Annotated in this window: 55 protein-coding genes and 2 pseudogenes (1 of these 57 running past the window's edge); 33 read left to right on the top strand and 24 right to left on the bottom strand. The window is 74.2% G+C overall.

Annotation, left to right across the window (positions count from 1 at the left end; translation table 11 throughout):
• Positions 1–49 precede the first annotated feature (49 nt).
• The 5 genes from ACFVGO_RS27850 to ACFVGO_RS27870 all read left to right on the top strand — a co-directional run bounded on the left by ACFVGO_RS27850 (position 50) and on the right by ACFVGO_RS27870 (position 4,038).
• Positions 50–514: a type VII secretion protein EccB gene (locus tag ACFVGO_RS27850; RefSeq protein WP_380634716.1), complete on the top strand. Its 465-nt coding sequence runs from the start codon at positions 50–52 to the stop codon at positions 512–514.
• A 75-nt stretch (positions 515–589) separates the two neighbouring features.
• Positions 590–916, top strand: a complete 327-nt coding sequence (locus ACFVGO_RS27855; RefSeq protein WP_359899443.1) for a hypothetical protein — start codon at positions 590–592, stop codon at positions 914–916.
• A 32-nt stretch (positions 917–948) separates the two neighbouring features.
• On the top strand, positions 949–1,257 hold the full coding sequence (locus ACFVGO_RS27860) for a WXG100 family type VII secretion target (RefSeq protein ID WP_359899441.1): 309 nt from the start codon (positions 949–951) through the stop codon (positions 1,255–1,257).
• 23 nt (positions 1,258–1,280) lie between these two features.
• A complete protein-coding gene (locus ACFVGO_RS27865) occupies positions 1,281–1,649 on the top strand; it encodes a hypothetical protein (protein WP_359899439.1) in 369 nt (122 codons plus the stop codon).
• Between the two features lie 94 nt (positions 1,650–1,743).
• Complete coding sequence (locus ACFVGO_RS27870; protein WP_380634719.1) at positions 1,744–4,038, top strand: hypothetical protein; 2,295 nt, start codon at positions 1,744–1,746, stop codon at positions 4,036–4,038.
• Positions 4,039–4,452: 414 nt separating this feature from the next.
• Here the strand turns inward: ACFVGO_RS27870 and ACFVGO_RS27875 are convergent, their stop codons facing one another.
• Entirely contained in the window at positions 4,453–5,049 is a 597-nt protein-coding gene (locus ACFVGO_RS27875; RefSeq protein ID WP_380353098.1) for a Dps family protein, read from the bottom strand.
• A gap of 255 nt (positions 5,050–5,304) precedes the next feature.
• Here ACFVGO_RS27875 and ACFVGO_RS27880 point away from each other — a divergent pair, with 255 nt between their 5' ends.
• From ACFVGO_RS27880 to ACFVGO_RS27890, 3 genes are all read left to right on the top strand, one after another.
• Positions 5,305–6,141 (top strand): alpha/beta fold hydrolase, encoded by an 837-nt coding sequence (locus tag ACFVGO_RS27880; protein WP_380353096.1) that lies wholly within the window; start codon positions 5,305–5,307, stop codon positions 6,139–6,141.
• 178 nt (positions 6,142–6,319) lie between these two features.
• On the top strand, positions 6,320–6,847 hold the full coding sequence (locus ACFVGO_RS27885; protein ID WP_380353094.1) for a hypothetical protein: 528 nt from the start codon (positions 6,320–6,322) through the stop codon (positions 6,845–6,847).
• Positions 6,848–6,892: 45 nt separating this feature from the next.
• A complete protein-coding gene (locus ACFVGO_RS27890) occupies positions 6,893–7,276 on the top strand; it encodes a hypothetical protein (protein WP_380353092.1) in 384 nt (127 codons plus the stop codon).
• A gap of 73 nt (positions 7,277–7,349) precedes the next feature.
• On the opposite strand, the gene ACFVGO_RS27895 is transcribed toward ACFVGO_RS27890, so the two are convergent.
• The 3 genes from ACFVGO_RS27895 to ACFVGO_RS27905 all read right to left on the bottom strand — a co-directional run bounded on the left by ACFVGO_RS27895 (position 7,350) and on the right by ACFVGO_RS27905 (position 10,648).
• Positions 7,350–8,210, bottom strand: coding sequence for a helix-turn-helix domain-containing protein (locus ACFVGO_RS27895; RefSeq protein ID WP_380353091.1), 861 nt, complete (start codon positions 8,208–8,210; stop codon positions 7,350–7,352).
• A gap of 98 nt (positions 8,211–8,308) precedes the next feature.
• Complete coding sequence (locus ACFVGO_RS27900) at positions 8,309–9,139, bottom strand: alpha/beta fold hydrolase (RefSeq protein ID WP_380353089.1); 831 nt, start codon at positions 9,137–9,139, stop codon at positions 8,309–8,311.
• 240 nt (positions 9,140–9,379) lie between these two features.
• Positions 9,380–10,648 (bottom strand): PucR family transcriptional regulator, encoded by a 1,269-nt coding sequence (locus tag ACFVGO_RS27905; RefSeq protein ID WP_380634723.1) that lies wholly within the window; start codon positions 10,646–10,648, stop codon positions 9,380–9,382.
• 565 nt (positions 10,649–11,213) lie between these two features.
• Between ACFVGO_RS27905 and ACFVGO_RS27910 the strand changes: the two genes are divergently transcribed.
• The 4 genes from ACFVGO_RS27910 (at position 11,214) to ACFVGO_RS27925 (ending at position 13,878) form a co-directional block, all read left to right on the top strand.
• Positions 11,214–11,669, top strand: coding sequence for an SsgA family sporulation/cell division regulator (locus ACFVGO_RS27910; RefSeq protein WP_380353085.1), 456 nt, complete (start codon positions 11,214–11,216; stop codon positions 11,667–11,669).
• A 162-nt stretch (positions 11,670–11,831) separates the two neighbouring features.
• Entirely contained in the window at positions 11,832–12,251 is a 420-nt protein-coding gene (locus tag ACFVGO_RS27915) for a BlaI/MecI/CopY family transcriptional regulator (protein ID WP_359897345.1), read from the top strand.
• On the top strand, positions 12,248–13,198 hold the full coding sequence (locus ACFVGO_RS27920) for a M56 family metallopeptidase (RefSeq protein ID WP_359897347.1): 951 nt from the start codon (positions 12,248–12,250) through the stop codon (positions 13,196–13,198). Before ACFVGO_RS27915 ends, ACFVGO_RS27920 begins: the two co-directional genes overlap by 4 nt.
• 104 nt (positions 13,199–13,302) lie before the next feature.
• Complete coding sequence (locus tag ACFVGO_RS27925; protein WP_380353082.1) at positions 13,303–13,878, top strand: MarR family winged helix-turn-helix transcriptional regulator; 576 nt, start codon at positions 13,303–13,305, stop codon at positions 13,876–13,878.
• A gap of 18 nt (positions 13,879–13,896) precedes the next feature.
• Here the strand turns inward: ACFVGO_RS27925 and ACFVGO_RS27930 are convergent, their stop codons facing one another.
• Genes ACFVGO_RS27930 through ACFVGO_RS27945 form a run of 4 tightly spaced genes read right to left on the bottom strand, consistent with a single transcriptional unit; the run spans position 13,897 to position 18,756 of the window.
• Entirely contained in the window at positions 13,897–15,360 is a 1,464-nt protein-coding gene (locus ACFVGO_RS27930; protein ID WP_380634727.1) for an ABC transporter ATP-binding protein, read from the bottom strand.
• Complete coding sequence (locus tag ACFVGO_RS27935; protein WP_359897353.1) at positions 15,357–16,205, bottom strand: ABC transporter permease subunit; 849 nt, start codon at positions 16,203–16,205, stop codon at positions 15,357–15,359. The genes ACFVGO_RS27930 and ACFVGO_RS27935 overlap by 4 nt, the downstream gene beginning before the upstream one ends.
• Positions 16,202–17,200 carry an ABC transporter permease gene (locus ACFVGO_RS27940; RefSeq protein ID WP_380634730.1) on the bottom strand — a complete coding sequence of 333 codons (999 nt, stop codon included), beginning with the start codon at positions 17,198–17,200 and terminating at the stop codon, positions 16,202–16,204. Before ACFVGO_RS27940 ends, ACFVGO_RS27935 begins: the two co-directional genes overlap by 4 nt.
• On the bottom strand, positions 17,197–18,756 hold the full coding sequence (locus ACFVGO_RS27945; RefSeq protein ID WP_359897355.1) for an ABC transporter substrate-binding protein: 1,560 nt from the start codon (positions 18,754–18,756) through the stop codon (positions 17,197–17,199). The genes ACFVGO_RS27940 and ACFVGO_RS27945 overlap by 4 nt, the downstream gene beginning before the upstream one ends.
• Positions 18,757–19,139: 383 nt before the next feature.
• On the opposite strand from ACFVGO_RS27945, the gene ACFVGO_RS27950 reads away from it, so the two are divergent.
• The 5 genes from ACFVGO_RS27950 to ACFVGO_RS27970 are packed head-to-tail and all read left to right on the top strand — an operon-like array spanning position 19,140 to position 24,989.
• Positions 19,140–20,129: a TauD/TfdA family dioxygenase gene (locus tag ACFVGO_RS27950; protein ID WP_359897357.1), complete on the top strand. Its 990-nt coding sequence runs from the start codon at positions 19,140–19,142 to the stop codon at positions 20,127–20,129.
• A gap of 42 nt (positions 20,130–20,171) precedes the next feature.
• The gene (locus ACFVGO_RS27955) at positions 20,172–21,158 is read left to right on the top strand and encodes an ornithine cyclodeaminase family protein (RefSeq protein ID WP_380634733.1); all 987 of its coding nucleotides are present in this window, start codon (positions 20,172–20,174) and stop codon (positions 21,156–21,158) included.
• Entirely contained in the window at positions 21,149–22,480 is a 1,332-nt protein-coding gene (locus ACFVGO_RS27960; protein WP_359897360.1) for a Y4yA family PLP-dependent enzyme, read from the top strand. The genes ACFVGO_RS27955 and ACFVGO_RS27960 overlap by 10 nt, the downstream gene beginning before the upstream one ends.
• Before the next feature lie 46 nt (positions 22,481–22,526).
• On the top strand, positions 22,527–23,558 hold the full coding sequence (locus ACFVGO_RS27965) for a cysteine synthase family protein (RefSeq protein WP_380353075.1): 1,032 nt from the start codon (positions 22,527–22,529) through the stop codon (positions 23,556–23,558).
• Between the two features lie 24 nt (positions 23,559–23,582).
• Entirely contained in the window at positions 23,583–24,989 is a 1,407-nt protein-coding gene (locus tag ACFVGO_RS27970) for an MATE family efflux transporter (protein ID WP_359897363.1), read from the top strand.
• Between the two features lie 68 nt (positions 24,990–25,057).
• Here ACFVGO_RS27970 and ACFVGO_RS27975 read toward each other — a convergent pair whose 3' ends face one another.
• Positions 25,058–26,017, bottom strand: a complete 960-nt coding sequence (locus tag ACFVGO_RS27975; protein WP_380353074.1) for a pirin family protein — start codon at positions 26,015–26,017, stop codon at positions 25,058–25,060.
• Positions 26,018–26,159: 142 nt separating this feature from the next.
• Positions 26,160–26,843, bottom strand: coding sequence for a ribulose-phosphate 3-epimerase (gene rpe, locus ACFVGO_RS27980; RefSeq protein ID WP_359897365.1), 684 nt, complete (start codon positions 26,841–26,843; stop codon positions 26,160–26,162).
• Between the two features lie 265 nt (positions 26,844–27,108).
• Between rpe and ACFVGO_RS27985 the strand changes: the two genes are divergently transcribed.
• Positions 27,109–27,960 carry a hypothetical protein gene (locus tag ACFVGO_RS27985; RefSeq protein ID WP_359897366.1) on the top strand — a complete coding sequence of 284 codons (852 nt, stop codon included), beginning with the start codon at positions 27,109–27,111 and terminating at the stop codon, positions 27,958–27,960.
• Between the two features lie 13 nt (positions 27,961–27,973).
• Here the strand turns inward: ACFVGO_RS27985 and ACFVGO_RS27990 are convergent, their stop codons facing one another.
• From ACFVGO_RS27990 to ACFVGO_RS28010, 5 genes and pseudogenes are all read right to left on the bottom strand, one after another.
• Positions 27,974–28,648: a C39 family peptidase gene (locus ACFVGO_RS27990; protein WP_380634737.1), complete on the bottom strand. Its 675-nt coding sequence runs from the start codon at positions 28,646–28,648 to the stop codon at positions 27,974–27,976.
• Positions 28,649–28,865: 217 nt separating this feature from the next.
• Positions 28,866–29,354 (bottom strand): annotated as a pseudogene (locus tag ACFVGO_RS27995) (DUF4188 domain-containing protein); the annotation flags it as partial.
• A gap of 213 nt (positions 29,355–29,567) precedes the next feature.
• The gene (locus ACFVGO_RS28000; protein ID WP_380634739.1) at positions 29,568–30,554 is read right to left on the bottom strand and encodes an aldo/keto reductase; all 987 of its coding nucleotides are present in this window, start codon (positions 30,552–30,554) and stop codon (positions 29,568–29,570) included.
• Between the two features lie 70 nt (positions 30,555–30,624).
• Positions 30,625–31,446, bottom strand: a complete 822-nt coding sequence (locus tag ACFVGO_RS28005) for an ABC transporter permease (RefSeq protein WP_359897370.1) — start codon at positions 31,444–31,446, stop codon at positions 30,625–30,627.
• Entirely contained in the window at positions 31,443–32,414 is a 972-nt protein-coding gene (locus tag ACFVGO_RS28010; protein WP_359897372.1) for an ATP-binding cassette domain-containing protein, read from the bottom strand. The genes ACFVGO_RS28005 and ACFVGO_RS28010 overlap by 4 nt, the downstream gene beginning before the upstream one ends.
• Before the next feature lie 104 nt (positions 32,415–32,518).
• On the opposite strand from ACFVGO_RS28010, the gene ACFVGO_RS28015 reads away from it, so the two are divergent.
• On the top strand, positions 32,519–33,286 hold the full coding sequence (locus ACFVGO_RS28015) for a TetR/AcrR family transcriptional regulator (RefSeq protein WP_380353066.1): 768 nt from the start codon (positions 32,519–32,521) through the stop codon (positions 33,284–33,286).
• Positions 33,287–33,293: 7 nt separating this feature from the next.
• Here the strand turns inward: ACFVGO_RS28015 and ACFVGO_RS28020 are convergent, their stop codons facing one another.
• From ACFVGO_RS28020 to ACFVGO_RS28030, 3 genes and pseudogenes are all read right to left on the bottom strand, one after another.
• The gene (locus tag ACFVGO_RS28020) at positions 33,294–34,673 is read right to left on the bottom strand and encodes a pyridoxal-phosphate dependent enzyme (protein ID WP_380634742.1); all 1,380 of its coding nucleotides are present in this window, start codon (positions 34,671–34,673) and stop codon (positions 33,294–33,296) included.
• Between the two features lie 282 nt (positions 34,674–34,955).
• Positions 34,956–35,666: pseudogene (locus ACFVGO_RS28025) on the bottom strand (vWA domain-containing protein); the annotation flags it as partial.
• A gap of 118 nt (positions 35,667–35,784) precedes the next feature.
• Positions 35,785–36,345 carry a hypothetical protein gene (locus ACFVGO_RS28030; protein ID WP_380634744.1) on the bottom strand — a complete coding sequence of 187 codons (561 nt, stop codon included), beginning with the start codon at positions 36,343–36,345 and terminating at the stop codon, positions 35,785–35,787.
• Between the two features lie 141 nt (positions 36,346–36,486).
• Here ACFVGO_RS28030 and ACFVGO_RS28035 point away from each other — a divergent pair, with 141 nt between their 5' ends.
• Entirely contained in the window at positions 36,487–37,629 is a 1,143-nt protein-coding gene (locus ACFVGO_RS28035) for a serine hydrolase domain-containing protein (RefSeq protein WP_359897379.1), read from the top strand.
• Positions 37,617–38,183 (top strand): hypothetical protein, encoded by a 567-nt coding sequence (locus ACFVGO_RS28040; protein WP_380353063.1) that lies wholly within the window; start codon positions 37,617–37,619, stop codon positions 38,181–38,183. Before ACFVGO_RS28035 ends, ACFVGO_RS28040 begins: the two co-directional genes overlap by 13 nt.
• Positions 38,184–38,290: 107 nt before the next feature.
• Here ACFVGO_RS28040 and ACFVGO_RS28045 read toward each other — a convergent pair whose 3' ends face one another.
• Together ACFVGO_RS28045 and ACFVGO_RS28050 are read right to left on the bottom strand one after the other, a co-directional pair.
• On the bottom strand, positions 38,291–39,100 hold the full coding sequence (locus tag ACFVGO_RS28045) for an alpha/beta fold hydrolase (RefSeq protein WP_380634747.1): 810 nt from the start codon (positions 39,098–39,100) through the stop codon (positions 38,291–38,293).
• Positions 39,101–39,425: 325 nt separating this feature from the next.
• A complete protein-coding gene (locus ACFVGO_RS28050; RefSeq protein ID WP_380634749.1) occupies positions 39,426–40,937 on the bottom strand; it encodes a PQQ-binding-like beta-propeller repeat protein in 1,512 nt (503 codons plus the stop codon).
• Between the two features lie 339 nt (positions 40,938–41,276).
• On the opposite strand from ACFVGO_RS28050, the gene ACFVGO_RS28055 reads away from it, so the two are divergent.
• Positions 41,277–42,053, top strand: coding sequence for a class I SAM-dependent methyltransferase (locus tag ACFVGO_RS28055; RefSeq protein ID WP_380353061.1), 777 nt, complete (start codon positions 41,277–41,279; stop codon positions 42,051–42,053).
• Between the two features lie 153 nt (positions 42,054–42,206).
• Here the strand turns inward: ACFVGO_RS28055 and ACFVGO_RS28060 are convergent, their stop codons facing one another.
• A complete protein-coding gene (locus tag ACFVGO_RS28060) occupies positions 42,207–43,610 on the bottom strand; it encodes a carotenoid oxygenase family protein (protein ID WP_380634752.1) in 1,404 nt (467 codons plus the stop codon).
• A complete protein-coding gene (locus ACFVGO_RS28065) occupies positions 43,607–44,242 on the bottom strand; it encodes a TetR/AcrR family transcriptional regulator (RefSeq protein WP_380634754.1) in 636 nt (211 codons plus the stop codon). The genes ACFVGO_RS28060 and ACFVGO_RS28065 overlap by 4 nt, the downstream gene beginning before the upstream one ends.
• A gap of 130 nt (positions 44,243–44,372) precedes the next feature.
• Between ACFVGO_RS28065 and ACFVGO_RS28070 the strand changes: the two genes are divergently transcribed.
• The 11 genes from ACFVGO_RS28070 to ACFVGO_RS28120 all read left to right on the top strand — a co-directional run bounded on the left by ACFVGO_RS28070 (position 44,373) and on the right by ACFVGO_RS28120 (position 53,097).
• Positions 44,373–45,170: a hypothetical protein gene (locus tag ACFVGO_RS28070; protein ID WP_380634756.1), complete on the top strand. Its 798-nt coding sequence runs from the start codon at positions 44,373–44,375 to the stop codon at positions 45,168–45,170.
• 325 nt (positions 45,171–45,495) lie between these two features.
• Entirely contained in the window at positions 45,496–45,825 is a 330-nt protein-coding gene (locus tag ACFVGO_RS28075) for a hypothetical protein (RefSeq protein WP_380634758.1), read from the top strand.
• A 32-nt stretch (positions 45,826–45,857) separates the two neighbouring features.
• Positions 45,858–46,547, top strand: coding sequence for an alpha/beta hydrolase (locus ACFVGO_RS28080; protein ID WP_380634760.1), 690 nt, complete (start codon positions 45,858–45,860; stop codon positions 46,545–46,547).
• Positions 46,548–46,885: 338 nt separating this feature from the next.
• Positions 46,886–48,073 carry a serine hydrolase domain-containing protein gene (locus ACFVGO_RS28085; protein ID WP_380634762.1) on the top strand — a complete coding sequence of 396 codons (1,188 nt, stop codon included), beginning with the start codon at positions 46,886–46,888 and terminating at the stop codon, positions 48,071–48,073.
• A gap of 83 nt (positions 48,074–48,156) precedes the next feature.
• Entirely contained in the window at positions 48,157–49,080 is a 924-nt protein-coding gene (locus ACFVGO_RS28090) for an aminoglycoside phosphotransferase family protein (RefSeq protein ID WP_380634764.1), read from the top strand.
• Between the two features lie 164 nt (positions 49,081–49,244).
• Positions 49,245–49,601 carry a DUF6204 family protein gene (locus ACFVGO_RS28095; RefSeq protein ID WP_359897398.1) on the top strand — a complete coding sequence of 119 codons (357 nt, stop codon included), beginning with the start codon at positions 49,245–49,247 and terminating at the stop codon, positions 49,599–49,601.
• Positions 49,602–49,675: 74 nt separating this feature from the next.
• On the top strand, positions 49,676–50,221 hold the full coding sequence (locus ACFVGO_RS28100) for a MarR family winged helix-turn-helix transcriptional regulator (protein ID WP_380634766.1): 546 nt from the start codon (positions 49,676–49,678) through the stop codon (positions 50,219–50,221).
• A gap of 194 nt (positions 50,222–50,415) precedes the next feature.
• Positions 50,416–51,102: a class I SAM-dependent methyltransferase gene (locus tag ACFVGO_RS28105; protein ID WP_380634768.1), complete on the top strand. Its 687-nt coding sequence runs from the start codon at positions 50,416–50,418 to the stop codon at positions 51,100–51,102.
• Positions 51,099–51,461, top strand: coding sequence for a sulfurtransferase TusA family protein (locus tag ACFVGO_RS28110; protein WP_380634770.1), 363 nt, complete (start codon positions 51,099–51,101; stop codon positions 51,459–51,461). Before ACFVGO_RS28105 ends, ACFVGO_RS28110 begins: the two co-directional genes overlap by 4 nt.
• A 137-nt stretch (positions 51,462–51,598) precedes the next feature.
• Positions 51,599–52,606, top strand: a complete 1,008-nt coding sequence (locus tag ACFVGO_RS28115) for a polysaccharide deacetylase family protein (RefSeq protein ID WP_380634772.1) — start codon at positions 51,599–51,601, stop codon at positions 52,604–52,606.
• Positions 52,607–52,647: 41 nt separating this feature from the next.
• Complete coding sequence (locus ACFVGO_RS28120) at positions 52,648–53,097, top strand: hypothetical protein (RefSeq protein WP_359897480.1); 450 nt, start codon at positions 52,648–52,650, stop codon at positions 53,095–53,097.
• 71 nt (positions 53,098–53,168) lie between these two features.
• On the opposite strand, the gene ACFVGO_RS28125 is transcribed toward ACFVGO_RS28120, so the two are convergent.
• Positions 53,169–54,203 (bottom strand): MerR family transcriptional regulator, encoded by a 1,035-nt coding sequence (locus ACFVGO_RS28125; RefSeq protein ID WP_380634774.1) that lies wholly within the window; start codon positions 54,201–54,203, stop codon positions 53,169–53,171.
• 678 nt (positions 54,204–54,881) lie between these two features.
• A protein-coding gene (locus ACFVGO_RS28130; protein ID WP_359897409.1) for a transcription antitermination factor NusB crosses the window boundary here: on the bottom strand, positions 54,882–55,622 show its 3' portion. It continues 693 nt past the right edge of the window; the window shows 741 of its 1,434 coding nt (coding positions 694–1,434); its start codon lies off the right edge, out of view; it ends in the stop codon at positions 54,882–54,884.

Genomic DNA, 55,622 nt, shown 5'->3' on the forward strand with positions numbered 1-55,622 from the left:
CTTCAAAACGAACGGCAGCGCCCCGCCTGCCCCCCCAACGCCCGCCTCCATGCTTTTCCCCCCGGGCAGACCTAAGGAGGCCCCCCTCCGCCCGCCCCCGGCCGGTCCGGCGGGCGGCACGGCGGGTGCGGCGGGCACGGCCTGCACCGTCGCCGACCGGATCGCCGTCCGGCCGGGGCGCGGCGCCCTGGTGCGCGCCCTGTCGGGCGCCGGCGCCGGTGGCACCGAGTACCTGGTCACCGAGGCCGGGGTGCGCTACCCGCTGCCCTCGGCGGCGGTCGTCAAGCAGCTCGGCTACGGCGGCGCGACGCCGGTCGCCGTCCCGGCCGCGGTGGTGGCCCTGCTGCCGGCCGGCCCGAGCCTCGACCCGGCGGCCCTGGCGGACGCCGCGGCCTCGGGCGCGCCCACCGTCGCTGCGGTCACCCCAGGGGTTCCCGGAACCGCCGGCGTGCCCGTCGCGGGCGTTGCGCTCGACGCCGCCGTGTCCGCCGCCACGACGGCGACCTGCGGCTGAACCGCCGGTCGTGGCGGTCCCGTTGAGTCGATCAGAGCCGCGCGCGACCGGCGCGCGGAGAGAAAGGAGCACCTGGTGAGCACGCCGGCGAACTTGAACAAACAGGACGAGGCGATCCGCAAGGCGCTGTCCGACATCGAGCAGCAGATCGAGGGCATGATCACCGCCGGCCGCACGGTCGAGCGGATCAAGCAGGAACTGGCCAGCGGATACATCTCCGGGGCCAGCTCGACCTTCCAGCAGAAGGTCGAGGACTGGATGACGCGCTACCACACGGTCATCGGCGCGTTCGAGCGCTTCGCGGAGTCCACCAAGGTCGCCGACCAGGTCCTCAGCCACGCCGAGGAAGAGGCCCGGCTGCACGCGGCCGACGGCATCGTCGACGCGCTGAACGGCGCCTGACGGCGCGCCACGGAGAGGAAGGGAACGAGCACATGTCGATGGACAACTTCGGGAGCATCCAGCTCCACCACGAGACCGTCGCCCAGGCGGCGAGCGAGCTGGGCCAGGCGGGCCAGCTGATGGACGACGCCCTGTGGGAGGTGGAGCGGAAGCTCAACTCCCTGACCGAGAGCGGAAACTTCCAGGGTGCCGCGGCCGACGCCTTCACGGAGTTCAAGCAGGCCGTGACGGCCAACGCCGGACAGATGAACCAGGACATCATCGCCGCCGGCGGGAAGCTCACCAACATGCACCACATCATGAACGAGGCCGACCAGAGCGCGCGCAAGCAGTTCGGCTAGTCGAGAGGGCGGAGGCGCTCCCCATGGGTGAAACCACGATCAAGGTCTCGACCAGCGGCCTCAAGGCGTTCGCCACGAATCTGGAGACCTTCCGGATCGACCTCGGCACGGAGGCGAACGCGGTGCAGACCTGTCCGCCCGTGCTGCCGGGCAACACCAGTGTGCTGGAGATCCAGACGCTGAAGACCGGCGTCGACGCCTTCATGGGCAGTGTGAAGGACGCACTGACCACGATCCAGACCGAGGCCAAGCACACCAAGCTGGATCTGGAGATGGCCGGCGTCATGTTCGCGGACGGCGAGGACCACAGCCTGACGGAGGCGGAGACGATGGAGCTCTTCAAGGACGTCCTGGGCGGCGGCACTCCCAAGCCCCCGACCAGCACCGGCTGAGCGCTCCCCGGTCGTCGGGCGGACCATCCGTCCGGCGGCCGGACCGACACCCGTTCCGTTCCCGCTCCGCCCCGTGTGCCTCCGGGAGGAAGTCATGGCAGAAACAGCACCGAAGCACTATCCGTGGGAAGACGGCCTGACGGCGTTCGCGGCCTCGACGCAGAGTTCGATCACGAGCCGGGACACGGTGATCGGCAAACCGTGGATCACCGGGATCCGGGTCAGCAGCACCCTCAAGTCGACGAACGACGCACTGAAGCCGTACAAGAAGGACGAGGGCCAGGCCGGCTTCGACATGTGGGCCGAGTGGGTCTACCCGAAGGGCGACGACACCTACGAGTGGAGCACGATCGTCGGCGTCACGGTCGACTGGAACTTCTGGCAGCTCCAGCCGCCCGCCGGCGACACCGACACCCCGCTCGGGCACTTCGGGCACGCCGCGGACAACATCCTCGGACCGCTGATCTGGGGCAACGGCTACAACGACCGCACCAGCGCCCCGAGTTTCGAACAGGCGGCGACGGTCATCTCGGCCGTCAACACCTGGGTCAAGGAACAGCAGGGGATCGTCCAGGGCTGGGCCGACGGCGTCGAGGGTGCCGGCAGCGAGTTCCAGGGCAGCGCGGCGGGCCGGTTCAAGGAAGTCCTCATCGGGCTGCGGAACCAGCTCATCCAGGTGCACGTCGAGCTCGGCGACGACGCCGACGCCAAGGCGAAGTGCCTGCGCGAGACCGCGGAGGCGCTGCGCGCCGCGTACAAGGGGCTGTACAGCGGCTACGCCGCCTGGCGGGCGGTCCCGAAGGACCGACTCGAGTCGGGGACGCTCTGGAAGCTCAAGAACGACGACGAGGTGGTGTCGTTCTCCTGGCCCTCCGAGTGCGTCCACTCGGCCTTCGGCGCGGCCACGGCCTACGTGACGCCGACGATGACCAAGAACAGCGACGGAACGCGCACCTTCAAGTTCGCGGCCACCGGAGCGGCTCCGTCGCCGGACGACAAGGAAGCCCTGAAGGCGTGGATCGACGAGATCTCCAAGAAGATCTGGACCTCGTGGATCGAGATCGTCCTGGACAAGCAGGCGACCGAGGTGATGGCCGCCTTCAAGACGGCGTACGCGCACGCCGCCGCCGTCCTCCAGAAGCTCGAACCCCCGCAGAAGTGGCTGCCGGCCGACAAGCCGCCGACCCAGGAGGGCCCCAAGCCGCCGCCCGGCACCGGCGGCGCGGGTGACGGCGGCGCGGGCGGTGGCGCGGGCGGCGGTGCGGGCGGTGGCGGCACCGGCGGGATCGGTGACAACAAGGACAAGAAGGGACCCGGGGGCGGCTCCGGCACGGGCAAGATCCCGCCCCCACCGCCCACCACGGTGCCCGGGAACCCCGGCGGCACCGGTGGCAACAAGGGCCCCGGTGGCGGCCAGTCGACGCTGCTGGACGGCAAGGGGAAGCCGGTCCTCGGCAAGGACGGCAACCCGATCACCGTGCCGCCCGGCAGCACCGTCAACGGCAAGGGCGAGGTGATCGGCCCGGACGGCAAGCCGGTGCTCGGCAAGGACGGCAAGCCGATCATCGTTCCCCCGGGGACGACGGTCAGCCAGCCGACCACCGTGCCGGGCACCGGTAGCACGACCGGCGGGGGCGCGTTCAAGGTGCCGGTCGGTTCCAAGCGGAACGACGACGGCACCGTCACCGGCCCGGACGGCAACCTGCTGAAGGACGCCAACGGCAACACGGTCGTGCTCGGCAAGGACGACACGATCGACAAGGACGGCATCGTCCGGGGGTCGGACGGCAGGCCGGTCTCCCAGTTCGAGCAGCTGATGAACGACCAGGCGCACGCCATCATCGCCGGCCGTCCCGGCACCGGCGTCAGCTACCCCGGCGGAGGGATCTCCACCGGAAGCAACTGGACCGGGCTGCCGTCGTTCGGCGGGATCTCCACCGGGACCGGGACGGGTGGCATCACCACCTCGTTCAAGGGCGGCTCGGACCTGGCGGGCCAGTCGTTCGGCGGCTCGGGCGGCCGCAGTGGCATCGGCGGCATCGGCGCGTCCGGCCCGCCGACCATCGGCATCGGCGGCCGGTCGGCGGTGATGGGCGACGCGGCCAAGGTCGCCGAACTCGCCGCCGAGGCGCAGGCCGGCCGCTCCGCCGCGGGACGGGCCGCGACGGCCGCCGCCGAGGAGTCCCAGCTGATGGGCCGGGGCATCTCGACCACGGGCGGCACCGGCGGCATGGGCGGCCCGATGATGCCGCCGATGGGTGCCGGGGCCGGTGCCGGGGCGGCCGGCGGCCAGGGCGAGAAGGAGCGCCAGCGCACCACCTGGCTGTCCGAGGACGAGGAGGTCTGGGGCACCGACTCCGGTGCGGTGACGGGCGTCATCGGCCGCTGATCGGGGCGCTCGCGGCCGGAGTCGAACCGGGCGGGCGGGCGCAGCCGTAGAGAGGACCGTACGACCCCATGGACCGGTGGGGGTCGGGGCCGGAACCCCCCGGGCCCGGGAGGAACCCCCGGGAGAGAAGGGGGGGGGGGGGGGGGGGTTCCCTCCCCCTTCCTTTAGAAACCACGCCGGCCCCCGGGGCGAAAAAGGGTGTTTGGGCCCTGGGGAGGGAACCCCTTCCGGGTCCCCGAGCCCGTTCGCGTGCCGCCGCACCGACGCCGAGGAACGACACGGAGGAACGACGAGCGGTACGACAGGACGAGCGGCACGGCAGGACCAACGGCACGAAAAAGTGCCGGGCCCCCCGACGAAAGGGCCCGGCACGAAGCGGAGCCGGGCCCGCCGACGAACGGGCCCGGCCAGCGGTCACTCCCCGGTCTCGGGGGTGACGACCAGGTGCTCGGCGAGGAACCAGACCTGGGCCTCACCGGTGCGGATGATCTGGGAGACCAGCAGGTCCTGGGTGCCGTCGTCACCGAGCTCGGCCGTGCGGCCGGCGGCGTCCCGGACATCGGCGAGGACGGTCTCGTGCGCGTCGAGAAGCCGCGAGAGCATCGATCGCACCCCCTCGATGCCGTCCGGCGGACGCGGAACGCCCGTGATCTGCGCGGCGTGACGGAGGTCGCCCACCGCGACGCCGCCGAGGCTCTGCACCCGCTCGGCGAGCGCGTCGACCAGCTCCAGCTGCTCCTGGGCGTGCTTGTCGAAGAGCAGGTGCAGCTGGTACGCGGTCGGCCCGCGCATGCCCCAGTGGTACTTCTTGTACAGCCCGTACAGGAACTGGGTGTCCGCGAGGACCCGGTTGAGCCGCTGGCACGAGTACTGCCGGGCGTCGTGGGAGAGCGCGATCGGCAGCTGGGTGACGGTGCCGAACTCCTGGATCTCGGGACCGTGCTGGTGGAGGCGCGGCTGGCTGCTCATGGTGCTCCTGCTTCGTGCGGGGTCGGTGACATCTGCGGCCATCAGGCTAGGAACGCGCGGGCCGGGCGCCTGTTCCGACCGCGCACTGCTCGCGGTCGGTCAGCGCACCGGGTACGGAAGTCGGGCCGCTGTCCCCGTCGGCTCCACCGGTGCGCCCGGTCGTAGCACTCTCGGACGATTCGGGGTGCTCTCGGAGTCAACCGGCCCCCGGCCACCGCGCCTAGCGTGGAACCCGTCGCAGCCGAGCACCGCAGTAAGAGGCTGCCGCGAGCAGCTGCCGCACGAAAGGGAAAACCCATGCCGTACATCACCGTTGGCCAGGAGAACTCCGCCTCCATCGACCTCTACTACGAGGACCACGGCACCGGGCAGCCGGTCGTCCTCATCCACGGATTCCCGCTGAACGGCAAGTCCTGGGAGCGCCAGAGCGCCGCCCTGCTGGAGGCCGGCTACCGGGTCATCACCTACGACCGCCGCGGCTTCGGCCAGTCCTCGCAGCCCACCACCGGCTACGACTACGACACCTTCACCGCCGACCTCCACACCGTGCTGGAGACCCTCGACCTGCGCGACGCCGTCCTGGTCGGCTTCTCCATGGGCACCGGCGAGACCGCCCGCTACGTGGGCACCTACGGCACCGAGCGCATCGCCAAGGTCGCCTTCCTCGCCTCGCTGGAGCCGTACCTGCTCAAGACCGACGACAACCCGGACGGCGCCGCCCCCCAGGAGTTCTTCGACGGCATCGTCGCCGCCGTGAAGGCCGACCGGTTCGCCTTCTACACCGGCTTCTTCAACGACTTCTACAACCTGGACGAGAACCTCGGCACCCGGATCAGCGAGGAGGCCGTCCGCAACAGCTGGAACGTCGCCACCGCCGGCGGCGCCTTCGCCGCCTCGGCCGCGCCCACCACCTGGTACACCGACTTCCGCGCCGACATCGCCCGCATCGACGTGCCCGCCCTGATCCTGCACGGCACCGGCGACCGCACCCTGCCCATCGAGAACACCGCCCGCCCCTTCCACCGGGCCCTGCCCTCCGCCGAGTACGTCGAGATCGAGGGCGCCCCGCACGGCCTGCTCTGGACCCACGCCGAAGAGGTCAACTCCGCGCTGCTCGCCTTCCTCGCCAAGTGACCCGGACGGCCGCGACACCTCGACCCGCGGCCGTCCGCCCGATCCCGGTACCGCCGTCGCCGCCCCAGGCCCGAACGGCGACGGCGGTACCGGTCGCACCAGCCCCACCGGCCCCACACCCACGCCCGGCATCCCCTTCCGCGGACGCCGGGCGTTCGCCACGACCAGGAGGTCACCCATGAAGCTCCGCTTAGCCCGCCGCATGGTCCCGCTGGTGGCGGCACTCGCCGCCCTGACCGCGGTCCCCGCCGCCTCGGCCGCCTCCGCCGGCCAGGGCACGTCTCCGAGCGCGACCCAGGGCACGCCGGCCGAACGGCCGGGCACCCAGCAGCAGTTCGCCGTCGGCCCGCAGTACGACTCCACCCACGTCTACGTCGCGCCCGGCACCGAGCAGGCCTTCGTGACCAGTTGGACGTCCACCTTCGGCGGCACCACGATCGGCCCGGTCTCCACCCAGGTGACGCCGACGCCCAGCCGGACGCTCTCCGAGCTGGTGGTGTCCCCGGTCGGCACACTGTCGGTGTTCGACTACACCACGCCCGTGCCGTACCCCTTCGGCACCGAACGCACCGGCTGGCTGGTGACCGACCTCGACCAGGCCGTCCGCGCCGCCCGTGCCGACGGCGCGACCGTCACCGTGGCACCGTTCGCCGACCCGATCGGCCGTGACGCCGTCGTCCAGTTCCCGGGCGGGATCAACGCCTAGCTGTACGTCCACACCACCCCGCCGTCCTACCCCGCCCTGGTCAGCGTGCCGGAGAACCGGCTCTACCTGTCGCCGGACGCGGTCGGCTCCTTCCTGCACAGCTACCTCGCCTTCACCCGGGGCCGGATCGTCTCCGACGACCGGAGGGCCGACGGCGCCGCCATCGGCCTGCCCGGCACCACGTACCGGCTCCTCCGCCTCACCTCCGGCTTCGGCACCACCACCGTCGCCGTGACGGACGGCCACCTGCCCCACCCGTACGGCCGGGAACTCACCGGCTACGGCGTGCCCGACCTCGGCGCCACCCTGGACCGGGCCGGGGCCGCCGGCGCGACGGTGCTGTCGGGACCCGTCCGCGCGGGCGGCCGGGACAGCGCGACGGTGCAGTTCCCCGGCGGCTACATCGCCGAGATCCACACCGACCGCTGACCGGCCCGACCCGGTCGGCGAAGGACGGGACCGGCGGGACCGGCAGCGTGTGGAAGCGGCCGCGGCGGAGGAGTCAGGAGGCCGTGTCCCGACTGTCGGTCCGGGCGGCGTAGGCCTGCCATTCGCGGGGCGAGACCCCGTAGGCGTCACGGAACGCCCGGCTGAAGTGGGAGTGGCTGACGAAACCCCACCGGTGCGCGACCGCGGACACACTGGCCTGCCGACGGGAGGGACGCTCCAGTTCCCGACGGCACGCGTCCAGGCGGCGCCGACGCACCCACTGCCCCACCGTCGTCCCGTCCTGCTGGAACAGCTTGTGCAGATAGCGCACCGAGATGTGCTGCGCCCGGGCGATCGCCTCCGGCCCCAGATCCGGATCCGCGAGATTCTCCTCGATGTGGCCACGGATCCGCGCCAACAACTCCGCCGAACCACCCGGACCCTCCGGCCCCTCCCCCTCCAGCAGCTCCGACACCAGGATCGCCACGATGTCCGACACACCACGCGCCAGATGATCACCAGGACGCGCCCGGTACCCTCCGCCCCGAGCCGCCAGCGTCCGCAGGAACTGCGAGGCGAGCAGGCCCACCCCCTCACTCCCCCGCGCCACCAGCCCACCCGTACGCCGCACATCGGAGTGCCGCACCCCCAGGTAGAAGCACGGGACACGGAAGCGGACCATCCGGCACCCCGCGTCGCGCAGCAACCCCGCCGGATACGGCGACGTGCCGATCAGCAGATCGCCCGGAGCCAGCGCCGTGCTGACCCCGTGACGCCGCACCGAGGCCGCGCCGTCGACGTGCAGGGCAACGTAGAGGCAGTCCTCGGGATCGACCCCGGGCGGCGGTGACAGGACCTCGATGCAGGCGTCGACGGCCTGATCGGGCCGGTGGTGCTCGGGTTCGGGCAGGGGTGAGGGATCCGACGGGATCACAGGAGGCTCCGACCGGTTGGAGAGGTTCGGTACAGGGTGTTGGGAAGGATCGCCCGCCGTCCGGCGCCCGGTGGTGGCACCGTCGGCGGCGGGGCGTCTCAGGAGAGGAACGCCTCCACGACGGCGTTGAACTCGCCGGGGTTCTCCAGGAAGGGGAAGTGCGAGCTCGCCACGGTCCTCGGGAACACGTGGAGGCCGGCGCCGGGGATCCGCTCGGCGATGTAGCGCTGGGACTCCGGATCGACGTGGCTCCCCTCGCAGCCGAGCACCAGGGTCGGCACGTCGATGCAGTCGAGGACGTCGCGCCAGTCCTGGGCGCAGTGGTCGAAGAGCAGCGGGACGCCCGCGTGCGCCGGGGTGGCACGGATCTGCTCGGTCACGAAGGCCAGCAGGTCCGGGTCGGTGTCGCCGCTGAACATCGAGCGGACGAAGCCCTCGCGGACCTCGGCACCGTCCGGGCCGGCCAGCGCGGCACACAGCTCCAGGAGCCCCGCCACGTCGAAGATGGCGCCGGACTCGCGCTGCTCGGCCGGCGCCGTCCAGGGCACCGCCGCCACGGCGGCGGGCTGGTCGACCAGGACGAGCCGGCGGATGCGGCCGGTGCCGTGCTGGTCGATGAAGCTCCACCACACCGAGGCGCCCATCGACCAGCCCAGCGCGTCGAAGGCGTCCAGGCCCAGGTGGTCGAGCAGGCCGAGGACGTCACGGGCCAGACGCGCGACGCGGTAGCCGTGGCGCGGCTTGCCGGAGCGGCCGTGACCGCGGAAGTCCACCGTCACGACGCGCCGGCCCGGCGCCAGCCCCTCGAACTGGTGGCGGAACATCTCCTGCGTCTGCCCCCAGCCGTGGAGCATCACCAGCGGGACCCCGTCGCCACCGCTGTCGCGGTAGGCCAGGCGCACGCCGTCGTTCGTGATCAGTCGGTGCATGGTGCTCGTTCTTGTCCGTTCGTGTCGGCTCGCGGGTCCGGGGGGCCGGAACCCGCAGGTCGCCGGGGGGATGAGCGGCAGCTCGTCGTGAGAATTCTCGCTGTGGGCCGAACCCGCTGACCACCGACCGACGTAGGGATTGCCCGACGAAGCTTCATCGCTCTGTAGCAACACCGCTGCGGGGCGACGCCGCGCCCGGCCGCGCCCGGCCGGCGGGGAGGACGGCTACGGGGAGGCCGGCTACGGGAAGGCGGTCCACGGGGAGGCCGGCTCCGCCGGAGCCCGCAGCAGGTCCCACAGCCGCAGCCCCAGGTGGAGCTCCAGGCGGTGCGCGCCGACGTCCAGGTCCAGGCCGGTGATCTCCTGGATCTGGCGCAGGCGGTAGTACAGCGAGGTGCGGTGCAGCTCCAGGGCCTCCGCGGTCCTGGGCACCGAACCGGCGTTGTCCAGGAAGCAGCGCAGGGTCTCCTCCAGCCGGGAGTTGCCACCGCCGTTCGCCAGCAGGCGCCGCAGCGGCTTGGGCAGGAGGGACTCGTTGAGCGCGCTCTCGGGCAGTTGGAGGAGGACGGCGTACTCCCCGAGCCGCTCCCAGTCGCCGATGCCCTCCAGCCGGGGCAGCCGGCGGGCCGCGCGCACCGCCACCCGGGCCTGGTCGTAGGAGATCCACGCGTCGGCCAGTGCCGTCCAACGCCCGCCCACCCCCACCGACACGACCGGGCCCGGGCCCAGGAAGGTCGTCAGGGAGCGGACGATGCCCCGGCCCTGCAGGTCCAGGTCCTCCTCCGCGGGCTCCTGTTCGAAGACCTGCACCAGCACCGCCCGGTCCTGGTCGACCATCGACAGGCCGCGGGCCGTCCGGGTCTGCCGGAACGGCTCCAGCGCACCGCGCAGCGCCACCTCGGTCTGGCCGGTGGGCCCCGGCTGCCCGCTGACGGCGACGCTGGTCACCACGACGTGCGGGCCGGCCGGCAGGAGGCCGTCGTCCACCAGGCGCTGGTGCGCGGCGCAGCGCTGCGCCGAGTCCGAGCCGATCAGCCGGCTCACCAGCCGCCGGGTGTGCTCCTCGTCGTCGTCCGAGGCCAGCCGCTCGGCGTACATCTCGACCGCCACGGCGCGGGCCACCTCGTCGATGGCCCCCCGCTCGGCCTCGGTGAGGGGCGCGCCCGCCGCCACGACCATCAGGATGCCCAGCACGTGGCCCCGTTCGCGGACCGGGGCGCAGTAGCGCGGCTGCATCCCCAGGTCGTCGCGGCCCGGCAGGACACCTGGACGGGTCCACCGGGCGACCCCCTGCGACAGCACGTAGCGGATGGTCTCGTCGTCCGCGATGCCCTGCAGCAGCGTGCGCACCCGCACCCGGTCCTCGTCGCCGAAGTGCCGGCTGGTGCAGATCAGCCGCACCAGGGGGTCGTCGAGAACGACCGAACGCCCCAGTTCCTCGGCCAGGCCGTCCACCAACGTCTGCAGCGCCTCGCCTCCGGAACGCGAGCGCTGGATCCACCTCTTCATGTTCAAAAGCCTCCCGGCGCCATTCATACAAGCAGCGAAACGGGATGGACAAACGTTCAACAAACCGAGGATCCGACGGCTCCACCGGGGCCGGACGGCTGCCGCCCCGGGCGGCGCCGACCGCCGGAGGAGGGTCCGCGCACAACGCCGCGAAATCGCCTCTCCCCGTCAAATCCCTTCCAATGTACGGCAGTTGCTCTCATCCCGGTCGCCACGGCAAGCGGCGGCGCCACCGCCGGCCGCACCGCCCCCCGACCGCCGGACCGCACGGCCGTGACAGCGAGGAGCCCGCGCCCGGCCATGCCCGCCGGGCGAACGGTGCGCGGATCATCACCTCGCGGTGCACGGCCGGAACATCCACCCCGGCACCGCCTCCTAGCCTGGGAGCACTTCCGCCTCCCCCTGCTCCCGGCAGCTCCCAGGGCCCGAGGCGGGAGCGCCGCACCGCCACCGGCGCCCCGGCCGGCCGGCGCTCCGCGTCCCGACCGGACACCGCACCTCACCCCGCCGGCCCGGACGGCCCCTCCCGTCCCGCGCCGCCCCGAACCCGCCCAGGAGACACCCCGTGCCCGCCCACCACCCCCTCTCCGACCCCCAGCCCCGCCCGGAAGCCGCCGCCACCGACCTGACCCTCGACGCCCGACTCGTCCTCGGCGAGCACCAGAGCGTCGACGTCCCGGTACGCCTCGCCTACCGCGGCGACGACCCGTTCGCCGTCACACTCGAATTCCTCGGCCACGCCACCGAAGCGGGCACCTGGCACTTCGCCCGCGAGCTCCTCTGGGAGGGTCTCCACCGGCCCACCGGCCTCGGCGACGTCCGCATCTGGCCCCCCTGCACCTGCCACGCCCGCACCTCCCTGCGCGTCATGCTCAGGAACCAGGCGGACATCGCCCTCCTCGATCTCCCCACCCGCCAGGTCCGTCGCTGGCTCCGCCGCGAGAGCTTCGCCCTCGTCCCCCAGGGCACCGAGCACACCCTCATCGACTGGGCCACCGAATTCGACGACCTCACCGGCTGACGCCGGCTCGGCGGCGATCCGCACGCCCCGTAAAGTTAACTGAGGCACACCTAAGTCACACAGGCCGTACCCCTTCTCGCCGCACCGGCGCGGGCGGCCCTCGTCTCCGACCGGTGTCGGCGTCGGGGTGTGCCGGGCGAACGCTTCGGGACAGGGAGAGAGATGGCGAGGGACGGTCAGGAGGCCAGGCGTCCGCACGGGGAACTGGTCGCGGACGTGATGGCGGTGCTGTGGGCGGCCGGTGAGCCGATGACCGCGCAGCAGGTCAAGGCGGCGCTGCACCAGGACCTCGCCCGGACGACCGTGGCGACGATCCTCACCCGCCTGCACGAGAAGGGGACCCTGGAGCGCACGCGGCCAGGGCGTTCCTTCGCCTACGCGCCGGTCGCGGACGCCGCCGGGCTGGCGGCCGGGCGGATGCGCCGGGAGCTGGAGAAGGAGCCGCAGCGGGACCTCGTCCTGAAGCGGTTCGTGTCCTCGCTGTCCACGGACGACGGGGACGTCCTGCGGCGCCTGCTGATCGAGGCGGAGGCCGCGCCGGCTCCGGCCGGGGGCGAGGCCGTGCTGGAGGGCGGGTCGTGACGCTGTTCCTGGTGGTCGTCGCCCTCACCGTCGTCCTTCCGTGGGGAGCGGCGCCCGCGGCTCGTCGTCTGGCCGGGCTGCTGCCGCCGCGCGAGGCCTCCCTGACCCTCGCGGGGGCGGCGGTGCTGCTCGCGGGCGGCACGGTCGCGGCGCTGACGGGGCTCTTCCACGTGCCGTTCCTGGCGGGGCTGGAGCACCTGAGGTTCGCCCGGGTGACGGCGGACTGGCCGGCGGTGGTGCCGGTGTCCGGTGCCGCCGGGGTCCTGCTGGCCGTGCAGGCGGTGCGGCTGGTGCTGGCCGCTCGCCGGCAGCGTGCGCTGCTGTCCCGCGCGTGGGCGCTGACCGGCGGGGGGACGGCCGAGGGCGACGTGCTCGTCGTCCCGGGTGAGGAGGCGGAGGCCTTCGCCCTGCCGCGTTTCCGTGGCCGCGCCGCCCGCGTCGTCGTGTCGGAGGGCATGCTCAGGGCGCTCGGGCCGTCGGAGCGCACGGTGCTGTTCGCCCATGAGCGGGCTCATCTCCGCGGGCGGCACCATGTGCTCTCGGCCGTCGTCGACCTGGCCTCGGCCGTGCATCCGGCGCTCGCGCGCCTGGGGCCCGCGCTGGAGTTCCACCTGGAGCGGTGGGCGGACGAGGCCGCCGCGACGGCGGTGGGGGACCGGAGGGTCGCCGCGACCGCCATCGCCCGCGCCGCGCTGGTCGGCTCGGCCGGGACGGGGGTGCGCGACAGCCGGCTCCTGTCCGTGAGCACGGGACCGGTCCCCCGGCGGGTTCAGGCCCTGCTGGAGCCGGAGCCCGTCGGGCCCAGGGGGCGCGGGCCACGTGCGGTCGTGTCCGGTCTCGTCGCCGCGGTGGTGGTGTCGGCCCTGCTGGCGCTCGGCCTCGCCTACGGCCTGCACGAGTTCGTGGAGCACGCGGCGAGGAGGATCGTCGGCCCCCGACCGATCTGACGACATCGATGTAGACCAACGATCGGAAGCGTGGGTATGGTGAGCCTCGGTTTGCTGCTTTCGACGCCGAGGGCGTCGCGCTTTTCCGATGATGGGGACACGGTTTGTACGACGGACGGCAGGGATCGTCGAGTCCGTTCGAGCAGTCCGTCTACCTCCTGTCGGAGGCCGGGCGGGCCGTCGACCGTCTGCTGGCGGAGCGGCTGGAACACCGGGGGCTGACCCCGGTCCACCACGCGCTGCTGTCGGCGCTGGCGCAGCTGGGACCGCACGGTCGGCACGATCTCACCTCCCGGGTCACGGCGCCTGCGGCCGAGGTGGACCAGGCCCTCGACGATCTCCTGTCGGCACGCCTGCTGCAGTCGATGGTCGTCCACGTCGGCGGTCGGCAGGAGGTGCTGACCATCACTCCCACGGGCGAGTCCGCCCTGGACGTGCTCCACACCGATGCGTCGGCGACGCAGGACGACCTGCTGGCGTCCTTGACGAAGGGGCAGCGCGTCGAGCTCAACTCCCTTCTCCGGCGCGTGTGCGCGGCCGCCGCCCGCGGGGCCGGGCAGCGGCCGCGGCTCCGCGGGACGAGCGGCTGGACCCTGACCCGCGGTTCCCGGCGGACCTGGGCCAGGGTTCGGGAGGGCGTCGGCCAGGCCGAGGGGCCGGACGTCGGAACGCCGGGCTGATCCCCCTGCGCGGAGAGCTCAGTTCGGCACCGGGCTCGGGGCCGCGCGGTGCTCCGTGAGCGGCACCCCGTCGGCGCCGTCGAGGGTGAGGAGGAGGTCCGCGTGGGCCGAGAGCAGCGGCAGGTCGTGGCTGACGAGGACGACGGCGAGGCCCTGGTCGGTCCGTAGGCCGCGCAGGAGTTCCATGATGTCCTCGGCGGTGTCGGCGTCGAGGGCGGAGGTGACCTCGTCGCAGAGCAGGACATCGGGTTCGGCGGCCAGGGCGCGGGCGATGGAGACGCGCTGGCGCTGTCCGCCGGAGAGTTCGTGGGGGTGGCGGTCGGCGTGGCCGGGGGTGAGGCCGACCGCGGTGAGCAGTTCGGCGACGCGGGCGTCGCACCGGTCGGCGGGCCGTACGGAGTGGAGCTTCAGCGGGCGGATGAGGGCGGCGCCGACGGTGTGGGCGGGGTTGAGGGCGCCGAGCGGGTTCTGCGGGACGAGTTGGACGCGGCGGCGCTGGTCGCGGGTGCGCCGCCGGTAGGAGGAGGCCAGGAGTTCGCCGCCGAGGGTGATCCGGCCGGCCTCGGGGCGGTGGAGTCCCGCGAGGGCGCGCAGCAGCGTGGTCTTGCCGCACCCCGACGGGCCGGTGATCCCGGTCAGCGTGCCGGGCCGCAGGACGAGGTCGAGGCCGGCGAAGACCCGGTGGCGGTTGCGGCCGGTGCCGACCCGGGCGTCGAGTGCCTCCACCTCGACGACGGGCACCGCGTCGGCGCGGACGCGAGCCGGTGCGGGCACCGGGGGCGTTGCGGGCGTGCCCGGGGCCGTGACCGGACGGTCGGGCCACAGGGCGAGGACGTCGTCGGCGCAGCGGGCGACGAAGTCGGGGTCGTGGCTGGTGAGGGCGATGGCGATGCCGTCGCGGTCGGCGATGTCGTGCAGCAGGTCGGCGATGTCGTCGCGCAGGGCGGCGTCCAGGCCGGCGGTGGGTTCGTCGAGGAGGAGGATCGCGGGGCGGCGGGCGAGGGCACGGGCGAGGGCGACGCGCCGCTGCTGTCCGCCGGAGAGGTGCTCGGTCCGGCGGCGTTCGAGGCCTTCGCCGACCGGCAGGCGGACGGCGCGCAGCAGGTCCGTGACGGAGGTGCCGCGGCGGTCGGCGGCGGTCTCGGTGATGAGGCGGTCGACGCGCATGCGGGGGTTGAGTCCGGAGCCCGGGTCCTGGCCGACGAAGGCGAGCTTGTGGCGGCGCAGCCGGCGCAGTTCCTCGGGCGGGAGGGCGAGGATGTCGTGGCCGAGGACGGTGAGGCTGCCGGCGGTGACGCGCGCGCCCGGCGGGAGGGCGCCGACGAGGGCGCGCAGCAGGGTGGTCTTGCCGGCGCCGGAGGGCCCGGTGACGGCGGTGACGCGGCCCGGGGCGAGGGTGAGCGTGGCGTCGGTGAGCAGCGGGGTGTCCCCGAGGGTGACGGACAGGGCGGCGGCACGGGCAGCGGGGTCGGTGGTGCTCACAGCGGGGTCTCCGGGGTGGGCCGGGCGGGGGCGAGGGCTTCGGCGGCGAGGTTGACGCTGATGGCGAGCAGGCCGATGGCGAGGCAGGGTGCTCCGACGGCCCACGGGTTGAGGGTGATGCCGGCGGCGTTCTCGCGGATCATCAACGCCCAGTCGGCTTCCGGGGGTTGGGGGCCGAGTTGGAGGAAGGCTGCGACGGAGACGATGTAGACGCCCTCGACGAAGCGCAGGCCGAACAGGGCGAGGACGGTGGAGCGCAGGTTGGGGAGGACCTCGTGGACGGTGAGGTGCCAGAGGTTCTCGCCGCCCGCGGCCGCGGCCTCGACGAAGCCGGCGGTGGCGAGGGGGGCGGCCGCGGCGGCGACGATCCGGACCGCGTAGGGGATGCCGAGGAGGGTGGCTGCGGTGGCGACGGCGAGGCGTCCGCCGCCGGGCCAGGCCAGGGCGATCAGCATGATGGCGAGGACGGACGGCAGCAGGATCGTCAGGTCCGCGGCGCGTTCGATCCACCGGCCGAGGGCCGGGCGCAGCACGGCGAGGATGCCGATGGCGGTGGCCGCCGCGGTGACGACGAGGGCGATGGCGAGGGCGGTGGCGATCAGGGGCGCGCCCCCGGTCAGCAGGCGGCTGAGGACGTCGCGGCCGAGCTGGTCGCCGCCGAGCGGCGCGTCGCCGCCCGCTTCGGCGTAGGGGAAGGTGACCGGGGTGTCGATCGGGTGCGGGGCGAGGAGCGGCCCGGCGAGTGCGAGGGCGACGAGGGCGAGGGCGGGAACCGCGCGCACGAGCACCCGTCGCTTCCCTCGGGTGGCGGGCGCGGGGGCCGCTGTCGGGGCGTCGGCGGTCATCGTCGCTCTTCTCCGAGGGTGGTGGTGCGGACGAGGTCGGCGAGCAGCAGGAGCAGGCTGATGGCGGCGCCGGCCGCGGCCACGACTCCGGCGACGAGCGGGGTGTCGCGGTCGGTGATGGCGCCGGCCAGGACGGCGCCGACGCCGGGGTAGTTGAAGAGGGTCTCGACGACGACGGTGCCGCCGAGGAGCATGCCGGCGGAGGTGGCGATGCCGACGGCGACGGCGGGCAGGGCGCCGGGGAGCATGTGGTGGCTGAGGATGCGCCGGCGGGGCAGGCCGTCGAGGACGGCGGCCTGGACGTGCGGCAGGGCGGCCTGGTCGGCGAGTGCGCCGCGCACGATGCGGGTGTTCCAGCCGATCTGGGGGACCGCCAGGGAGAGCAGGGGCAGGAGGATCATGGTCCACGACTCGGGTCTGCCGTCCGCGCCGGTGAGGGTGACGGCGGGCAGCCAGCCGGTCCACTGGGAGAGCAGCAGGAGCAGGGCGACCGAGACGACGAACTCGGGGAGGGCGAACGCGGCGGTGGACAGGGTGTCGACGGCGCGGTCGACGCGCCCGCCGGGGCACAGCGCGGCCCAGCCGCCGAGGGCGAGGGCTCCGGCGGTGCTGAGGGCGAGGGCGAGGGTGCCGAGCAGGAGGGTGTTGGGGAAGGGGCCGGCCAGGACGTCGGTGACGTGCTGTCCGCGCGCGGTGGTGCCGAGGTCGCCGGTGGGCAGGCCGGTCATCCAGTCCAGGAAGCGCTCGGCGACCGGGCGGTCGAGGCCCATGGCGGTGCGGCGGGCGGCGAGGTCGGCGGCGGTGACGCCCCGGTCGGAGCTCGCGCCGGCGGCGTCGCCCGGGAGGAGTTCGACGGCCGCGAAGACGGCGGCGAGCAGGACGACGAGCAGGACCAGGCGCCGTACGGCCTGCCGGGCGACCCGGCCCGCACCGGGGAGGATGCGGGCCGGGAGGCTTCGGGGCGCTTTCGCGTCCGCCGGGTGAGGGGTGGTCAACGCGCCAACCAGGTCTTCTCGAGCTGGACGCGGCCGTAGCCGGGGAGCTTGGGCAGGTCGCGCACGGCCGCGCCGGCGAGGTCGATGCCGTCGGCCATGCCCCACAGCAGGTAGCCGGACTTCGCGAACTCGATCTCCTGGAGCTGGTGGAGCAGCTTGCCGCGCTCGGCGGTGTCGGCGGTGCCCATGGCCTTGCGGTAGGTCTCGTCGAAGCCCGGCTCGTTCCAGCCGGACTCGTTCTGGCCCGCGTCCGAGAGCATCGTCTTGGAGGCGAAGAAGACGACGGAGTCGTTGGTGCCCCAGTAGCTGGTGTAGAGCGTGCCCTTGAGCCAGGTGTCGTCCCAGAACACCTTGGAGTCCTGCTTCACCACGTTGATCTTCACGCCGGCCTCGCGGACCTGGGTGGCGAAGAGGGTCGCGGACTCGGCGAGTCCGGCGATGTCCTCGGTGGTGGTCAGGTCGTAGGTCCTGGAGGTGTCGAAGCCCGCGTCGGCGAGCAGTTGCCTGGCCTTGGCGAGGTCGCGGGTGCGCTGCGGGATGTCCTTGGCGAAGGCGGGGTCGCCGGTGCCGAGGACGTCGTTGGCGACGCTGCCGTAGCCGGAGAGGACCTGCTTGACCATGGCGTCGCGGTCGACGGCGAGCTTGAGGGCCTCGCGCACCCGTGCGTCGGCGAACGGGCCGTCGGCGGTGCGCATGACGACGGGCATCGCCATGTCGTTGGGCCGGCGGACGATCTGGACGTCCTTGCGGGCCTCGGCGGTGCGGGCGGCGACGGCGCCGACGTTGGAGGCGACGTCGATCTGTCCGGCGAGCAGGGCGTTGGCCATGGCCTGGGGGCTCTCGAACAGGCGGACCTCGACGGCGTCCAGCAGGACCTTGCCGCCGTACCAGTTGTCGTTGCGCACCAGGCGGGCGTTGCCGTCGCGGTACCAGTCGAGCTTGAAGGGGCCGGTGCCCGGGGCGCCGGCGACCGCGTCGTCCTTGGTGTCCTTCTTGAGGACGAAGGTGGTCAGGCGGGTCAGCAGCGGCAGGTCGGCGTTGGCGTAGTCGGAGACCAGGACGACGGTCCTGGCGTCCTCGGCGGTGATGCCCTCGGGCTGGATGCCGGGCAGGCGGCTCTTGCCCGCCGGGGTGTTGCGCAGCCGCTTCAGCGACCAGACGACGTCGTCGGCGGTGACCGGGGTGCCGTCGTGGAAGGTGGCGCCGTCGGCCAGGGTGAAGCGCCAGGTCTTCAGGTCGTCCGACGGCTTCCAGGAGGCGGCCAGGCGGGGGGCGGTGTTGGCCGTGGCCCCGGGTATCGCGAGCGTGTCGTAGATCAGGCTGATGATGAGGTAGTCGCTCTCGTTGGCCTGGGTGCCGTGCGGGTCCCGGGTGACCGCCGAGGCCTTGCCGAGCGCACCGACCTTCAGCGTCCCTCCGGGGCGGGGCTGCTGGCCGGTCCCACCGGAGGCCGCGGCTTCCCCGGCGCCACCCTTGCCGCCACCGCAGGCGGCGAGCACGCCGATCGCCCCGGCTCCGGCTCCGGCCCACAGCAGCTGTCGTCTGGTGACGCCCACGTTCGATCCTCGTCTCGGTTCCGTGCTCGATTTGCTTAGGGTTACCTACCCTAAATTCAAGACAAGTCGCAAGCCGCCCGGTGGGGCGCACACGACTTCCGGCCATGCGCCCCAGCGCCCCAATCCGGCCCGCGAGCAGGGAAGTTGCCCCTGCGCCGCACGTGCGCCGCCGCCCGGAACCGAGACTACGTAAATGTAGACATCCAGCCGGGTAAGGCTTGCCTTACCTAAAAGTCGTTGTTACGTTTCCTGTCGTCCGGCCGTTCGAGCCGCCCCGGACCGATGCCCCACGCGCAGCTCCCGTCGCCGTCCCACACCGGCGAGGTGACGCCACGTGCCCGCACCCCGCACCACTTCTCCCCCTGTCCCCGGAAGGTCCCGCCGTGCCCACCTGCCCTGCCCCGGTACGCCGTCTCGACGCCGACGCCGTCGCGGAACTCACCTCCACCGCGGCCGAACTGCTGGCCCTCCACGGCTCCGCGACCAGCCCCGCCCTGCTGGCCGACCTGCCCGTGAAGTGCGCCCGGCTCGGCGAACCGCTGCGCCACCGACTGCGTCCGGTCGACACCGCCGACGGCCTGTTCGTGCTGCGCGGACTGGAGATCGACGACACCCGCCTCGGGCCCACCCCCGACCACTGGTCGACCGTCGGCGACTCCGGCGCGCTCTGGGACGTGGTGCTGCTGCTCGTCTCCACGGCGATGGGCACCCCGATCGCCTGGGACGGCCAGCAGGACGGCCGGTTCGTGCACAACATCGTCCCCACGCCGGGCCACGAGAGCGAGCAGACCGGGGCCTCCAGCTCCGTCCTCCTCACCCCGCACACCGAGGACGCCTTCCACCCCGGCCGCGCGCACCTGCTGCTGCTGTGCTGCATGCGCAACCACGACGCCATCGCCACCACCGCGGCCAGCGTGCGCCTGACCGACCTGCCCGACGCCGACGTCGAACAGCTGAAGCGGCCCGTCGCACCGATCCTGCCCGACGACGCCTACGAGCAGGCCCGGAAGTTCGGCGGCCGGCCCGCGCCGGTCCCCACCCTCTTCGAGGCCCCCGAGGGCCTGACCATGCGCTACGACCCCGCCTACACCCCGCTGGACGGGGCGGACGAGGCATGGCGCGCGGCGTACCGGCGCCTCGGTGACGAACTGGCCCGCGTCTCGGTCGCGGTGAGCCTGGAACCGGGTGACGTCCTGGTCGTCGACAACGACGTCGTCGTCCACGGCCGGGTGCCGTTCCGGGCCCGCTACGACGGCACCGACCGCTGGCTCAAGCGCGCCTCGGTACGCGTGGAAGGCCGCCCCACCCGCCCGCTCGCCGAGCACGACGAACACGGCTACGGCCAGGCCGCCCTCACCGCCAGGGCCGCCTGAACCACCCCTGCCGCCGCCTCACCACCTCGAAAGGGCACCCCCATGGACCGGGACGACACCACCCTGCGCGTACTGTCCACCAGCGACCTCGCCGGCCTGGACATCACCCTCGCCGACGTCGTCGACACCGTCGAACAGGCCTACCGCACCCTGGCCGCCGGGCAGTCCGACAACCCGCGCAAACTCACCGTCAAGCCCGCCGACGGCCACTCCGTCTCCTACGCCATGCTCGGCCGCGACGGCGTGCGCAACGTCGTCGCCGTCAAGACCTCCTACAAGCACGGCCTCGACGAGAGCCGCGAGAACCAGCACTACTACACGACGCTGACCATCTACGACGACGTCACCGGCCTGCCCGTCGCCATGATGGACTGCTCCCGCATCGGATCCCTGCGCACCCCGGCCGTCTCCGCCCTGCTGGCCCGCGAGTGCGCCGCCCCCGACGCCTCGACCGCGCTGGTGATCGGCACCGGCACCCAGGGGCGCCTGGCGCTGCCGTTCCTGCTCACCGCCCTGCCCGGGCTGGAGCGTCTCCTCCTGTCCGGGACCCACCCCGACGGCATCGCCGCCGTCCGCGCCGAACTCGCCCGGCACTTCCCCGACCGCGAGCTCGAACTGGTCACCGACCTCAGGTCCGCCGCCAGCGACGCCGACGTCATCGTCGCGACCGCCGGCGGCCACACCCCCGCCGCCGTCGAGGCCGACTGGCTGAAGCCCGGCACGGTCTCGATCCTGGTCGGCCACGGCCTCGCCCCCTCCACCCTCCACCGGGCGGACCGGGTGATCGCCACCAGCGAGGCCCAGATGCGCGTCACCGGCACCGACATGGCCGACGCCGACGGCAAGCTCCCGGCCGTCGACCTGGAGCTGCCCGTCGTCATCTCCGGCGCCGCCGCCCGCACCGCCCCCGGGCAGCGGATCTTCGCCTACAACAGCGGACTCGTCGTCACCGACATCGCGCTGGGCCACCGCTTCGCCCAACTCGCCGCCGCCCAGGGCCTCGGAACCGAGGTGGCCCTGTGGCGCTGAGCCTGCCCGCCCACCCCGACCCGCTCACCGACCGGATCCACGACAGCGGACTGCTCCACGAACTCGCCCACGGCCTGGACGGCCCCTTCCACTACCTGCTGCCCGAACGCTTCGACGACAACCTCGCCGCGTTCCGCGCCGCCCTGGCCGACGCCGGGGTCGAGGGCCGCGTCCACTACGCGAAGAAGGCCAACAAGGCCTCCGTGTTCGTGGAACGCTGCGCCGCGGCCGGCGCCGGAATCGACGTCGCCTCCCTCGGCGAACTGCGCGACGCCCTCGGCCACGGCGTGCGCGGCGAGGACCTCGTCGTCACCGGCCCCGCCAAGAACGAGCAACTGCTGCGCGTCGCCACCCGGCAGGGCGCGCTGATCGCCGTCGACGCCCCCGACGAACTGGAACGCCTGCTCGGCCTCGACACCGACCGTCCCGCCCGCGTCCTGCTGCGCCGGCACCCGCCGGCCCAGCCGCGCAGCCGGTTCGGCCTGGACGACCCGCAACTGCACCAGGCCCTGCGGCGCTGCGCCGAGGCCGGGGACACCGTACGGATGGAGGGCTTCAGCTTCCACCTCTCCGGCTACGCGGTCCAGCCACGCGCCGACCTCGCCGGAGAACTCGTCGAACTCTGCCTCAAGGCGCGGGCGTCGGGCCTGCCGGCGGACCGGATCAGCATCGGCGGCGGCTTCCCCGTCGACTACGTCGCCGCCGATGCCTGGGACACCTTCCTCACCGAACAGGGCCCCGGGCACTACCACGGCGAGAAGGCCTTCGCCGCGGGCGACTTCTACCCGTACCACTCCCCCGTCGCCGGCGCGGACGCACTGCGCGCGATCCTCGCCGCCCGCCCCGGCGGTACCGGACCGAGCCTCGCCGAGCGGCTGCGGCAGGCCGGCGTGACGCTCCTGCTGGAGCCCGGCCGCGCCCTGCTGGACCGCGCCGGGTCGTCGGTGTTCCCCGTCCAGGGCGTCAAGGACCGCGCCGGGTACGGCATCGTCACCGTCGACGGCACCAGCCTCAGCCTGTCCGAGCAGTGGTTCAACAGCGAGTACCTGCCCGACCCGGTCCTGCTCGGCGACCGCGCCGGACCCCCGGGACAGCCGTACCGGGCCTGCGTGGGCGGGGCCAGCTGCCTGGACTCCGACCTGCTCACCTGGCGCAAGATCGCCTTCCCCGCCCGGCCCCGGGTGGGCGACCTGCTCGTCTACCCCAACACCGCGGGCTACCAGATGGACTCCAACGAGTCCCCCTTCCACGAACTGCCGCTGCCGCCGAAGGTCGTCATCGACCACCACGGCGACCGCCCGCGCTGGCGCCTCGACCGCTGACCCCCGCACGAACCTCCCCGCCCCGCCGTCCCCACGGAGCTCCACCATGACCGACGCCCTGAACCGCCCCCCGGTGGTCAGCCGGATGTCCGACCTCATCGGCCGCACCCCGCTGTTCGAACTCGCCCGCGCCGACAACGGCGCCCGGCTGCTGCTGAAGCTGGAGATGTTCAACCCCACCGGCAGCGCCAAGATCCGCATGGCCCGCCAGATGGTCCTCGACGCCGAGGAACGCGGCGACCTGCGCGAAGGCGGCCACATCATCGAGTCCACCTCCGGCAACACCGGCCTGGGCCTGGCCGTCGTCGCCGCCGAACGCGGCTACCGCTTCACCGCCGTCGTCGACAACCACGCCGCCGCCGACAAGCTGCGCGGCATGAAGGCGATGGGCACCGAACTCGTCTTCGTCGACGCCGACACCGACGGCGAGGAACTCCACACCGCGGCCCGCGAGGAACTCGCCGAGGAAATGGCCCGCGGCAAGGACAACACCTTCTTCACCGAACAGCACAACAACCCCAGCAACGCGGTCGGTTATTACGCCGTCGGCCGCGAGATCGCCCAGGCCCTCGACAACCGGGTCGACGTGCTGATCGGCGCGGTCGGCACCGGCGGCGGCCTGTGCGGCACCGCCCGCGAGCTCAAGCGCTCCGTACCCGGCGTCGCCGTCGTGGGCGTCGAGCCGAAGGGCTCGATCGCCTTCGGGCCGCCCGCCCACGACTACTACCAGTCCGGCACCGGCACCCCCGAGGGCGCCACCATCGGCCTGCTGGTGGACTACGACCTCATCGACGAGGGAGTGAAGGTCGGCGACATCGAGGCCTTCGCGACCGCCCGCGTCGTCGCCCGCCGCACCGGCCTGCTCATCGGCGGCTCCGCCGGAGGCGTCGTCCACGAGGCCCTGAACCGCCTGCCGGCCCTGGCGCCGGATGCCGTTATGGTCGCCTTCATCAACGACGGTGGCGAGAAGTACATGGACACCGTCTTCAACGACGACTGGATGAACGCCCGCGCACTGCTCGACGAGGCCGTGGAGGCCGACATCGACGAAACGCTCACCAAACTCCGCAGGCCCTGACTTCCGAGAAACGTGACACCCACGATGCAGCAGCTAGCCACCCTCGCCCGCGACAGCCGCGCACTCGCCGCACTCGCCGTCCCGCTCGCCCTCACCCAGCTCGCCCAGGTCGCCCTCACCACCACCGACACCATCATGATGGGCGTGCTCGGCACCGAGGCCCTGGCGGCCGGCGGCCTCGCCCTGGTCGTCTTCAACCAGCTGCGCACCATGGGCGTCGGCCTCGTCACCTCCGTCGGCAACCAGGTCGCGGCCGCCGCCGCGCGCGCCGAACGGGACGAGGACGCGGCCGACGACGGCGACGAGGTCCGCGGCCTGGTCCGGGCGGCGATGGCCGTCGCCACCCTGGCCGGCCTCGCGGGCGCCGTCCTGATGGTGCTCATCGGCCAGGCCGCCACCTGGCTCGGCCAGGACGCGGAAGTCGCCCACCGCGCCCAGGGCATGCTCGCCGCCCTCGCCCCCGGCCTGGTCCCCTGCCTCTGGTTCCAGGCGATCCGCCAGTTCACCGTCGGCATGCGCCGCCCCCAGGCCCTGCTGCAGATCACCATCGCCTCCGTCGCCATCAACGCCGGACTCAACTGGCTGTTCATCCACGGCACTTGGGGCCTGCCCAAACTCGGCCTCACCGGCATCGGCGTCGCCACCAGCAGCGTCTACCTGCTCTCCTTCCTCGCCCTCTACGCCTCGGCCCGCCGCGACCCTCAGCTCGCACCCCTGCTGAGCCCGGACTTCTGGCGCGCCGACGCCCCCACCGTGCGCCGCCTGCTCGGCCTCGGCACCCCGATCGCCGCCACCTACGGCTCCGAGGCCGGCTTCTTCTCCGTCACCGCCCTGCTCGCCGGAAGCTTCGGCGCCGCCGCGCTCGCCGCCCACACCGCCGTCAACCAGCTGATCTACATCGTCTTCCAGGTCGCCGTGGGCCTCTCCCACGCGGCCTCCATCAACGTCAGCCGCGAACTCGCCCTCGGTGAGTACGCCGCGGCCCGCCGGATCAAGAACACCGCACTCGCCTGCGGCGCCGCCGTCACCACCCTCGTCGGCATCGCCTACCTCACCGTGCCCGACCTCGTCCTGCGGCCCTACTTCGACCCCGGCGCGGCCGCCGACCAGCAGGGCCTGCGGATCGCCACCGGACTCCTGGCCGTCGTCGCCGTGCTGCAGTTCTTCGACTGCGCCCAGAACATCGGCGTCGGCCTGCTGCGCGGCCTCGACGACACCCGGAGCGGCTTCCGCATCACCCTGATCGGCTACTGGCTCGTGGGCCTGCCCGCCTCCTGGCTCCTCGCCTACCCCCTCGGCGGCGAGACCCGCGGCCTCTGGCTCGGCCTGCTCATCGGCCTCGCCACCACCGCCGTCCTCCTGCTGCGCCGCTACGGCCGCGCCCTCTCGGCCAAGGCGGTCACCTCACCCGAAGCGGCCGTCGCCGGCTGAGCCGGCCGGCTGCACCCGTCCCGCGGGTACGGCCCGATGAGTCCAAAGGGCCGACACCGGCCCGCGGGTCAGCGCTCGCGCCCCCGCGCCTTCAACGGGACGGCCGGCAGCTCCGGGGCCGGCAGCCGCTCGCCTTCGTAGCCGTGCACCTCGCCGAAGCGGTCGCCGGTCGTCCAGTCGGCGCGCGCCCGCGCGATCTCCTCGGTGGAGCGGCCGATGAAGTTCCACCACATGACGATCCGCTCGTCGAAGGGCTCGCCGCCGAGGAGCAGCACGGCGGCGTCGCCGTGGGCGCGCAGCGGAAGGTCGGGGCGCCCGCAGCCGAGGTAGAGCATGGAGCCGGGCTCGACCGGGACGCCGTCGACGTCGACGCGGCCGGACATGGCGAGGACGGCGTACTCGAAGTCGGGGACGAGCGGGAGGCGGAGGTCCGCGCCGTCGACGAGGGCGAGGTCGGCGCCGACCAGCGGGGTGTGGGTGGTCCCGGGCGAGGTGGCGGTGTCGAGGGTGCCGAGGATGACGGTGGCGCGCAGGCCCCGGCCGGTGACCACGGGCAGGTCGGGGTGGTGCTCGAAGGCGGGGGCGATGTTCCGGCCGGCCTCCGGGAGGGCCACCCAGAGCTGTGCGCCGTGCAGGTAACGGGCGTGCGGGCGCGGGGACTCCTCGGAGTGCGAGATCGCCCGGCCGGAGGTCATCAGGCCCAGCTCGTACGGCCGGACGGCCCGGAGGCTGCCGAGGCTGTCGCGGTGCAGCACCTCGCCCTGGTGGAGCCAGCTGACCGTCTGGAGGCCCATGTGCGGGTGCGGCGGGACCCGCATGCCGGGCTCGTCGGCGATGTCGTCGGGCCCGTAGTGGTCCACGAAGCACCAGGCGCCCACCATCCGGCGGCCCAGGTTGGGCAGCAGGCGCCGGACCACCGTGCTTCCGCCGAGCGGGAATTGACGGGCCGTCAGCAGATCCTTCACCGGGCCGGCGCTGGCCTCGCGGCCGCAGCCGGCCGGGGCGGGCCTGAGGTCGAGGTTGCTCATCGCGGTTCCACCACCGTACGGAGAGGGGCCGGGCACGGTCCTCGGGGGACATCGTCACCGATCATCCGCCACGGTGCGGCGTTCCTCCACCCGCGCCCGGCCATCCGGCGGTGCCGGCACCGCCCCGACCAGCCCGGTGGCCTCAGTGCCCGCAGGCCCACCAGGCGTCCGCCGTCGCCTTGTCGGCGAGGTCCCGCAGCTTGCGGACCGCCTCGGCCGGGTCCTCGGCCCCGTACACCGCCGAGCCGGCCACGAACACGTCCGCGCCCGCCTCCGCGCAGCGCTCGATCGTGTTCGCCGCGACGCCGCCGTCCACCTGCAGCCACAGCTCCAGGTCGTGCTTGGCGATCAGCTCCCGGGTGCGGCGGATCTTCGGCAGCATGATGTCCAGGAAGGCCTGGCCGCCGAAGCCGGGCTCGACGGTCATGATCAGCACCATGTCGAGCTCGGGCAGCAGGTCCTCGTACGGCTCGATCGGGGTGCCCGGCTTGAGCGCCATCGACGCGCGGGCGCCCTTGGCGCGGATCTCACGGGCGAGCCGGACGGGCGCGGCGGCGGCCTCGACGTGGAAGGTGACCGAGCCGGCGCCGGCCTCGACGTACTGCGGGGCCCAGCGGTCCGGGTCCTCGATCATCAGGTGGAGGTCGAGCGGGGTGTCGGTGGCGCGGGCGAGCGACTCGACCACCGGGACGCCGAGGGTCAGGTTGGGCACGAAGTGGTTGTCCATGACGTCCACGTGCAGCCAGTCGGAACCCCGGACGGCCTCGGCCTCGTCGGCGAGCCGGGCGAAGTCCGCGGACAGGATGCTGGGGTTGATCTGGGCCATGACCGACTACCTTCGTACGAGGACCTGCGGGGGCTGGGCGCCCCCCGGGAGCGGGCACCTCATCCCATCATCCCGCGCCGTACCGCCGCCGGGCGCACAGCGCCACCTCGGCGTGACCGTCATCACACCCCCGGCAGGATTACCGGGGCCCCCGCCGTGGTCATCAGCCCTTGAACGGGCCACGGCCCGCCGCGGCTCCCGCCGGGCCGTCCCGACCACCGAGCTCCCCGGCCCGCCCGGAGCTCCGTCCGAGGAAGGTCTCCCGATGACCGATCTCGTCCATCCCGCCCGCGCGCTGTGGTGGCTCTTCGAGCCGGTGCACGCCGTCACCTACTTCCTGCCCGAGGGCCGCGCCGCCTTCGAGGAGGCCGGTCTGCACGGCCGCCTGCACGGCTACTTCGCCACCCGATCGGCCCCGCTCGGCGCGGTGGACGCCCCGCCGGTGACCGCCGCCTTCTTCAACTTCTCCCCCTCGATGGTCGAGCGCGCCCTGCCGGAGGTGTGGAACCACGCGAGCCCGGAGGAGGCGCTGACCGCCCGGCTGAAGGCCTCCGCGACGATCCTGGAGGGGCTGCTGGAGCACGTGGACAAGGAGCAGGTCGAGCTGGTCGCCGAGACCCTGGAGCAGGCCGCCACTCGGCTGGACTGCGCCGGGCGGGTGCTGGCCGCCGCCAACGCCGCGCTGCCCCGCCCGAGCGGCCTGTACGAGCGGCTCTGGCAGGCCGCCACCGTGATGCGCGAGCACCGCGGCGACGGCCACGTGGCCGCCCTGGTGGCGGCCGGGCTGGACGGCTGCGAGGCGCTGGTGGTCCGCTGCGCGATGGACATGCGGCGCGAGATGCTCCAGCCGCTGCGCGGGTGGACGGACGCCGAGTGGGAGGCGGCGGCCGACCGCCTGGTCGAGCGCGGCTGGCTGACCGCCGAGGGGACGGTCACCGAGCTCGGCCGGATCCGTCACCAGACCCTGGAGGCCGCCACCGACCTGGCCGCGGCCCGGGTCTGGGACGACTACCCGCGGACCGAACTCGACCGGCTCGCCGCGGCGTTGAAGCCGATCTCGGCGCTCTGTCGCGGCCGGCTGCCGATCAACCCGATGGGACTGCCGGACAACCAGTGACCGCTCCGCGACGTCAGGGCGAGGAGACCCGGGGCGGGCCGAGCACGATCCCGCGTCCGGCGTAGAACCGCCCGAACGACCGCCACGGCACGCGCGCGAAGGCCTGCGACTCCCCCGGGAACCCGGAGGGGTTGTGGATCAGCAGCGCCGTGTCCGTGGCACCCACCGCCAGGACCAGGTGCCCGCCACGCCGCACCGGCTCCGGCCCGTACGGCTCCCGGATCGACGGGTGCACCGAGACCATCACCAGCCGGCCGTCGGCCACCTCCGACGACACCTCCTCGGGCGTCAACTCCCGTGCCCGCGCGGCCAGTCCCCAGCGCCGCTCGACGTACTCGGCGAACGGCGCGTGGATCAGCCCGCGCAGGCTGTCACCGTCCCGCAGGTAGGCGCCGGCCGCCACGCACTCGCCCGCGAGCGCCAGCGCCGCCGGGGTCACGCCCCACCAGTGCGCCAGCGCCATCCGCAGACAGGCCACCCCGCACAGCCGCCAGGACCACCACGCGTACTCCTCCGCGGTGGCCGCGCCGGACTGCCCCCAGCGCGGATCGGCGGACGCCTCCAGCCGCCCGTCGACGATCTCCCGCACCAGCTCCGCCGACTCCCACTGCGCGTGGTACGGCACCTCGTGCACCACCCGCACCGACCGCGCCGGCGCCTGCGGCCGCGCGTCGCCCCGATCCACCATTCCCCGACGCTCTCACGGCACGGCGGCCGGGCGGCCCACGACACTCCCGGCGCAGCCGTACTCAGGCACCGGGGGCCGGCGCGGCCCCGACCTCGGACTCGCCCGCCCCGCCCGGCGCCGTCCGCGCCCCACCGGCCTCCGGCTCCGACCGGCCGGCCGACGGCTGCGGCTGCGGCTGCGGCTGCGAACCAGCGGTCTCCGGCTCCGGTGCCGGCTCCCGGTAGGCCAGCCGCTGCGCCGCGTGCCGGCCGCGCGCCTCCACCGGCAGCGAGCCGGTGGCGCCGGCCAGGCCGAACGGCGGCATGTCGAAGTAGATCGACTCGTACCCGCCCGGCGGCGCGATGTACGTCTCGTGCCAGAGCCCGACGTGCCCGCGGGCCTTGCCCTCCCGCAGCTTGCGGTTGGCGATGCCCCACACGGTGTGGTGGAAGCCGTCCGGCGCGCTCGCGTAGCCGTACAGCTTCTCCTTCGACTCCCAGTACTGGACCACGTAGTAGGTGCGCGGCGAGGCGGTCAGCAGGATGCGGCCGCGCAGGCCGCGCTCGGGGGCGCGGCGCAGGTCGTACAGCATCCGGAGCATCGAGAACATCACCGGGCCCCAGTGGTGCACGGCCCAGAAGCGGTTGATCCGCATGCCGATCAGCAGCACCACGGTGTCGCCGGTGGCGGCGGCGGTGGTGTAGCCCGGCTGCGGCTTGGCGAACAAGGCCAATTGTGCCTCCCCGTACCCTTGCCCATGTAAGCGGTGACTAGACCAGTGCCGGACGGCCCGGTCAAGGCTCGCCACCCTCACAATTCGGCTACTGTGCGGGCGGGTTGACGCCCACCCACTGCCGAGGCCACCGGTCCCCGGCCCGCTCCCCCGGGTGCGCGCGGGGCCCCGGCCCCGACGAAGGGGCCGGGGCCGGACGCGGACGGCCTACCAGGCGTAGTCCTCCGGGGCGGGCCGGTGGCCCGGGAAGAGCTCGTCGAGGTGGTCGAGGGTCTTCTGGTCGAGCTTGAGGTCGAACGCGCCGATGGCGGCGTCGAGGTGGGCCGGGGTGCGGGGGCCGATGATGGGGGCCGTGACGGCCGGGCGGGAGAGGAGCCAGGCGAGGGCGAGGTCGGCGGGGTCGGCGCCGAGTTCGGCGGCGAAGTCCTCGTAGGCCTGGATGCGGTCGCGGTGCTTGGCGAGGAGGTCGCTGACGTAGGGCATGGCGCTGCGGTCGCGGGTGCCCTCGCGCTCCTTGCGCAGGACGCCGCCGAGCAGGCCGCTGCGCAGCGGGGACCACGGGATCAGCCCGAGCCCGTAGTGCTGGAGGGCGGGGACGACTTCGAGCTCGATGGCGCGGTCGAGCAGGTTGTAGAGGGACTGCTCGCTGACCAGGCCGAGGAAGTGGCGGGCGCGGGCGGTCTCCTGGGCCTGGGCGATGTGCCAGCCGGCGAAGTTGCTGGAGCCGACGTAGACGACCTTGCCCTGGGCGACCAGGACCTCCATCGCCTGCCAGATCTCCTCCCAGGGCGTGGCCCGGTCGATGTGGTGCATCTGGTAGAGGTCGATGTGGTCGGTCTGGAGGCGGCGCAGGCTGGCCTCGACGGCCTTGCGGATGGCGAGCGCGGAGAGCTTGCTCTCGTTGGGCCAGTCGCCCATGTCGCCGTAGGCCTTGGTGGCGAGGACGGTGCGCTCGCGGCGTCCGCCGCCCTTGGCGAACCAGCGGCCGATGATCTCCTCGGTCCGCCCCCGCAGCCTGCCCTCGCTGTCGCGGCCGTAGGTGTTGGCGGTGTCGAAGAAGTTGATGCCGCGCTCGTGGGCGGTGTCCATGAGGCGGTGGGCCTCGGCCTCCTCGGTGTGGGGGCCGAAGTTCATGGTGCCGAGGCAGAGGCGGGAGACGGTCAGGCCGGTGCGGCCGAGGTGGGTGTACTCCATGGCGCCCCACCCAAGACCACACCGGCTCCGCTGTCCAGCACATTTGGCGGGAGTGCCGGAACCCGGCGGATCACCGCCCGTGGGTGGCGAACTTCCGTACGGCGAGCGGCATGCAGACCGCCAGCAGCAAGGCGCTCCAGAGCAGTGCGGCGAGGACGGCGTGCTGCGTGGGCCAGGCGGAACCGGCCCCCGAGGGGTTGCCGAACAGTTCCCGGCAGGCCTGGACGACGGAGCTGACCGGGTTCCACTCGGCGAGGAACCGCAGCCAGCCGGGCATGCCGCCGGTCGGCACGTACGCGTTGGTGATCATCGCCAGCGGGAAGACCGCCACGGACAGCTGACCGGCCGCCTCCTCCTTGCCGACGGCCAGGCCGAGCAGGGTGCCGACCCAGGTCATCACGAATCGGAAGAGCAGCAGCAGCGCGAACGCCCCTGCCGCGTCGGCGAGTCCGTTCCGGGCCTGCCAGCCGGTGGCGAGCCCGACCAGGGCCAGCAGGGCCAGGACGACCATGCTGACCAGCAGGTCGGCGAGGGTCTGCCCGAGCAGCAGCCCGGTGCGGGAGACGGGCATGGAGCGCAGCCGGTCGGTGACTCCGCGCGAGACGTCGCGGGCGGCGCCGACCATGGTCGGCATGATGCCGTTGGTGGCCACCATGGCGAACAGGCCGGGCATCAGGAACTCCCGGTAGTCGCCGCCGCCCGGCACCTGCATGGCACTGCCGAGGACGTACCCGAAGACCACCACCATCACCACCGGCACGCCCAGGGAGGCGGCCAACAGGCCAGGTGAGTGGCGGTAGTTGAGCAGGACGCGGAGCACCGAGGTCCAGCTGCCGGTGGCGAGCCGGCCGATGCCGGACGGTCGCGCCGGGGCGATGTGCGCAGTGGTCACCGGGCGGCCCTCCCGGCGTCGGCGGACTCCTGGGTGAGCGCGAGGAACACGTCGTCCAGCGAGGGCGCCCGCACCGCGACGTCCTGCGCGACGACCCCGGCGCCGTCCAGCTCCCGGACCAGCGACGGCAGCAGGACGGACACGCCGGGCGTGGTCAGCACCGTGACGGTCCGCTCGGCGACGTCCACCCGGGCGTCGCCCCCGGTCATCGAGGACAGCACGACGGCGGTGGCGGCGAGTTGTCCGGGGTCGGCCAGGGTGACGGAGACCTGGCTGCCGATCGCCGCCTTGAGCCGGTCGGGCGGTCCGGTGGCGATGGCGGCGCCGTGGTCGACCACCACGATGTCGTCGGCGAGCCGGTCGGCCTCCTCCAGGTACTGGGTGGTGAGCAGCACGGTGGTGCCGCCGTCCGCGAGCTCCTTGACGGTGTCCCAGATCGCCTGTCGGCTGCGCGGGTCGAGCCCGGTGGTGGGCTCGTCCAGGAAGAGCACCGGCGGGCTGGTGACCAGGCTGGCGATGAGGTCGAGGCGCCGGCGCATGCCGCCGGAGTAGGTGCGCACGAGCCGGTCGGCGGCCTCGGCGAGGCCGAAGCGGGTGAGCAGTTCGTCGGCGCGCTCCCGGGCCCGGCGGGCGCCGAGGTGGTGCAGCCGGCCGAGCAGGCGGAGGTTGTCGCGGCCGGTGACGCCCTCGTCGACGGCGGCGTGCTGCCCGGCGAGGCCGATGGCGCGGCGGACGTCCTCGGCGGCGCGGACGACGTCGTGTCCGGCGACCCTGGCGGTGCCGCGGTCGGGGGCGACCAGGGTGGCGAGGACGCGGACGGCGGTGGTCTTGCCGGCGCCGTTGGGGCCGAGCAGGCCGCAGACGGTGCCGGCCGGGACGGCGAGGTCGAGGCCGCGCAGGGCCTCGGTGGCGCCGAAGCGTTTCTCCACGCCCGCCATCTCGATGGCGGGTCGGGCGGTGTCGGACATGGCTCTGCCCCTCTCTAGGTACAGCGTACGTAGAAGCGCGCGCAGGCGCATCCTACTACGTACGCCGTACGTATCTAAGATGGGGAAAGCGAGGTGATCTTCCAGTGCCGTCCAGCAAGCCCACGCCGTCCAGCACGCCCGCACCGGGCGGGCCCGCGCCGGCGTCCAGCAAGCCCACGCCCCCCGAGGCCCCCGAAGTGATCTGGCTGCGCCCCGAGCGCACCGGCCGCGGCCCGCGCCCGGCCCACAGCCGCGACTCGATCGCCGCCGCGGCCATCGGGATCGCCGACGCCGAGGGCCTGGACGCGGTGTCCATGCGGCGGGTCGCGGCGGCGCTCGGCGCGGGCACCATGTCGCTCTACAACTACGTGCCGAAGAAGGAGCACCTGCTCGACCTGATGCTCGACGCGGCCACCGCCGAGTACCGGTTCCCGTCAGCGCCGAGCGGCGACGTCCGGGCCGACCTCGCCGACCTCGCCCACCAGCAGCTCGGCATCTTCCGCCGCCACCCCTGGCTGCCCGCACTGGTGCTGGCCCGCCCCGGCATCGGCCCCAACGCCCTGCGCTACACCGACCACTTCCTCGCCGTCACCGCCCCCACCGGCCTCGGCGGGAGCGACCGGATGGAGGCGATGGCCCTGATCAACGGCTTCATCGCCCAGTTCGCCCAGTTCGAGCGGACGGCGGCCGCGGGCGCCAAGTGGCAGTCCGAGCTGGTCGGTTACCTCGGCCGGGCGGCGGCGAGCGGCGAATTCCCGCACCTGGCCCAGGCCTTCGCCGCCGCGGGCCCGCCCGCGGACCCGGACCGGGCGTTCGACCGCACCCTGGACCGGGTGATCTCCGCCGTCCTGATGCCGGCGGGCGACAGCTGACGCACCGTCAGTCCGCGAGGAACTCCCTGGTCAGCAGCCCCGCCACCCGGCCGTCCAGCAGCACCAGCACCGCGGGGCGCCCGCCCGCCAGCGCCGCCCGCGCCTCGGCCGCCGACTGCCCGACGCCGACCGTCGGCAGCGCCGGCCCGAGCAGCGCGCCCAGCGGGTCCCCCGGTTCGGCGCTGCCGTCCGCGAGCGCCGCCGTCAGCACCTCCCGGGACACCGAGCCCGTCACCTCGGTCGCGTTCACCCCGAACGGGCGCGCCGGCCGCGCCAGCACCGCCGGGGCGACGCCGCCCGGCGCGTCCCGCAGCGCCCGGGCCGCCTCGCCGACGGTGGTGCCGGCGTCGACCGTCACCAGCGGCCCGGCCGCCTCCAGCAAGGGGCGCAGGCCCTCCGCCTCCTCCTCCAGGAAGCCCCACTCCCGCATCCAGGCGTCACTGTGCACCTTGGACAGGTAGGAGCGGCCCGAGTCGGGCAGCACCACCACGACCAGGTCGTCCGGCCCGAGCGTCCGCGCCACCCGCAGCGCCGCCGCGACCGCAGTGCCGGAGGACGGGCCGGCCAGCAGGCCCTCCTCGCGCGCGAGCCGGCGCGCCGTCAGCAGCGATTCGCGGTCCCGGATCCGCTCGAAGGAGTCGATCACCTCCGACCGGTAGGCCTGCGGCCAGCGGTCCTCGACGGTTTCGGGGTGGAGGAAGTGCCCGATGCTCTCGACGAACCACGGGCTGCCGTCCCCGCCCCCGTACGAGGAGGACTCCGGGTCCGCGCCGACCACGGTCACCGTGCCGCCGGAGACCTCCTTCAGGTATCCGCCGGTACCGGTGATGGTGCCGCCGGTACCGACGCCCGCGACGAAGTGGGTGACCCGGCCGCCGGTCTGCTCCCAGATCTCGGGGCCGGTGGTCCGGACATGCGCGTCAGGATTGGCCAGGTTGTCGTACTGGTTGGCCAGCCAGGCACCGGGGATCTCCTCGGCCAGCCGCTGGACCACCTTGAACAGGTGCCTCGGGTCCTCCTGGGGCACCAGGGTCGGCGCGAGCACCACCTCGGCGCCGTACGCGCGCAGGATGTCCGCCTTCTCGGCCGCCGCCTTGTCCGCCACCCCGGCGATCACCCGGTACCCGCGCTGCCGGCCGACGATCGCCAGGCCGATGCCGGTGTTGCCGGAGGTCGCCTCGATGATCGTCCCGCCCGGCCTGAGCAGGCCGTCCCGCTCGGCGGCCAGCACCATCGACAGTGCGGCGCGGTCCTTGACGCTGCCTCCGATGCTGAGGAACTCCGTCTTGGCGTAGATCGGCGCGGCGATCCCGGCGCCGAGCCGGGCGAGGCGGATCAGCGGCGTCCCGCCGATCGCGTCGAGGACGGATTCGTGAACTGCGGCCATCGTCGGCCCCTTTCGCTGGCGCTGTCCGTCCGAGCCTGCCCAGGCCAGGGGCCCGGTAGACGGCGGCGACACCGTTCCTCACGGACCGCCTTCGTCCAGGCCGTCGAAGCCCGCCCCTCCCCGCCTCACCGCCTGACCGCGCCGGCTGCGCCTCCCCGGGCCCCCGGTCAGGGTGGCCCAGAAGCCCCGGCGCTCCGACGACGGGGCCGCCGGGGCCGCCTTCGCCTTCGGCTGCGGTTGCGGCTGCGGCTGCGGCTGCGGCTGCGGCGCCGGTTGTTCCGGGACGATGCCCTGGGCCCGGGCGGCCGCGAGCCAGCTCGGCAGCTCGGAGAGCAGCAGGTCGTACAGGTCCTCGTCGGAGACCGTCCGGGGATCGCGCCCCAGGTGGACGAAGCCCGCGTTGTCGATCGGCCGCTTCTCCGGGACGGGCAGTTCGTCCAGCTTCCGCAGGAAGTCGAACTGCTTGCCGTCCGGATCCCCGAAGCCGATGAACTGCCAGAAGATCGGCAGCGTCGCCGCCTCGCACAGCCGCTTCTCCGCCGCGCTCTTGCTGATCGGGCCGCCGTCCGTCTGGAACAGGACGAAGGCCGGCGCCGTGGCCCCGCTCTCCCGGTAGTGCCGGACCACCGCGTCCATCGCCAGGTGGTAGCTGGTCCTCCCCATGTGCCCGAGGCCCGCGACGATCCGGTCGATCCAGCCCGCGTGGTCCGCCAGGGCGATCTCGGCCTGGGCGTCGACCTCGGTGGAGAAGAAGACGACCGGCACGCTCCCGTCGTCGTCCAGGTGGGCCGACAGCCCCAGCACCCGGTCGGCGAGCGCCTGGACGCTGCCGTCCTTGTAGTAGGGCCGCATCGAACCGGAGTAGTCGACCACCAGGTACACCGCCACCCGCTGGCCGTTCAGCCCGCGCCGCTCCACCGAGGCGCCGGCCGTCTTGTAGAGGCTCACCAGCCCTGGCGCGCTCCGCTCGACCTTGCTCAGACTGACGGCCATGTCCCGCTCCCTTGCCCACTGCGGCAGCCGAGCTGCCGGCGCGCGTGATCGTCAACGCGCTCCCGACACTCTGCGGGGCGGACGGCGGCCACGGCAAGCCTTCGCCCCGACCCGCCGCTCACCAGCCGTCCGGGTGCCGCGACAGCCAGTCGGCGTGCCGCTCCTTCAACCGGTCGCGCTCCTCCGGCGTGGCCAGGTGGACGTCCGCGCCGCCGTCGTACGGGTGGTACAGCCGCCGCATCCCGGTGTCCGTGACGATCACCCCGGCCTCCCGCTCGTCGGCGACCCGGCGCAGCAGCCGGTCCAGGCCGCCCCGCCGCCACTGCCGCCGTTCCACGAAGACGTGGCAGTAGGTGCGGAACTCCGGCTCGGGGTCGTCGCTCTGGAGCCAGGTGCGCCAGTGCCTCGCGTCCCGGTGCATCCGGGGGACGCTCGTCCTGCTCGTCCACCTGGGCGTGAGGACGTACACCTCGGCGCCGGCGAACAGCTCGTCCAGCACGGTGTTGTGGCGTTCCAGGACGATCGCGTACTCGCGCTCGTCGTCGGGGTACCGCTTGGACTCCGGCAGGCTGTGGAAGCGCACCCAGACGTCCCGCGCCCGGCTGTCGATCTCGTGCCCGACGGGCTCCGTGCCGGGCCACCGCCGCTCCCAGAGCGCGGTCAGCGCCTCGCGATCCACCTGGTCCCCTCCTCCGTGCCGAGGGGCGAGTCTGCCACATCCGTCCCACCAGCCCCGGCCTGGTGAAATCCCCTCGTCACGGCCGCCCGGCTCCCGTAGCGTGGTTCGGTCGATCTTGAGGGCAGAACGGGGCACCACATCATGCAGCAGCACCACGGCTGGGCCGACGAGCGCTTCGGCGCCGTCGCGGACGCCTTCGCCGCCAACTTCACCGAGTTCCCCGAACTGGGCGCCGCCGTCACGGTGTTCTCCGGCGGCCGGAAGGTGGTCGAGCTGTGGGGCGGCACGGCCGACGACCGCACCGGCCGGGCCTGGACGCAGGACACCGTCGTACCGGTGTTCTCCTGCGCCAAGGGCCCGGTGAGCATCTCCGCGCACCTGCTCGCCCAGCAGGGCCGGCTCGACCTGGACGCACCGGTCGCCCGCTACTGGCCGGAGTTCGCCCGGAACGGCAAGCAGGCCGTCACCACCCGGATGATCCTCGGCCACCGCGCCGGCCTCCCGGCCCTGGACGCGGCGCTCTCCTTCGAGGAGGTCGCCGCCTGGGATCCGGTGATCCGGGCGATCGAGGCGCAGCGGCCGCTCTGGGAGCCGGGCTCCACCCACGAGTACCACGGCCATGTGTTCGGCTTCGCGGTCGGCGAGGTGATCCGCCGGATCACCGGGCTGACCCCGGGCGTGTTCCTGCGCGAGGAAATCGCCGAGCCGCTCGGGCTGCCGGTCCGGATCGGCCTGCCGGAGAGCGAACTGCCGCGCCTGGCACGGCTGGTGGAGGCCGAGGGCCGCCGTCCGATGCCTGGCCCGGAGCACCTGCTCACCCGGATCGTCACCATGAACGGCGCCCTGGTCTTCCCCGGCCTGGACGTGCCGCACGGCTGGAACGACCCGGACCTGCACGCGATCGAGCTGCCCGGCGCGGGCGCCGTCGCCTCGGCCACCGGCCTGGCGGGCCTCTACGCGGCGGCGGCCACCGGCCTGGACGGCGGCGAGCGGCTGCTCTCCGCCGACACCGTGACCGACGCGGTGCGCGAAGTCTCCTCCGGCGCGGGCTTCCTGGGCTTCGACCTGGGCGCCCGCTGGGGCTCCGGCCTGCTGCTGGACTCCCCCGCCTTCCGCCCCCTGCTCGGCGCGCGCAGCTTCGGCAACGACGGCGCCGGCGGCCAGTTCGCCTTCGGGGACGACGAGTTCGGCGTCGGCTTCGGCTACGTCGCCAACCGGATGATCGGCCACGGCGACGCCCGGGCGAACCGCCTGATCGAGGCGGTGCGCGGGTGCCTGGGCTGACGGGCTTCCTCCCGCTCGTCACCGGGCTGGCCACCACCGGCGGCCTCGGCGAGCTGCGCTACGGCGCCTCACTGCCCGAACTCGCCGCCCACTACGGCGATCCGTGGGACGGCGGCCGCGTCCACCGCGGCCACCGGTGGCCGCACGCCTTCGGCTGGGGCGACGTGCAGACGGTGTTCTGCCGCTGCCGCCGGCTCCACGCGCTGTCGCTGCCGGTCTGGCACGGCGAGCTCGACCTCCCCCGGCCCGGCGGCGGCTCGGTGACGCTCGACACCCACGTCTCCGAGCGGGACCTGATGGCGGCGCTGACCGCCACCGGCCACGGCTGGCGGACGGTGACGTACGAGAACCTCCCGGGCCAGCGGAACCTGGAGTTCTCGCCGGCCGAGGAGGTCCGGGTCGAGCTGGTGCTCACCGACCGCGACGGCTACGACCAGCCGCCGCTTCCGGAGTGGGTGCTGCACAAGGCGGTGCTGTGGGGCTTCGAGCACGTCGAGTGCCCCGCGCCGGACGGCGACCTGCCGGACGACGGCTGGGGCGCCGGCGACCGGTAGGGCCGCCGCCGACCGGTGGGGCCGCCGCCGACCGGTGGGGCGGACGCCCGCCCGGGCCGCCCCGTCCCCGGTGGAGGGTCGGCCCGCCGCAACCGCGACGGCGCGCCTCAGCCCAGCGCCCTCGGCAGCACCACGCGCACCCACTCCTCCGGCTGCGAGAGGTGCGGCGCGTGCCCGGCGCCCGCGTACAGGTGGCGTTCCGGCTGGGGCAGGGCGAGGTCGATCAGGTCCAGCACCTCGCCGAACATCGGGGCGCTGTCGTCGCTCTGGGTGAGCAGCGCGGGCTCGCCGAACCGGGACAGCCCGGTGAGGTCGAGGTCGAGCGCGTCCGGGTCGCGCAGCTCGTCGAGGTAGGTGGGCGCGTTGCGGATGTAGGTGTGCCGGACCGGCGCGGGCAGTTGCTCCCAGGCGCCGGGGCCGAGGGCGAGGCTGTCCACGTACAGTTCGGCGGCGGCGGCCGACTCCGCCTGCTCCAGCAGCTCCCGGACGGCGGCGATCCGGTCGGCGAAGGCGGTGCCGATCGGGCGCAGGTCCGGGTCGGCGAGCAGGATTCCGGTCCCCGGCGGCTCGTGCACGGCGATCCCGCGCAGCAGGTCGGGCCGGGCGGCGGCGAGGCGGAGGGTGACCAGTGCCCCGTAGGAGTCGCCGTAGGCGAAGGCGGGCGCCAGGCCCAGCCCCTGGATCAGCCCGGCCAGGTCGGCCGCGTCCTCGTGCACCGAACCCTGGGTGAGCGGGTCCTCGCTGCGACTGTGCCCCCGGCGGTCGTAGGCGACCGCGGTGGTGGACTCGGCCAGGCCCGGCAGCACCCGCGCCCAGGAGTCCGCATCGCTCCAGGAACCGTGCACCAGGACGACGCCGGGGCCCTCACCACGGGCCTCGTAGTGCAGCGCCACCCCGTTCACCCTGATCTCGGCCATCACGAGTCTCCCGATCTCGGCGGTGCTCCCCCACCAGCGTGACACAACCGCCCGGAAGGCTCAGGTCCTCCGGTGGCGGGCCCGTCGAGGGCGGCCGGGCGGATCGCGCCGGCCCTCTCCGCGGGTGGTCGGGCGGATCGCGAGGGCCGCCTCCCCTGGTGATCGGGCGCCGCGCGGCCGTGCCGGACCGCCGGTCCCCGGCCACCGCGGTCGCCCGGCGCCCAGCCCCGCCCCGCCCTGCCCAAGGCGGTCACCCGGCGTCACCGGCCGCCCCGCCACCGCCCGTTGCGATGACGGTCCGTTACCGGTGTCCCGGGCGCGGTCCTCAGCTCAGCACCCGCACCGGCGGCTCGTCCCGGGTCCCGTCCTCCGCGACCACCGTGAACCGCTCCGGGCCCGACACCGACAGGTCCACCGGGTAGAGCGACGCGGTGTCGTTGACGTCCAGCACGGCGCTCTGCCGCCCGGTCGCCACCTCCACCCTGGTCACACGGCCCCGGGTCATCGCCCACACCGAGCCGCCGTCCACCACCAGGCCGGTCACCTGGTCGTCCAGCCCCGCCGTCCAGCGCCGGCCGCCGTCCGTGAGCGAGTACGCCAGCAGCCGGCCGGTGGCGGTCCGGCTCGGGTGCTTGCCGCCGCTGATGCCGATGTCGCCGGGCTTCTCCCCCGGCACGACGAACAGGTCCCCCACCACCACCCCGCCGAACAGCGGCCGGGCGGTGAACTCGTCGAAGGCGTGCAGCCCGCCCAGCATCACGTCCAGGTCGTACTCGTCCCCGGCGACCGGTATCGCCGCCCGCTGCCGGCCGGTCCGGTCGTAGCTGAGCACCGCGTGGGTGCCGCGCTCGGCCTGGGCGTCCACCCACACCGCGAGCGGGTCGACCGACACCACCGCGAGGTTCTTCAGCCCGCCCGTCGCGGGCAGCGCGATCCGCTGCTGCTCCCGGCCGTCCGCCGGGGCGAGCGAGCGCAGCACGGGAGCGGTGTCGCCGCACTGCGCGACCGTGACGGCGTCCCCGGGGCCGCCCGCGACCTGCAGCGGGGTGCAGCCGGGATCGGCCGCGCTGTGCCAGACGTCCCGGCCGTCCGCCAGCCGAACGGCGCGCCAGCCGGCCTTCTCCTGGAGCAGGGCCTGCTGCCCGGCCACCGCGACCACGTCCGGCGTCGCGTCGTCCCCGTCCCGGGCGGGCGCGTCCACGGTGGCGGTCCAGCCCTCCCGGCCGTCGGCGAGGTCGAGCGCGGTGACGGCGGAGCAGGGCCCGTCGTGCGGCGAGTGGCCGATCAGGCCGAGGGCGTCGCCGCGGGCCGTCCCGTCGGGCCCGGTGCCGCGGCTCATCGCGCACACCGTGTCCTGCCCGGGCGGGGACCAGCTCCAGGCGACGGCCCCGGTGGCGCTGCGGTAGGCCACCACCAGGTCCGGGCGGACCCGCACCACGAGGTCCCCGCTGGTCCAGCTGCCCACTGCACGGACCGTGGAGGGCCGGTCCAGCGGCGCCTTCCAGGAGTCGTTGAGCCCGTCCCCGGCGAAGCCGACGAAGATCGCGAGCCCCAGCAGTGCCCCGACCGCGGCCGAGGGGAAGCCGGCCCTCGGGTGGATCAGCGCCCAGACGAAGCCCGCACCGCAGGGCATCAGCCCGAGGATGCTGATGATCCCCATGTACGCGAGGCTCTCGCCGCCGAACCCGTTCGCCGGGCCGAACAGCACGGCGAGCCCCATGCTCGCGAACATCGCCCCCAGCACCCCGCCGGAGACCACCATCCAGGTCTCCTTGTCCCAGGCGAACCTGGCTCCCCACCTCGCCCGGACGACAGTGTCCTCGGGCCGAACGGCCATGCCGGTCTCTCCCCTGCGACGCGCCGCCCACCGCGTCGGGGCGACGATCATCGGATCGTCGCAGAGCGCGCCATGATCCGGAACAAAGAGCAGGGAAAACCCCGGCCATGACCCGCACATACCAGGCCCCGAGCGCCGGGACCGTGACGAATCCTCCCCCCGCGCGCCGGCTGCCGCCCGTCCGCGCCCCGTCCACCGGCGGCCCCGTCCGCCCCTGTCCGGCCGCCGTCGGATCGCCGTCCGCCCCCCGTCCGGCCCCTGTCCGACCGCCGTCCGACCGCCGTCCGACCGCCGGAAATCGATTGCCCGCCGCTGGGGCGCTGGCTAGCGTTGCCCGACATGACCGCGACACCCGCCATCCCCGACTGGCGCACCGCCAACCGTGCGAACTGGGACGAGCGCGTGCCCGTCCACGCCACCGGCCCGTTCTACGACCTTCCCGGCTTCGTCGCGGGCCGTGACACCCTCCAGGACTACGAGCCCGCCGAGGTCGGCGACGTCACCGGTCGCACGCTGCTCCACCTCCAGTGCCACCTCGGGCTCGACACCCTCTCCTGGGCCCGCCGCGGCGCCGTCGTCACCGGACTGGACTTCTCCGCCCCGGCCGTCGCGGCCGCCGCCGACCTCGCCGCCCGGATCGGCGCCGACGACGCCCGGTTCGTCACCTCCGACGTCTACGACGCCGCCGAGGCGCTCGACGGACGGACGTACGACATCGTCTACACCGGCTTCGGCGCGCTCTGCTGGCTCCCCGACCTCGCCCGCTGGGCCCGGACGGTCGCCGCGCTCCTCGCCCCCGGCGGCTTCCTCTACCTCGCCGAGCACCACCCGGTGGCCGACGTCCTCTCCGACGACGGGCGCAGCTTCGAGGAGGACTACTTCGAGCGCACCCCGATCCTCGTCGACCACCCCGGCACCTACGCCGACCCGGACGCCCGGCTCGACGCCACCGTCACCGTCCAGTGGCAGCACGGCCTCGGCGAGGTCGTCACCGCGCTGGCCGAGGCCGGCCTCCGTCTGGACTTCCTCCACGAGCACGCCCACGCCCACTTCCGCGTCCCCGCCGGCTCCCCCGCGCCGCAGTCCTACTCCCTGCGTGCCACCCGGCCCCGCTGACCCCTCCCGTGCCGCGCCCGGCTCTCCGGCCGGTTCCTCACCGGTTCTTCGCCCGGTTCTTCACCGGCTCTCCGCCCGGCCCGGCGGCCTGCCCACGGGCGCGCCCTGAACGGCCTCCCGGAACGGCCTCCCTGGCGGGCACATATTGGCCCCTCAGCCTCGGCCCGGTTCCCCGCCCGGCACCCAGTTGCCGTGCAGGCCCAGCGGTACCCGCACCGGCAGGTGGACACGGGCGAGGGGCTCGCCGGTGAAGTCCTGGGCGGCGAGGATCACCAGGTCCGCCGCGCCCCGGTCCGGGTCGTGGACGTAGGCCATCAGACAGCCGTCGTCCTCCGCCGTCGGCGACTCCGCGGGCACGAACACCGCCTCGCCCACCGCCCCGTCACGCCCGAAGTCGTGGACCTCGACGGTCCCCCGGCTCAGGTCGTGCTTGAGCAGGGCGTTGCGGAAACCCTCGTCCGGGCGGTCGCCCCCGGGGCCGGCCGCGGGCGCGTAGAGCTCGACGGCGGCCGCGTAGCCGTAGCGGTAAGGGCGCCCGGTGTGACGGGAGTTGACGCGCGGGAATTCCTGGACCCGGTCGTCCAGCCGCTCCTCCCGCACCGTCCCCGCCGCCAGGTCGATCGTCCAGCGGTCGAGCGTGGGCCGGCTCGCGCCGATGTCGCGCAGGTCGATGCCCGGCGGGTGCCGCACGACGTCGACCACCAGTGAATCCGCCGTCCGCTCGTACGCGTTGAGGGTGTGGCCGACCAGGTGCGGCGCGAGCTCGAACCACCGCACCGCGCCGCCCTCGCGCGGCATCACCCCGATCCGCGCGGCGCGCCGCTCGTCCCAGGTGAAGGGCACCCCGGTGGCCAGGTGCGCCACGCTGAACACCACCGGCGTGTCGTACAGCAGCACGAACCGCTCGGTGAGCGCGAAGTCGTGCATGTACGGGTTCCCGGGCACCTCGATCAACGTGCTGCGCCGGACGGCGCCGGCGGCGTCCATCACGATGTGCTGCACCTGGTCGGAGCCGTACCGGAAGGCCAGCGAGTGCAGTTCCCCGCTGTGCGGGTCGAGGATCGAGTGGGCGTTGGCGCTGAACCCCTCCGGCGTGGCGCCCAGTTCGCACGGCCCCACCGTGTCCAGCTCGTAGGTGAGTTCGTACGGGCGGATGCCGCCCTCGATCAGCGCGTAGGTGCGCCCGGCGAGGCCCGCGACCTGCACGTTGGGGGAGATGTCCAGCCGCTCGTCGACGGGCGTGCCGCGCCGGGGCTCGCCGAGCCGGTCGGCGACCGCACCGGAGCGGACCCAGCGGTTGCGGTACCACTCGGCGCGCCCGTCCCGGATCCGGACACCGTGCACCATGCCCGCGCCGAGGGTCCACAGGTGCGCGGCCGGATCCTCGATGCCCAGCGGATTGGGGCCGTTGCGCAGGTAGCGCCCGTCGAGGTGGGCCGGTATGCGGCCGGTGACGGGCAGGTCGTGGGCGGTGACCTCCTCGGTCACCGGGGCGAAGTTCCCGCACAGGAAGCGGTTGCGGCTCGTGCCGTCACGGTCCGGACCGTCGCTGCTCATGGTGTCGACCTCTCGTCAGGTGATGGGGTGGCGGCGGCGAAGGCCCGTCCCAGCGCGGCCATCAGCGCCTCGTAGCGCGCCCCGGCATCGGCCGGCGCGAAGTGGCCGGCGAGTTCCAGGCTCACCGCGCCGTGGGTGGCCGCCCAGAAGAGCTTGGACACCTCGTGGGCGTCGGCGGGCCGGAAGACCCCGGCCGCGATGCAGGCCTCCACCGCGGCCACCGAGGCACCGAACGCGCCGTCCGCGACGGCCAACGCCTCGGCGCCCGGCCGGAATCCGGGGACCGGCTGCTCGAACATCACCCGGTAGTAGGCGGGTTCGGCGATCGCCCGCTCCCGGTAGGCCCGGCCGAGCTCGGTCAGATGGGCCAATGGGTCGTCCCCGCGCGGGACTTGCTCCTGCGCCCGGCGCAGCCGCCCGAAGCCCTCCCGGTACAGCGCGTCCAGCAGCCCCTCCTTCCCGCCGAACATCGTGTACAGCACCTTGGTCGAGGAGCCGATCTCGGCGGCGATCCGGCGCACGGTCAGTGCGGCGGGGCCTTCGGCGACGAGGAGGGCGATGGCGCGGTCGAGGATCACGGCGCGCACGGCACCCTGGCCGACCCGCTGCGCGTCCTGGTAGGGCGTGCTCATGGGCAACAACGTAACCGACGGGAAACAGTGTTACCACCCTTTGCGCGCAACGGTTTTCGACACCCACCCGGCCCGACCGTCCAGCCGCCCCGACTAGACTGGCGCGCTCGAAAACCGAGGGGAGTCAGCGATGAGCGGTGCCACCCGCTGCGACCAGGTCGCGGCCGAGGCGGGCCTGGGTGAACGGCGGCGGCTGTACCGGACCAGCCGCCGGATCGGCGACGGAGTGGGCAAGTGGGGCCTGGGACTGCCCGGCATCCTCGTCATCGCCGCCTCCGGCTGGACCTGGTGGGGCGCCGTCCTCGCGGTCGCCGCCGTGACGGCGGCCGCCTGGGCCTACAAGAACGTGCCGCCGCGCTCCGGGCTGGTCGCCGTGGCGCGCTACGAGGGCGGCCTCGTCCTCCACCACGCCGGCGGCGACTTCCGCGCCCTGCCCTGGGACGCCATCGAGAGCCACGAGTACATACCCTCCCGGATGGAATTCCGCGGCAACCTGAGCATCGAGCACTTCGGCCGCGTCGTCATCCTGGCGCGCGGCCGCGAAACCCCCTTCGTGGTCTCGAAACTGGCGGGCCGTTACGAACCGGGGCTGGCCGAGGCCATCCGCGCGGGCCTGATGCCGCGCTACACCGCGCCGCTGCACGAGCGGTTCGAGGAAGAGGGGCACGTCGTATTCGGGACGGTGCTCGCCGTGCTGCCCGCGGGACTCCTCGTCGACCCCGGCAGCGACCACGGCACGGCCCCGCTGCCGTGGAGCGACCTCCAGGACGTCACCGCCGAGAACACGCGCGAGCTCCGGATCACGGCGCGCACCGAACCGAGCCCGGGCGGACGGGTCGTCACCCGCGTCCTCGCCGATGCGGACGTCGTCGCGGCGTTCCTCCGGGAGACCCGGGAGAAACTCCTGCCGGAGCAGCACGCCGAGTGACCGGGCCACCCGACCGGGTCGGCGTGACCGGGGCCGCGTGACCGGGGCCGCGGCCCCGCCCCGAGCGCACCGGTCGACTCGACGGCCGTCCGCCAGGGCGCGCCAACCCCGCGCCACGGTGCGACCGTTGACATGCGCCGGGCATCCGTCGCAGCACCGGCGGCACCGGGTCCGCGCGCCGTGCTGCGCCGACCGGGTCAACCTCGGCACCGGACTGTACGCGGACGCCCGGTCGGCTCGTTCTGCTGTACATGCCTCCCCCGATCCCGATGCCACCGCCGCTGCCCGCACACAGCACCGCACGGAACGCCGCTCGGAGGTTCCCGTGGCCGTGATCGGCCGTGCGGCGGCCACCGTGGTCGCACTGGGCATCCTGCTCATCCCGGCGGCCGTCACGGCGGGCACCGACCTGCCGCCCGAGCTCGGCGCGGGCTGGTGGGAGGTGTCGGCCAACGCCGCCAACGTCCGGGTCGACCACTTCGGCGAGGAGACCGTCGTCGGGTTAGCCCGTTCGGGTGACCGGGTCGAGGTCGTGGACACCTGGACCTCACCGCTCGGCGCCCGCTGGGCGAAGGTCATGGTGGTGCGCACCCGGGTCTCCGGCTGGGTCCTGTGGTCCCTCCTCGCGCACCGGGCCCCGTCCTCGGAACCGTAGAATCCGCCTGTACACATCAGGAGGGATTTCGCGTGTTCCGAGCGCAGCGTCCGCGCACCGCAGAGCTGACCGCACGACAGGGAGAGGGGCCGGTCGACGGCGTCGCCCTGCTGCTGCCGGGCGGATTCCTCCGCAGTCGGCGAGCACCGCTGAAGGTCGCCGAGCTGGGCCTGCGGGACCTGGCCGCCGAGCTCACCGACCGCGGCCGGCCGCACGGCCTCGCGGTGCACATGCTGCGCTACCGCCACGGCGGCTGGAACGGCGCGGACGCCGACACCGCCGTCGACACCCTGTGGGCGCTCGACGAGCTGGCCCGGCTGTACCCGGGCGCACCCGTCGTCCTGATCGGCAACTCGCTGGGCGGGCGCGCCGCCTTCTGGTGCGCCGGGCACCCGTCCGTGGTCGGCGTTGCCGGGATCGCGCCGTGGCTGCCCAGCGGCGACCCGGTCGACCAGCTGGCCGGGCGGCGGGTGCTGATCGTCCACGGCACCGGGGACCACAGCTCGGCCAGTGCCACCCAGTCCCTGGAGTACGCGCTGCGCGCCCGCCGGGTCGTCCCGGACCTCGCGCGGTACGAGGCCCCGGGCGCCAACCACCTGCTGATCCGCGAGTCCCGCGACATCAGCGCGCTGACCACCGCGTTCACCCTCGCCGCCCTGGGCGCCGAGCCCGCCCCGCTGATGACGGGAGCGGTCTGCACCCGGCTCCCGGCCCGGGTCTAGGCCCGGCCCCGGCCCCAGGCCCCGGCCCCGCCGCACCCCGCGCCGTCCCGCGCCGTCCCGCGCCCCGGGCCTCCCCTGCCGATCGACAGGGGAGGCCCGGTCGCTTTCCGGCGGGATTCCTGCCGATCGGCACATGCGCGAACGGGGTTCCGGCGATCAGTCTTGGAGTCACCGCGACGGCGGCCGCCCGGGCCGCCGCGGAAGGGAGCCTCCACCGTGTTCCACGACCACGATCTCCACCTCCGCACCCACCGGATGCAACTGAACGGCAGTCAGCTCCGTGTTCTCCGGGGCGGATCACTCCGCCCCTCACCCGTCCTCACGGCACCGGAGAACTCATGCCCGCCACCAAGCCCGCCGCCCTCGCGCTCGGCCTCGCCGCCCTGCTCCTCACGGCCGTGCCTGCCGCACCCGCCCTCGGCCAGGCGCCGCCCGGCGGTCCCGATCCGGTCGTCCTCGACGCCGCGATCGCCGCCCGGCCGGGAGACCCTGCGGCGGGCGTGATCGCCCGGGTGACGGTCGACGGCCGGGCCTGGCGCGGCAGTGCCGGCGATCCGGTGAGCGGGCGGCCGGTGGCGTCGAACGCCTCGTTCCGGATCGGCAGCATCAACAAGACCTTCGTCGCCGCGGCGGTGCTCCAGCTCGCCGCCGAACAGCGGATCTCCCTGGACGGCACCGTCCAGCAGTACCTGCCCGGCACGCTGCCCGCCGACTTCACCCTGCCGATCACCGTCCGTCAACTCCTCGACCACACCAGCGGACTGCCACAGGCCGTCGAGGGTCCGAACACCCAGGATCCCGACGAACTGATAGCGCGCCGCTTCGGGCTGGAGACGCTCGACCAGGTCGTCCAGAGGACGCTCCGCCCCGAGGACGGGCACGTGGTCACTCCGTCCTTCACCCCGGGCGCCGCCCAGGAGTACAACAACTTCAACTACCGGCTGGCGGGCCGGATCATCGAGCAGGCGACCGGGCACACGATCAGGGAGGAGGTGACGGCCCGCATCCTGAAGCCGCTCGGCCTGCGGCACACCGAGGTGCCGGAGGGCAGGCCCACGATGCCCGAGCCTCATCTGACCGGCTACTTCGCCGACAGGGCCGGCACTCCGATCGACGTCTCCGAGCAGGGCGGCAACTCGGAGTCGATGGTGTCCACCCCGGCCGACCTGGACGTCTTCCTGCGCGCCCTGCTGGACGGCGAACTCCTGCCGCCCCAGCAGCTGAACGACCTGCTCACCCTGCCGCGGGACGCCTCCGGCCGGCTGCTGCCCGTACGCGGAGCCGGCGAGTGCCGGTTCGGTCCGGACAAGGGACGGGCCTGCTACAGCGCCGGGCTGATGGCCATCCCCCTGCAGGACGGCACGGTGCTCTGGGGCAAGACCGGGCACGACCTCGGGTACTCCGACGGCTTCTTCACCACCCCGGACCTGCGCAGGAGGCTGGTCTACTCCGTCGGCACCGGGAACGGCGCCCCGGCACCGGCGCTCCGCCTCGCCGCCACGACCTTCGGCCCCTTCGCGCCCTGAGCCCGACCGGTTCGGCGCAGCCGCCGCCGGTCCTCCCCGCCGCCGACCGCCCGCCCGCGCGCCCACCACTGGAAGGAACCCGCATGATCACCGTCCCCGCCGGGCTCCACCGGACCACCGTCGACCGCGAGGGAGCCCCCGGCGCGGCCTGGATCGCCGAACTCCCCGGCCTCGCCGCCGAACTGCTGGATCGCTGGAACTGCGTGCCGGACGGCGCCGCCACCCACGGCGGCGTCGGCCTGATCCTCCCGGTCCGCCGGGCAGCCGGGCGCGCGGCCGTGCTGAAGGTGTCGTTCCCCCACCCGGGCAACGTGCACGAGCCGGACGCCTTCGCGGTGTGGGCGGGCCGGGGAGCCGTCCGGCTGTACGAACGGGACGACGAGCGCTTCGCCATGCTGCTCGAACGGGCGGGCCCGACGACGCTCGCGGAGGTCCGGGACGGCGACGAGGTGCTGACGGCCGCCGGGCGGCTCAGCCGCCGGCTCGCCGTCCCGGCACCACCGGGCCTGCCCCGGTTGAGCGAGCGGGCCGAGGAATGGGAGGCCCGGCTGCGCATCGACGCGGCCTCCCTGCCCCACGACCTGTCGGCCCGCGCGGTGGACGCCGTCCTCGCGACCGTCCGCGACCTCGCCCGCGTCCAGCCGGAGGTGCTCGTCCACGGCGACCTCCACCCCCGCAACATCCTGCGGGCCGAGCGCGAACCCTGGCTGGCCGTGGACCCCAAGGGCTGCGTGGGAGACCGGGCCCACGACGCCGGCACCCTGGTCGACGCGACGAGCCTGCTCAACGCGACGGACGTGCGCCGCGCCGTCCTCCACGCGCTCGACGTCTTCTCCGAGGCCGCCGGGCTGGACCGAGAACGCACCCGCCGCTGGGCCCAACTCCACGCCGTCCAGGCCGCCTTCCGGGGCCGACGGCACGGGTTCCGGCGTGTCCGGGGAGGCCCTGAGCTCGCCCGGCTCACCCGGTACGCGGACGGCCTCGCCGAAGCACTCACCCCCGTGTGACCGCATCCACCCGACCGCCCCCGCCCGACCGCTTCCACCCGGCGCACCCGCCGGGTCCGCGCCGCCGCTCGATCACCGGATCCATCACCGGACCGGGCCGCCGCGCCACCGCGCCACCGAAATCGTGTTGGCGGCCGGCAGCCCGTGCTGCCTATGGTCGGGGGATGACCACTCGAACCTTCCGCATCATGGTGCGCGGCGTCTTCGACGGCCTCACCGACGAACAGCGCGCCGAACTGCTCGCCGCCGCACCCGCGCACGACGTGCTGCACGCCGCCTTCACCCGCGAGGGCCACCTCAGCTACGACCTCTCCGCACGGGCCGCCTTCACCTTCCGCTTCCTCGACGAGGGCGAGGCCGAGGAGGACATCCTGGAGGCCACCGAGCGGGCCGAGCAGTCGGCGCGGGACTGGCTGACCGAACGCGGCTACGGCTGCAAGAACCTCCGCTCCCAGGCCGAGGACCTCTCCCAGGCGCCGCTCGGCAAGCGTCAGCGCCGCGCCGCCGCCACCGGTCGCTGAGCCGACCCCTCCCCCTCCGCCACCTCCTTGACGGCTTCCTCCCGGGATATACTTGAGCAGTCAAGGAGGTGGCAATGACAGACCAGCCGGTCCAGCCCGAGCAGCCCGACCGATCGAAGCAGGTGGGACCCGTGCAGCAGACCGCGACCGCACCGGCCACGCCGGACCCGAGCCCCGACCCGTTGGACACCGCCCTGCGGCTGGTCCGCGCCCAGACGGCCGTGGTCAAGCGCTTCGACGCGAGCCTCAGCGGCCTGCACGGCGTCAGCCTGGCCGACTTCACGATGCTGCTCCACCTCTCCCAGGCCCCCGGCGGCCGGATGCGCCGGGTCGACCTCGCCGAAGCCCTCGGGCTCACCGCCTCCGGTGTGACCCGCGGCCTCGCACCGCTGGAGCGGATCGGCCTGGTCGCCCGCGAGGCCGCCGCCCGCGACGCCCGGGTCGCCTACGCCGCCCTCACCCCGACCGGCCGTGAGCGTCTCGCCGAGATGCTGCACACCGCCCGCCAGGTCGCCGCCGACCACTTCGCGACCGAGCAGTGGAGCCCCGAGGACCTCGGCCGGCTGTCCACCCTGCTCACCCGCCTCGGCGGAACCGCCCCCGGCCAGCGCCTCACCTGATCCGCCCGCACCGCGCACCCACCACCCGCCCACCCTGCCCGCACACACCGCCACCGCCCCCGCCAGTCCCGCCGTCGGACCCCACCTCCTAGGCTGGCCCCGCACGACCCGTACCGCCCGCACCACCCGAACCGACAGCACCGACAGCACCGACAGCACCGCGCGCACCGCACCACCCCGGGAAGGACAGCACCATGACCGACACCCCCGGCACCGGGCCCGGCCCGGAAAGCGCCCTCGCCGACGCCCAACGCGCGCACTGGCAGCAGACCTACGCCGCCAACCCGGGGATGTACGGCGAGCGGCCCTCGGCCCCCGCCGAGTACGCCGCCGAGGTGTTCGCCGCCGCCGGAGCCCGGGACGTACTGGAACTCGGCGCCGGCCACGGGCGCGACACGCTGCACCTCGCCCGTGCGGGCTTCCGCGTGCTGGCCGCCGACTTCAGCCCGACCGCCCTGCACCAGCTGCGCACCGCCGCCACGGACCAGGAACTGGCCGACCGGCTCTCGGTCCTCACCCATGACGTCCGCGACCCGCTGCCCCTTCCCGACGCCTCCGTCGACGCGGTCTTCGCCCACATGCTGCTCTGCATGGCGCTCTCCACCGAGGAGATGAAGGCGCTCGTCGCCGAGGTCCGCCGGGTCCTGCGACCGGGCGGCACCTTCGTCTACACCGTCCGCCACACCGGCGACGCCCACTACGGCGCCGGCACCGGCCACGGGGACGACATCTGGGAGCACGGCGGCTTCGCCGTCCACTTCTTCCCCCGCGTGCTGGTGGACGCGCTCGCCGAAGGCTGGCGCCTGACCGACGTCCATCCCTTCGAGGAGGGCGAACTGCCCCGCCGCCTCTGGCGCATCACCCAGGAGACCCCGCGATGACCGCACCCGACGCCGCCGCCCCCGACGCCGCCAAGGCCGGCACCCCCGACGCCGCCACCCCCGGCACCACCGCCCCCGACCTCACCGTCGACGGCACCGGCCTGCTCTGCGTCCAGCTGCTGCTCCGGCTGCGCGCGCAGATCGCGCACCTCCCGGCCGGCGCCGTGGTCCACATCCACACCACCGACCCCGCCGCCCCGCTCGACCTCCCCGCCTGGTGCCATCTGACCGGCCACGCCTACCTCGGCCAGGTCCCGTACGAGGCCACCGACCGCGAGGTGTACGCGCTGCGGCTCACCTCCGCCCCGGTCCGCACCCGCCCCGACCGCCCCTGGCACCCGGCACCCGCCACCGACTGACCGGCCCCGCCCTCCGCTCGCCCCACGCCGCCGCTCGCGCCGTCCCGCCGGACGCCCACCCCGCCCGACCACCCCGCCCGACCGCGTCGCCCGGAAACCCCGCGCATCCACCCCCACCGCCGGGACAGACTGCGTCCATGCCCGCAGCCGATGCCACGCCCGCACCCCCGCCCGCGCCCCCGCACTCACCCACACCCCCCACCACCAACCACCTCCTCGGCCACCCGCCCGACGCCCGCCTCCTGCTGCTCAACTGCGACGACCTCGGCCTGGACGAGTCCGTCAACCTCGCCGTGGTCGACGCCGTCCGGAACGGCATCGCCGCCTCCTGCAGCCTGATGACGCCCTGCGCCGCCGCGCCGCACGCGCTCCGGCTGCTGCGCCGGCACCCTGAGGTCCCCTTCGGCGTCCACCTCACGCTGGTCTGCGAGTCCGCGGACCGCCGCTGGGGTCCGCTCGCCGCCCGCGACCGGGTGCCCTCCCTCCTCGACGACTCCGGAGGGTTCTTCGCCCCCACCCCCGCCGGACGCGCCGCACTGCTCGCCCGGGCCCGACTCGACGACGTCGAGCGCGAGTTCCGCGCCCAGATCGACGCGGTCGCGGCGGCCGGCCTCGCCCCGACCCACCTCGACTTCCACTGCCTGGCCGACGGCGGCCGCGAGGACGTCCTCGACCTCACCCTCGCCCTCGGCGCCGAGTACGGCCTGGCGGTCCGGGTCTGGCTGCCGCCCGCACTCGCCCGGCTGCGCGCGCAGGGCCTGCCGGTGGTGGACCACGGCTTCCTCGACAGCTTCACCGTCCCCCTGGAGGACAAGCCCGCCCACTACGCCCGCCTGCTCGCCGCGCTCCCCCCGGGCCTCACCGAGTGGGCCCTGCACCCCGGCACGGCCGGCCCGAGGACGGACCCGAAGGGAGATCCGAACCATCACGGCCCGAACCGTCACGGCCCGAACCGCCCCGCCCCGGACGACGGTTGGCGCGTCCGGCGCACCGACCACGCGTTCCTCGTCTCCCCCGAGGCCCGCCGACTGCTCACCGAGCTCGGCATCACCGTCCTCGGCTACCGCACGCTCCAGGAGGCCTGGCAGCGGGCCCGAGGACGGCTCGCGGCCGAGGCCCCCGGGCCGCCCGGTGTGCCACGATGAGGAGGTACGAACGATCCAGCGCCACAGGGAGGTTGACCGCCGTGGACCCGATCATCAGCTGCCGCTGGCAGGACCCGAACGGCGAGTGGGCCCTGACCGTCGGCCACAACGGCGACGACTGGGAACTGCTCGCCTCCGCCCCCGCCTGGTCGGAGTCGATCCCCTTCTCGAACCCGGACGAGGTCCGCCGGCTCGCCCAGGCGCTGCTGGACCTGCCCGCCGACCCCGAGCCGTACGAGTTCGAATGGCAGCTCTCCCGCGCCGGTTCGGCCCCGGCCGAGGGCAAGCAGCAGCCGCACTTCGCGACCTTCGCCGTCGGCCTCGACCCCACCGACGACCACCGCCCCTACCTCGCCTACCAGTCCTACTACGACCTGGGCCGGGCGACCGGAATCGGCCTGGAGGTGATCTGCGAGGACCCGCCGGTCGACCACCTCCGCGCCCAGGCCCACGCCTTCCTCACCACCTTCCCCGGCCCCGCCCGCCGATAGCCCCACCCCACCCTCCGGCACCCCCAGCCGCACCCGCACCCCCGTCACGCGCCCCCGACCCCCGCACCGGCTCACGCCACGGCGCGCACCGCCCAGTTCACCTCTGCCGCCCAACTCTCCGGTGCGGCCCACCCGTTGACCACCGCCAGCAGCTCCAGGTACCGCTCCCGCCGCGGATCGGCCATCGCCCCCAGCCGCTCCGCCAAACGGTCACGCAGCGCCCCGGCATCTCCCGGCACCGCCCCCGCGCACCACCGCCCGTACCGCTCCACCAACTCCGCGACGACGGCCGCCGCCTCCACCGAGTCCGGCTCCACCCCGGCCGCGACCGCCGGTCCGGCCAACTCCCTTACTGCCACGGCCAGTCCGGGCCTCGGCAGATGCGCAGCGGCCCGCACCGCCACGACCACCCCCTCCGCCGCGTCCGCCGCTTCCGCCCCGGCCACCCCCTCCGCCGCGTCCGCCGCTTCCGCCTCGGCCGCCTCGGCCTCGGCGAGCCCGCGCAGCAGCGCCCGGAACCCGGTGTCCCCCGCCAGCCGCGCCAACTCCACCCAGGCCTCGACCTGTTCGACCGAGGGTTCCTCCGGCAGCTCCGGCGTCAACGAGCGCGCCACGGCGGCGAACCGCCCGCCCCTCCCGATCCCACCGTCCCCTGTCCCGTCGTCCCCGATCCTGCCGAACACCCCCGCCAGGAACTCCCCGATCAGGTGCCCCCGTTCGTCCTCCGTGAGCCGGGCCAACTGGTGCACGAGCGTCAACTCCTCAGGTGTCGACCCGAGCCTGGCCACCGTCCCGAGCACGGCCCGCCGCAGTCGCAGCACCCGGATCTGGACGTCGATCGCCTCCGCCTGCGCGGCGGCGACATCGGCCGGCGTCAGTTCGCGCTCCACCACCCGCCGGATCGCGGGCAGTCCGAGCCCGAGCTCCCGCAGGGTGCGGACCAGTTCCAGGCGGGCGACGGCGTCGGCACCGTACCGCCGGTGGCCGGCCGGGTTGCGGTCAGCCGGCGGCACGATCCCCTGGTTCGAGTAGAAGCGGACGGTCTTGACCGTCAGCCCCGTCCGTCGGGCCAGCTCACCGATGGTGTACGTCGTGTCGCCGTTCATGGCACCACCCTGCTACCTCCCCCCACGGGAGGTGCAAGCCCCCTCACCCGCGAGGCCCGCGAGGCCTGCGAGACCCGCGAGACCTCCGGGGCCCCTGGGACCGGTGGGGCCCGTCGGGCCCGCGCCGGTGCTCACCCTCCCGCCCGGAGATCCCGGAGCGCCCGGAGCGCCGGGGCGTCCGCCAGGCGGCGAACAGGACGCCCGCCGCGCCGATGACCGCCTGGAGCGCCCCCGCACCGGCCGTCAGGCAGATCAGGGTGCACACCGCCAGGATCGCCATCAGGGCGATCAGGTCGAGCGTCCGGCCGTCCGTCACGGCCCGGCGCACCCCGGGTCCCCGGGCACCGTTCCCCGAGCCGGCGGGTTCCCGCTGCGGCCGCTGAATCTCCGATGACACTGCGCGTCTCCCACGGTCCGGGAGGGCAGCCGCCGGGGAACGCGCCCAGCACGCAGAACAGCCGCATCGCGCCGCATGTCTCGTGGGGTTGCTTCCCCGGCTCCGCCGCGCGACGCGACGAAGCCTGCCCCCCAAAGATCATGCAGCCGAGCGGCTACACGAGAACCATGGAAACCGACGCCTGACGCGGTGTCAACCCGCCCCGGGCCGACGGCGGATCCCTGACGGAACGAGCCGCCGGTGTCGCCTCCCCACCTGGGGGAGGCGACACCGGAAGGGCCTCAGGCGGTGCGGCGCAGCAGCGCCAGGTACATCGCGTCGGTCCCGTGCAGGTGCGGCCACAGCTGCACGTCCGGCCCGTCGCCGAGCGCCGGGACGCCGGGCAGCAGCGGGCGCGCGTCGATCCACTCGACCCGGCCGTCCTCGGCCCGCAGCACGTCGTCCACGACCGCGCGGGTCTCCGCGAGGTGCGGCGAGCAGGTCGCGTAGCCGACCACGCCGCCGACCCGGGTGGCCTCGATCGCCGAGCGCAGCAGGTCCCGCTGGAGCGGGCCGAAGGCCGCGACGTCGGCCGGCCGGCGCCGCCAGCGCGCCTCAGGGCGGCGGCGCAGCGCGCCGAGGCCGGAGCACGGCACGTCGACCAGCACCCGGTCGAAGCCACCGGACCGCCAGGCCGGGCGCGTCCCGTCGGCCGCGATCACGGTGTACGGGCCGGGGTTGCCGGCCAGCGCCCGCGCCACCAGCCGGGCCCGGTGCGGCTGCTTCTCGCTCGCGACCAGGGCCGCGCCCCGCTCGGCGGCGAGCGCGCCGAGCAGCGCGGCCTTGCCGCCGGGGCCGGCGCAGCCGTCCAGCCAGAGCCGGTCCGGCCCCTCCAGCGGCGCCGCCGCCAGCGCCAGTGCGACCAGCTGGCTGCCTTCGTCCTGAACGCCCGCCCGGTTCTCCTGCACCGCCGCGATCGATCCCGGGTCGCCGCCCTCGGCGAGCCGCAGCGCGAACGGGGACCAGCGGCCCGGCTCGGCCTC

The sequence above is a fragment of the Kitasatospora sp. NPDC057738 genome (assembly GCF_042798815.1).
GTDB classification, from domain to species: domain Bacteria; phylum Actinomycetota; class Actinomycetes; order Streptomycetales; family Streptomycetaceae; genus Kitasatospora; species Kitasatospora lactacystinica.

Bases quoted from the DNA above. Each gene is read 5' to 3' on its own strand.
- ACFVGO_RS27970 (WP_359897363.1), top strand. From the start codon at position 23,583: ATGCAGCAGCTAGCCACCCTCGCCCGCGACAGCCGCGCACTCGCCGCA.
- ACFVGO_RS28065 (WP_380634754.1), bottom strand. From the start codon at position 44,242: ATGAGCACGCCCTACCAGGACGCGCAGCGGGTCGGCCAGGGTGCCGTG.
- ACFVGO_RS28095 (WP_359897398.1), top strand. From the start codon at position 49,245: ATGACCACTCGAACCTTCCGCATCATGGTGCGCGGCGTCTTCGACGGC.
- ACFVGO_RS27865 (WP_359899439.1), top strand. From the start codon at position 1,281: ATGGGTGAAACCACGATCAAGGTCTCGACCAGCGGCCTCAAGGCGTTC.
- ACFVGO_RS27975 (WP_380353074.1), bottom strand. From the start codon at position 26,017: ATGAGCAACCTCGACCTCAGGCCCGCCCCGGCCGGCTGCGGCCGCGAG.
- ACFVGO_RS27915 (WP_359897345.1), top strand. From the start codon at position 11,832: ATGGCGAGGGACGGTCAGGAGGCCAGGCGTCCGCACGGGGAACTGGTC.
- ACFVGO_RS28110 (WP_380634770.1), top strand. From the start codon at position 51,099: ATGACCGCACCCGACGCCGCCGCCCCCGACGCCGCCAAGGCCGGCACC.
- ACFVGO_RS28085 (WP_380634762.1), top strand. From the start codon at position 46,886: ATGCCCGCCACCAAGCCCGCCGCCCTCGCGCTCGGCCTCGCCGCCCTG.
- ACFVGO_RS27900 (WP_380353089.1), bottom strand. From the start codon at position 9,139: ATGCACCGACTGATCACGAACGACGGCGTGCGCCTGGCCTACCGCGAC.
- ACFVGO_RS27985 (WP_359897366.1), top strand. From the start codon at position 27,109: ATGACCGATCTCGTCCATCCCGCCCGCGCGCTGTGGTGGCTCTTCGAG.
- ACFVGO_RS28045 (WP_380634747.1), bottom strand. From the start codon at position 39,100: ATGGCCGAGATCAGGGTGAACGGGGTGGCGCTGCACTACGAGGCCCGT.
- ACFVGO_RS27850 (WP_380634716.1), top strand. From the start codon at position 50: ATGCTTTTCCCCCCGGGCAGACCTAAGGAGGCCCCCCTCCGCCCGCCC.
- ACFVGO_RS27860 (WP_359899441.1), top strand. From the start codon at position 949: ATGTCGATGGACAACTTCGGGAGCATCCAGCTCCACCACGAGACCGTC.
- ACFVGO_RS27965 (WP_380353075.1), top strand. From the start codon at position 22,527: ATGACCGACGCCCTGAACCGCCCCCCGGTGGTCAGCCGGATGTCCGAC.
- rpe (WP_359897365.1), bottom strand. From the start codon at position 26,843: ATGGCCCAGATCAACCCCAGCATCCTGTCCGCGGACTTCGCCCGGCTC.
- ACFVGO_RS27880 (WP_380353096.1), top strand. From the start codon at position 5,305: ATGCCGTACATCACCGTTGGCCAGGAGAACTCCGCCTCCATCGACCTC.
- ACFVGO_RS28020 (WP_380634742.1), bottom strand. From the start codon at position 34,673: ATGGCCGCAGTTCACGAATCCGTCCTCGACGCGATCGGCGGGACGCCG.
- ACFVGO_RS28100 (WP_380634766.1), top strand. From the start codon at position 49,676: ATGACAGACCAGCCGGTCCAGCCCGAGCAGCCCGACCGATCGAAGCAG.
- ACFVGO_RS28010 (WP_359897372.1), bottom strand. From the start codon at position 32,414: ATGTCCGACACCGCCCGACCCGCCATCGAGATGGCGGGCGTGGAGAAA.
- ACFVGO_RS27990 (WP_380634737.1), bottom strand. From the start codon at position 28,648: ATGGTGGATCGGGGCGACGCGCGGCCGCAGGCGCCGGCGCGGTCGGTG.
- ACFVGO_RS28050 (WP_380634749.1), bottom strand. From the start codon at position 40,937: ATGGCCGTTCGGCCCGAGGACACTGTCGTCCGGGCGAGGTGGGGAGCC.
- ACFVGO_RS28125 (WP_380634774.1), bottom strand. From the start codon at position 54,203: ATGAACGGCGACACGACGTACACCATCGGTGAGCTGGCCCGACGGACG.
- ACFVGO_RS27875 (WP_380353098.1), bottom strand. From the start codon at position 5,049: ATGGCCGCAGATGTCACCGACCCCGCACGAAGCAGGAGCACCATGAGC.
- ACFVGO_RS27935 (WP_359897353.1), bottom strand. From the start codon at position 16,205: ATGACCGCCGACGCCCCGACAGCGGCCCCCGCGCCCGCCACCCGAGGG.
- ACFVGO_RS28035 (WP_359897379.1), top strand. From the start codon at position 36,487: ATGCAGCAGCACCACGGCTGGGCCGACGAGCGCTTCGGCGCCGTCGCG.
- ACFVGO_RS28070 (WP_380634756.1), top strand. From the start codon at position 44,373: ATGAGCGGTGCCACCCGCTGCGACCAGGTCGCGGCCGAGGCGGGCCTG.
- ACFVGO_RS28055 (WP_380353061.1), top strand. From the start codon at position 41,277: ATGACCGCGACACCCGCCATCCCCGACTGGCGCACCGCCAACCGTGCG.
- ACFVGO_RS27955 (WP_380634733.1), top strand. From the start codon at position 20,172: ATGGACCGGGACGACACCACCCTGCGCGTACTGTCCACCAGCGACCTC.
- ACFVGO_RS28090 (WP_380634764.1), top strand. From the start codon at position 48,157: ATGATCACCGTCCCCGCCGGGCTCCACCGGACCACCGTCGACCGCGAG.
- ACFVGO_RS28115 (WP_380634772.1), top strand. From the start codon at position 51,599: ATGCCCGCAGCCGATGCCACGCCCGCACCCCCGCCCGCGCCCCCGCAC.
- ACFVGO_RS28060 (WP_380634752.1), bottom strand. From the start codon at position 43,610: ATGAGCAGCGACGGTCCGGACCGTGACGGCACGAGCCGCAACCGCTTC.
- ACFVGO_RS27870 (WP_380634719.1), top strand. From the start codon at position 1,744: ATGGCAGAAACAGCACCGAAGCACTATCCGTGGGAAGACGGCCTGACG.
- ACFVGO_RS27905 (WP_380634723.1), bottom strand. From the start codon at position 10,648: ATGAAGAGGTGGATCCAGCGCTCGCGTTCCGGAGGCGAGGCGCTGCAG.
- ACFVGO_RS28000 (WP_380634739.1), bottom strand. From the start codon at position 30,554: ATGGAGTACACCCACCTCGGCCGCACCGGCCTGACCGTCTCCCGCCTC.
- ACFVGO_RS27885 (WP_380353094.1), top strand. From the start codon at position 6,320: ATGAAGCTCCGCTTAGCCCGCCGCATGGTCCCGCTGGTGGCGGCACTC.
- ACFVGO_RS28105 (WP_380634768.1), top strand. From the start codon at position 50,416: ATGACCGACACCCCCGGCACCGGGCCCGGCCCGGAAAGCGCCCTCGCC.